The organism is Sphingomonas silueang (genome assembly GCF_040049155.1).
GTDB lineage: Bacteria > Pseudomonadota > Alphaproteobacteria > Sphingomonadales > Sphingomonadaceae > Sphingomonas > Sphingomonas silueang.
Window position 1 is genome coordinate 1 of record NZ_JBDZDK010000010.1, and the last position, 57,671, is coordinate 57,671.

Annotated in this window: 44 protein-coding genes, 1 tRNA gene and 1 pseudogene; 22 read left to right on the top strand and 24 right to left on the bottom strand. The window is 68.7% G+C overall.

Features of this window, described 5'->3' with window-relative positions:
• Positions 1 to 13: 13 nt before the first annotated feature.
• Together ABLE43_RS11125 and ABLE43_RS11130 are read right to left on the bottom strand one after the other, a co-directional pair.
• A complete protein-coding gene (locus ABLE43_RS11125) occupies positions 14 to 454 on the bottom strand; it encodes an Arm DNA-binding domain-containing protein (protein ID WP_348978577.1) in 441 nt (146 codons plus the stop codon).
• A 178-nt stretch (positions 455 to 632) separates the two neighbouring features.
• Positions 633 to 719: transfer RNA gene (locus ABLE43_RS11130), tRNA-Leu, on the bottom strand.
• A 149-nt stretch (positions 720 to 868) separates the two neighbouring features.
• On the opposite strand from ABLE43_RS11130, the gene ABLE43_RS11135 reads away from it, so the two are divergent.
• The 6 genes from ABLE43_RS11135 to gltB all read left to right on the top strand — a co-directional run bounded on the left by ABLE43_RS11135 (position 869) and on the right by gltB (position 9,513).
• Positions 869 to 1,822, top strand: a complete 954-nt coding sequence (locus tag ABLE43_RS11135) for a complex I NDUFA9 subunit family protein (protein ID WP_348978578.1) — start codon at positions 869 to 871, stop codon at positions 1,820 to 1,822.
• Complete coding sequence (locus ABLE43_RS11140; RefSeq protein WP_348978579.1) at positions 1,823 to 2,620, top strand: undecaprenyl-diphosphate phosphatase; 798 nt, start codon at positions 1,823 to 1,825, stop codon at positions 2,618 to 2,620.
• Between the two features lie 152 nt (positions 2,621 to 2,772).
• Positions 2,773 to 4,218, top strand: coding sequence for an NAD(P)-dependent oxidoreductase (locus ABLE43_RS11145; RefSeq protein ID WP_348978580.1), 1,446 nt, complete (start codon positions 2,773 to 2,775; stop codon positions 4,216 to 4,218).
• Entirely contained in the window at positions 4,215 to 4,514 is a 300-nt protein-coding gene (locus ABLE43_RS11150) for a nucleotidyltransferase domain-containing protein (protein WP_348978581.1), read from the top strand. Before ABLE43_RS11145 ends, ABLE43_RS11150 begins: the two co-directional genes overlap by 4 nt.
• On the top strand, positions 4,511 to 4,984 hold the full coding sequence (locus ABLE43_RS11155; protein WP_348978582.1) for a hypothetical protein: 474 nt from the start codon (positions 4,511 to 4,513) through the stop codon (positions 4,982 to 4,984). Before ABLE43_RS11150 ends, ABLE43_RS11155 begins: the two co-directional genes overlap by 4 nt.
• Complete coding sequence (gltB, locus tag ABLE43_RS11160; RefSeq protein WP_348978583.1) at positions 4,981 to 9,513, top strand: glutamate synthase large subunit; 4,533 nt, start codon at positions 4,981 to 4,983, stop codon at positions 9,511 to 9,513. Before ABLE43_RS11155 ends, gltB begins: the two co-directional genes overlap by 4 nt.
• 57 nt (positions 9,514 to 9,570) lie before the next feature.
• Here gltB and ABLE43_RS11165 read toward each other — a convergent pair whose 3' ends face one another.
• Together ABLE43_RS11165 and ABLE43_RS11170 are read right to left on the bottom strand one after the other, a co-directional pair.
• The gene (locus ABLE43_RS11165; protein WP_348978584.1) at positions 9,571 to 9,999 is read right to left on the bottom strand and encodes a DoxX family protein; all 429 of its coding nucleotides are present in this window, start codon (positions 9,997 to 9,999) and stop codon (positions 9,571 to 9,573) included.
• A 119-nt stretch (positions 10,000 to 10,118) separates the two neighbouring features.
• A complete protein-coding gene (locus tag ABLE43_RS11170) occupies positions 10,119 to 10,688 on the bottom strand; it encodes a hypothetical protein (protein ID WP_348978585.1) in 570 nt (189 codons plus the stop codon).
• Between the two features lie 45 nt (positions 10,689 to 10,733).
• Between ABLE43_RS11170 and ABLE43_RS11175 the strand changes: the two genes are divergently transcribed.
• Positions 10,734 to 11,405 carry a glutathione S-transferase family protein gene (locus ABLE43_RS11175; RefSeq protein WP_348978586.1) on the top strand — a complete coding sequence of 224 codons (672 nt, stop codon included), beginning with the start codon at positions 10,734 to 10,736 and terminating at the stop codon, positions 11,403 to 11,405.
• 108 nt (positions 11,406 to 11,513) lie between these two features.
• Here ABLE43_RS11175 and ABLE43_RS11180 read toward each other — a convergent pair whose 3' ends face one another.
• The 3 genes from ABLE43_RS11180 to ABLE43_RS11190 form a co-directional block, all read right to left on the bottom strand.
• Positions 11,514 to 12,533 carry a FecR family protein gene (locus ABLE43_RS11180; RefSeq protein WP_348978587.1) on the bottom strand — a complete coding sequence of 340 codons (1,020 nt, stop codon included), beginning with the start codon at positions 12,531 to 12,533 and terminating at the stop codon, positions 11,514 to 11,516.
• A 5-nt stretch (positions 12,534 to 12,538) separates the two neighbouring features.
• Positions 12,539 to 13,030 (bottom strand): RNA polymerase sigma factor, encoded by a 492-nt coding sequence (locus ABLE43_RS11185; RefSeq protein WP_348978588.1) that lies wholly within the window; start codon positions 13,028 to 13,030, stop codon positions 12,539 to 12,541.
• A gap of 153 nt (positions 13,031 to 13,183) precedes the next feature.
• Positions 13,184 to 15,910 (bottom strand): TonB-dependent receptor, encoded by a 2,727-nt coding sequence (locus tag ABLE43_RS11190; RefSeq protein WP_348978589.1) that lies wholly within the window; start codon positions 15,908 to 15,910, stop codon positions 13,184 to 13,186.
• A gap of 213 nt (positions 15,911 to 16,123) precedes the next feature.
• On the opposite strand from ABLE43_RS11190, the gene ABLE43_RS11195 reads away from it, so the two are divergent.
• Positions 16,124 to 16,807, top strand: a complete 684-nt coding sequence (locus ABLE43_RS11195; protein WP_348978590.1) for an acid phosphatase — start codon at positions 16,124 to 16,126, stop codon at positions 16,805 to 16,807.
• On the opposite strand, the gene ABLE43_RS11200 is transcribed toward ABLE43_RS11195, so the two are convergent.
• Positions 16,791 to 19,481, bottom strand: a complete 2,691-nt coding sequence (locus tag ABLE43_RS11200) for a TonB-dependent receptor (RefSeq protein WP_348978591.1) — start codon at positions 19,479 to 19,481, stop codon at positions 16,791 to 16,793. The two genes, ABLE43_RS11195 and ABLE43_RS11200, sit on opposite strands and share 17 nt — an antisense overlap.
• A 269-nt stretch (positions 19,482 to 19,750) precedes the next feature.
• Positions 19,751 to 20,347: a helix-turn-helix domain-containing protein gene (locus tag ABLE43_RS11205; RefSeq protein ID WP_348978592.1), complete on the bottom strand. Its 597-nt coding sequence runs from the start codon at positions 20,345 to 20,347 to the stop codon at positions 19,751 to 19,753.
• A 180-nt stretch (positions 20,348 to 20,527) separates the two neighbouring features.
• Here ABLE43_RS11205 and ABLE43_RS11210 point away from each other — a divergent pair, with 180 nt between their 5' ends.
• From ABLE43_RS11210 to ABLE43_RS11250, 9 genes are all read left to right on the top strand, one after another.
• Positions 20,528 to 23,521 carry a TonB-dependent receptor plug domain-containing protein gene (locus tag ABLE43_RS11210; protein ID WP_348978593.1) on the top strand — a complete coding sequence of 998 codons (2,994 nt, stop codon included), beginning with the start codon at positions 20,528 to 20,530 and terminating at the stop codon, positions 23,519 to 23,521.
• A 4-nt stretch (positions 23,522 to 23,525) separates the two neighbouring features.
• Positions 23,526 to 25,049: a tetratricopeptide repeat protein gene (locus tag ABLE43_RS11215; protein WP_348978594.1), complete on the top strand. Its 1,524-nt coding sequence runs from the start codon at positions 23,526 to 23,528 to the stop codon at positions 25,047 to 25,049.
• Between the two features lie 529 nt (positions 25,050 to 25,578).
• Positions 25,579 to 28,185, top strand: a complete 2,607-nt coding sequence (locus ABLE43_RS11220) for a glycoside hydrolase family 2 TIM barrel-domain containing protein (protein ID WP_348978595.1) — start codon at positions 25,579 to 25,581, stop codon at positions 28,183 to 28,185.
• Between the two features lie 89 nt (positions 28,186 to 28,274).
• Positions 28,275 to 29,333, top strand: coding sequence for an alpha/beta hydrolase (locus ABLE43_RS11225; protein WP_348978596.1), 1,059 nt, complete (start codon positions 28,275 to 28,277; stop codon positions 29,331 to 29,333).
• Positions 29,333 to 29,707: an EF-hand domain-containing protein gene (locus tag ABLE43_RS11230; RefSeq protein ID WP_348978597.1), complete on the top strand. Its 375-nt coding sequence runs from the start codon at positions 29,333 to 29,335 to the stop codon at positions 29,705 to 29,707. Before ABLE43_RS11225 ends, ABLE43_RS11230 begins: the two co-directional genes overlap by 1 nt.
• A 135-nt stretch (positions 29,708 to 29,842) precedes the next feature.
• Positions 29,843 to 30,646: a FadR/GntR family transcriptional regulator gene (locus ABLE43_RS11235; RefSeq protein ID WP_348978598.1), complete on the top strand. Its 804-nt coding sequence runs from the start codon at positions 29,843 to 29,845 to the stop codon at positions 30,644 to 30,646.
• A gap of 51 nt (positions 30,647 to 30,697) precedes the next feature.
• Positions 30,698 to 32,653: a sialate O-acetylesterase gene (locus ABLE43_RS11240; protein WP_348978599.1), complete on the top strand. Its 1,956-nt coding sequence runs from the start codon at positions 30,698 to 30,700 to the stop codon at positions 32,651 to 32,653.
• Between the two features lie 199 nt (positions 32,654 to 32,852).
• Complete coding sequence (locus ABLE43_RS11245) at positions 32,853 to 35,822, top strand: TonB-dependent receptor (RefSeq protein WP_348978600.1); 2,970 nt, start codon at positions 32,853 to 32,855, stop codon at positions 35,820 to 35,822.
• A 3-nt stretch (positions 35,823 to 35,825) separates the two neighbouring features.
• Entirely contained in the window at positions 35,826 to 37,265 is a 1,440-nt protein-coding gene (locus ABLE43_RS11250; protein WP_348978601.1) for a glycoside hydrolase 5 family protein, read from the top strand.
• 167 nt (positions 37,266 to 37,432) lie between these two features.
• Here the strand turns inward: ABLE43_RS11250 and uxuA are convergent, their stop codons facing one another.
• The 10 genes and pseudogenes from uxuA to ABLE43_RS11300 form a co-directional block, all read right to left on the bottom strand.
• Complete coding sequence (gene uxuA / locus ABLE43_RS11255) at positions 37,433 to 38,662, bottom strand: mannonate dehydratase (protein WP_348978602.1); 1,230 nt, start codon at positions 38,660 to 38,662, stop codon at positions 37,433 to 37,435.
• 88 nt (positions 38,663 to 38,750) lie between these two features.
• Positions 38,751 to 40,031: an MFS transporter gene (locus ABLE43_RS11260; protein WP_348978603.1), complete on the bottom strand. Its 1,281-nt coding sequence runs from the start codon at positions 40,029 to 40,031 to the stop codon at positions 38,751 to 38,753.
• Between the two features lie 243 nt (positions 40,032 to 40,274).
• A pseudogene (locus ABLE43_RS11265) lies at positions 40,275 to 40,573 on the bottom strand (hypothetical protein); the annotation flags it as partial.
• A gap of 20 nt (positions 40,574 to 40,593) precedes the next feature.
• Complete coding sequence (locus ABLE43_RS11270) at positions 40,594 to 41,667, bottom strand: hypothetical protein (RefSeq protein ID WP_348978604.1); 1,074 nt, start codon at positions 41,665 to 41,667, stop codon at positions 40,594 to 40,596.
• A gap of 133 nt (positions 41,668 to 41,800) precedes the next feature.
• Complete coding sequence (bla, locus tag ABLE43_RS11275) at positions 41,801 to 42,712, bottom strand: class A beta-lactamase (protein WP_348978605.1); 912 nt, start codon at positions 42,710 to 42,712, stop codon at positions 41,801 to 41,803.
• Positions 42,705 to 44,186: an RNA polymerase factor sigma-54 gene (rpoN, locus tag ABLE43_RS11280; protein ID WP_348978606.1), complete on the bottom strand. Its 1,482-nt coding sequence runs from the start codon at positions 44,184 to 44,186 to the stop codon at positions 42,705 to 42,707. The genes bla and rpoN overlap by 8 nt, the downstream gene beginning before the upstream one ends.
• A 5-nt stretch (positions 44,187 to 44,191) precedes the next feature.
• On the bottom strand, positions 44,192 to 44,977 hold the full coding sequence (gene lptB / locus ABLE43_RS11285) for an LPS export ABC transporter ATP-binding protein (protein WP_348978607.1): 786 nt from the start codon (positions 44,975 to 44,977) through the stop codon (positions 44,192 to 44,194).
• Between the two features lie 124 nt (positions 44,978 to 45,101).
• Entirely contained in the window at positions 45,102 to 45,641 is a 540-nt protein-coding gene (locus ABLE43_RS11290; RefSeq protein ID WP_348978608.1) for an LptA/OstA family protein, read from the bottom strand.
• A gap of 5 nt (positions 45,642 to 45,646) precedes the next feature.
• Positions 45,647 to 46,285: an LPS export ABC transporter periplasmic protein LptC gene (lptC, locus tag ABLE43_RS11295; protein ID WP_348978609.1), complete on the bottom strand. Its 639-nt coding sequence runs from the start codon at positions 46,283 to 46,285 to the stop codon at positions 45,647 to 45,649.
• Complete coding sequence (locus ABLE43_RS11300) at positions 46,278 to 46,898, bottom strand: ribonuclease D (RefSeq protein ID WP_348978610.1); 621 nt, start codon at positions 46,896 to 46,898, stop codon at positions 46,278 to 46,280. Before ABLE43_RS11300 ends, lptC begins: the two co-directional genes overlap by 8 nt.
• 310 nt (positions 46,899 to 47,208) lie before the next feature.
• Here ABLE43_RS11300 and ABLE43_RS11305 point away from each other — a divergent pair, with 310 nt between their 5' ends.
• Positions 47,209 to 48,036: a cold-shock protein gene (locus tag ABLE43_RS11305; RefSeq protein ID WP_348978611.1), complete on the top strand. Its 828-nt coding sequence runs from the start codon at positions 47,209 to 47,211 to the stop codon at positions 48,034 to 48,036.
• A 439-nt stretch (positions 48,037 to 48,475) separates the two neighbouring features.
• Here ABLE43_RS11305 and ABLE43_RS11310 read toward each other — a convergent pair whose 3' ends face one another.
• Together ABLE43_RS11310 and ABLE43_RS11315 are read right to left on the bottom strand one after the other, a co-directional pair.
• Positions 48,476 to 49,339: an LOG family protein gene (locus ABLE43_RS11310; RefSeq protein WP_348978612.1), complete on the bottom strand. Its 864-nt coding sequence runs from the start codon at positions 49,337 to 49,339 to the stop codon at positions 48,476 to 48,478.
• Between the two features lie 62 nt (positions 49,340 to 49,401).
• Positions 49,402 to 50,091 carry an extensin family protein gene (locus ABLE43_RS11315; protein ID WP_348978613.1) on the bottom strand — a complete coding sequence of 230 codons (690 nt, stop codon included), beginning with the start codon at positions 50,089 to 50,091 and terminating at the stop codon, positions 49,402 to 49,404.
• A gap of 181 nt (positions 50,092 to 50,272) precedes the next feature.
• Here ABLE43_RS11315 and ABLE43_RS11320 point away from each other — a divergent pair, with 181 nt between their 5' ends.
• From ABLE43_RS11320 to ABLE43_RS11330, 3 genes are read left to right on the top strand one after another with little or no spacing between them, the layout of a single operon-like run.
• Complete coding sequence (locus ABLE43_RS11320; RefSeq protein ID WP_348978614.1) at positions 50,273 to 50,959, top strand: GntR family transcriptional regulator; 687 nt, start codon at positions 50,273 to 50,275, stop codon at positions 50,957 to 50,959.
• A 31-nt stretch (positions 50,960 to 50,990) separates the two neighbouring features.
• On the top strand, positions 50,991 to 51,854 hold the full coding sequence (locus ABLE43_RS11325; RefSeq protein ID WP_348978615.1) for a DUF4886 domain-containing protein: 864 nt from the start codon (positions 50,991 to 50,993) through the stop codon (positions 51,852 to 51,854).
• Positions 51,827 to 52,279 (top strand): c-type cytochrome, encoded by a 453-nt coding sequence (locus tag ABLE43_RS11330; RefSeq protein ID WP_348978616.1) that lies wholly within the window; start codon positions 51,827 to 51,829, stop codon positions 52,277 to 52,279. The genes ABLE43_RS11325 and ABLE43_RS11330 overlap by 28 nt, the downstream gene beginning before the upstream one ends.
• Positions 52,280 to 52,413: 134 nt before the next feature.
• On the opposite strand, the gene ABLE43_RS11335 is transcribed toward ABLE43_RS11330, so the two are convergent.
• From ABLE43_RS11335 to ABLE43_RS11345, 3 genes are all read right to left on the bottom strand, one after another.
• Positions 52,414 to 53,787, bottom strand: a complete 1,374-nt coding sequence (locus ABLE43_RS11335; RefSeq protein WP_348978617.1) for a M20/M25/M40 family metallo-hydrolase — start codon at positions 53,785 to 53,787, stop codon at positions 52,414 to 52,416.
• A gap of 103 nt (positions 53,788 to 53,890) precedes the next feature.
• Entirely contained in the window at positions 53,891 to 54,640 is a 750-nt protein-coding gene (locus ABLE43_RS11340) for a dienelactone hydrolase family protein (RefSeq protein WP_348978618.1), read from the bottom strand.
• On the bottom strand, positions 54,637 to 57,009 hold the full coding sequence (locus ABLE43_RS11345; RefSeq protein ID WP_348978619.1) for a DUF3772 domain-containing protein: 2,373 nt from the start codon (positions 57,007 to 57,009) through the stop codon (positions 54,637 to 54,639). Before ABLE43_RS11345 ends, ABLE43_RS11340 begins: the two co-directional genes overlap by 4 nt.
• Positions 57,010 to 57,097: 88 nt before the next feature.
• On the opposite strand from ABLE43_RS11345, the gene ABLE43_RS11350 reads away from it, so the two are divergent.
• Entirely contained in the window at positions 57,098 to 57,631 is a 534-nt protein-coding gene (locus ABLE43_RS11350; protein WP_348978620.1) for a hypothetical protein, read from the top strand.
• The last annotated feature ends 40 nt before the right edge of the window (positions 57,632 to 57,671 follow it).

Genomic DNA, 57,671 nt, shown 5'->3' on the forward strand with positions numbered 1-57,671 from the left:
GGCTACGCCCGCCCTACGCCGCAACCAGCGCGAACGGTGCGCCCGTCATACCCGTCACGCTGCTTGACGAAGGGGGTCCCTTTTGCACGCCGATAGGGGGTCCTTTTTGGACGCCGATTGACACGCACTTGGCGAGCCACTCGAGCGCGACCTCCTTGAAGGCCGTTGCCGTCGAGAATTTCGCGGTGACCTTGGCGCGCTTCTTCTCGAGAACCGGATCGAGCCCGGCGGCGATCGCCTTTTTCGCCTCGCGACATTTCTCGCGCGCATCGGCGAGCGAGATCGTCGGCCAGGGGCCGAGGTGAAGCGTCTTTTGCAGCCCGCCATAGCGGTAGCGGAAGCGCCACAGCTTCGAGCCACTGGTCTGGATGACGAGCACGAGGCCCTGTCCGTCGGCGAGATTGTAGGGCCTGGCCTTCGGCTTGGCGGAGGTAATCTTGAGTTGTGTCAGCATCATCGAGTTCCCGGTGTTCTCCGGGTCGATTCAGCAGTCACAAAATGAGCCTCTTTTTGTGACTCTTTTGCTGGAATCAGCTGGATCAACCCGGATGGTTGCCAGCGATCGTCGATGAAATTTTGCTTTGAAACCAGCTACTTGCTGGACGTCTCTGGACATTTCCAGAGAGAACAAATGGTGCCCAGAAGAGGACTCGAACCTCCACGACCTTGCGATCGCCAGCACCTGAAGCTGGTGCGTCTACCAATTCCGCCATCTGGGCACGGGGTAGGAGGGCGCCTCTACGGGGGGGCGGCGGGGGTGTCAACGGCTTTGTTGCGAATAATCGCGGTCCTTGCCGTTTTGCGCGCGGAACGGCATGGGGGAGGCGCGTCGAGACGGTCAGGCGTCCATGGGCAAGGGTCAGGCACGATGAAGAACCAGTTGATCACGCTGTTCGGGGGTGGCGGCTTCGTCGGCCGCTATGTCGCGCAGGAGCTGCTGAAGGCGGGCGCGCGCGTCCGCATCGCGCAGCGCGATCCGCGCCAGGCGCTGTATCTCAAGACGCAGGGCGGCCTTGGCCAGACCCAGTTCGTCGCCGCCGACCTGTCGCGGCCCGAGACGGTCGCGCGCGCGGTCGCGGGGTCGGACGCGGTGGTGAACCTCGTCGGCATCCTCGCGGGGGATTTCGACAAAGTGCATGTCGCGGGCGCGCGGACCGTCGCCGAAGCGGCGCGGGCGGCGGGGGCCAAGGCCTTCGTCCAGATCTCGGCGATCGGGGCCGATGCGCAGTCGCCGTCGGCCTATGGCCGGTCGAAGGCGGCGGGCGAGGAAGCGGTGCGCGCCGCCTTTCCGGACGCCACCATCCTGCGCCCCTCGATCGTGTTCGGGCGCGAGGACGGCTTCGTCAACCGCTTCGCGGGCATGATCGCCAGGGCACCCGCGCTGATCGGTCGCCCGATCGTGCCGGTGATGGCGGCGGGCACGAAGTTCCAGCCGCTCTATGTCGTCGATCTGGCGCAGGCGGTCGTCAAGGCGCTGGCCGATCCCGACCGCTTCGGGGGGCAGACCTTCACGGTCGGCGGGCCCGACGTGGTGTCGATGGGTGAACTCAACCGCTGGATCGCGCAGGCGCTGGGCCGCGACGTGCGCTTCGTCGAGGTGCCGGGCGAACTGGGCGGGCTGATCGCCGCGCTGCCGCTGACGCCGATCTCGAAGGACCAGTGGGCGATGCTGTCGCAGGACAATGTCGTGCCCGCCGGTGCCGCGGGGATCGAGGCGTTCGGCATCCGCCCGGTGCCGCTGGCGACGGTCGCCCCCGACTGGCTGGTGCAATATCGCAAGAGCGGGCGCTTCGGGCGCATCGCCGAGCTGAAGGGGGCGTAAGTGGACTGGATCACCTATGTCGTTCTCGGCATCATCGAGGGGCTGACCGAGTTCCTGCCGGTGTCGTCCACCGGCCACCTCATCCTCGCGGGCGAGATGTTCGGCTATACCGACGAGAGTTCGGTCGTGTTCAAGATCGCGATCCAGCTGGGCGCGATCCTCGCGGTGCTGGTCGCCTATCGCGCGCGCTTCACCGGGGTGGCGCTGGGGCTGACCCGCCTCGATCCCCAGGCGATCGCCTTCACCCGTAACATCCTGATCGGCTTCCTGCCCGCGATGGTGGCGGGCGCGCTGTTCTACGACGCGATCCGCGCGGTGATGCAGCGGCCCGCGATCGTCGCGACCGCGCTGGTGGTGGGCGGCGTGCTGATCCTGCTGATCGAGCGGATGGTGAAGCGGGTGCGCATCCATGCGGTGGAGGACATGAGCGTCGGCAACGCCGTATCGGTCGGCGCGATGCAGTGTCTGGCGATGCTGCCCGGCGTCAGCCGGTCGGGGGCGACGATCATGGGCGGGTTGCTGCTGGGCCTCGAGCGGCGGACGGCGGCGGAGTTCAGCTTCTTCCTCGCGGTGCCGACGATGATCGCGGCGACGGCCTATTCGCTGTACAAGGACCGCGCGCTGCTGACGTTCGACGACCTGACCGGCATCGCCATCGGCTTCGTCGCGGCGTTCGTCGTCGCGCTGCTGGTGGTCAAGGCGTTCGTGAAGGTGGTGGGGCGGTTCGGCTTCGCGCCGTTCGCATGGTATCGGATCGTGGTGGGATCGGCGGCGCTGATCTGGCTGGCGATGCGATAGGGCCGGATCGGACCTGTAATATCTCCTACATATCCAGACAAAGTTGAGACTGACTTGCAATTAGGGTAGTTAGGTCAGTACTGTTGACCATATCGGCAAAAGTTGCGTGACTCTCGGCCTGCAATATGCTTTCCGAACCGTCGGAGGGCATCATGGCCGAGCAAACGATGTTGAAGTTCGTCGCGCGTCCGCAGGCATATCCTGCCAAGCGCGACGCCGAACACCGCGCGGAAGACTTCCGCGAGATCGCCGAGCGCTACGCGCCACCGGCGGCCGAGGACCAGGCGGGGCGCTGCTCGCAATGCGGCGTGCCCTATTGCTCGGTGCACTGCCCGCTGCACAACCACATCCCCGACTGGCTGCGCCTGACCGCCGAGGGGCGGTTGCAGGAAGCGTATCAGCTGTCGAACAGCACCTCGACCATGCCCGAGATCTGCGGGCGCATCTGTCCGCAGGACCGGCTGTGCGAGGGCAACTGCGTCATCGAATTCTCCGGCCACGGCGCGGTCACGATCGGATCGGTCGAGAAGTTCATCACCGACACCGCATGGGAGAACGGCTGGGTCGAACCGGTCGCGGTCGGCCCGGCCCGTGGCCAGTCGGTCGGCATCGTTGGTGCGGGACCTGCGGGCCTGTCGGCGGCGGAATGGCTGCGCAACCTGGGCTATGAGGTCCATGTCTACGACCGCTACGACCGTGCGGGCGGGCTGCTGACCTACGGCATCCCCGGCTTCAAGCTGGAGAAGCCGGTGGTCATGCGCCGGGTCGAGCGCCTGAAGGAAGGCGGTATCGTCTTCCACGAAGGGTTCGAGGTCGGGCGCGACGCGACGCTCGACGAACTGCGCGCGAAGCATGACGCGATCCTGATCGCGACCGGCGTCTACAAGCCGCGTGCGATCAAGGCGCCCGGCATCGGCAGCGGCGGGGTGGTCGATGCGCTCGATTACCTGACCGCATCGAACAGGGTCGGCTTCGGCGATTCTGTGCCCGCGTTCGACGACGGGTCGCTCAACGCGGCGGGCAAGAACGTCGTCGTCGTCGGCGGCGGCGATACCGCGATGGACTGCGTGCGCACCGCGATCCGCCAGGGGGCGAAGTCGGTCAAGTGCCTCTACCGCCGCGACCGGGCGAACATGCCCGGATCGCAGCGCGAGGTGGCCAATGCCGAGGAGGAGGGCGTCGAGTTCGTCTGGCTCTCCGCCCCCGCCGCGTTCGACGACCGCGACGGACAGGTGGTGCAGGTGCGCGCGACGGGCATGCGCCTCGGCGCGCCCGACGCCTCGGGCCGCCGCGCGCCCGAGGCCGATCCCGGCAACGAATTCGTGCTCGACGCCGATCTGGTGGTGAAGGCGCTGGGCTTCGATGCCGAGGACCTGCCGACGCTGTTCGCCGCGCCCGAACTGGGCGTCACCCGCTGGGGCACGGTGCGCGTCGACGGCAAGTCGATGATGACCTCGCTCGACGGGGTGTTCGCCGCCGGGGACATCGTGCGCGGCGCATCGCTGGTGGTATGGGCGATCCGCGACGGGCGCGACGTGACTGAGCGGATGCACGCTTACCTCAAGGCCAAGGCCAGGGCGGGAAGGGTCGCGGCGTGAGGCTGAAGCCGGACGAGGTGCAGGCGATCAAGGCGGCGGCGCGCGAAGCGTTCGGCGAGGATGTCGTCGTGCGCCTGTTCGGCAGCCGGGTGCGCGACGACCTGCGCGGCGGCGACATCGACCTGCTGATCGAGGTCGACCCCGCGCTCGCCACCGAAACGCTGGCCGACCGGTTTCGCGACCGGCTGTTCGAGCGGATCGACGAGCAGAAGGTCGATGTCGTGTTCGCGCCGCGATCGGGCGAATGGTCCGATTTCGCCCGGATGGTCGCGCCGCAGGCGGTGGCGCTGCCGTGAGCGATACCGACGCGGTCCTGCGCGCGACGCTGCTGCGTTGCCGCCGCCTGTCGGACGGCATCGACGAACTGCGCCCGCTGCTGGCGGCGCATCTGCCGACCGATGCGACGGCGCTGGACGCGCTGCCGCTGGTCGAACGGATCGCATGCATAGCGCTGCTGAAGCGTGTCGAGCAGTTGCAGGATATGATCGCGCGGGCGGTCCGCCTTGTCGCTACCTGGGAATTGCTCGATACGGCGGCGATGACCCGGCGCGACATCGCGAACTGGATGGAAAAGAGCCGGTTCGTCGAGGATGCCGATCAGTGGGTCGATCTGACCCTGCTGCGCAACCGGCTGGTCCATGAATATCCGATCGACGAGGTGGAACAGGTCCGCCGCGTCAACCAGTGCTGGGACGCCGCGACGCAGTTGCAGTCGATCGTCGCAGCCATCGTCACCTATCTTTCCAGAAAAGGGTTTGCGGCATGACCGACATGACCTCCGAACGCCTCCGCCTCGCCGCCGAGGGCATGTACCGCCCCGAATATGAATCCGATGCCTGCGGCGTCGGCCTCGTCGCCGCGACCGACGGCAAGGCGTCGCGCCGCGTCGTGCAGTCGGCGATCGATGCGTTGCGCGCGGTGTGGCACCGCGGCGCGGTGGATGCCGACGGCAAGACCGGCGACGGGGCGGGCATCCATGTCGACCTGCCGCACCGCTTCTTCGACGATGCGATCGCCGCGTCGGGGCACAAGCCGCTCCATGCGCGGCTCGCGGTCGGCATGGTGTTCATGCCGCGCACCGATCTGGGCGCGCAGGAGACGTGCCGCACCCTCGTCGAATCGGAGATCATCGAGGCGGGCTGGTCGATCTACGGCTGGCGGCAGGTGCCGGTCGACGTGTCGGTCATCGGCATGAAGGCGCAGGCGACCCGGCCCGAGATCGAGCAGATCATGATCGCGGGCCCCGCGCCCGAGGACATGGACGAGGCCGAGTTCGAGAAGCACCTGTATCTGGTGCGCCGCCGGATCGAGAAGCGGATCATCGCCGCGCAGATCACCGGCTTCTACTTCTGTTCGCTGTCGTGCCGCTCGATCGTGTACAAGGGGCTGTTCCTCGCCGAATCGCTGTCGGACTTCTATCCCGACCTGACCGACGAGCGGTTCGAGTCGCGCGTCGCGATCTTTCACCAGCGCTATTCGACCAACACCTTCCCGCAATGGTGGCTGGCGCAGCCGTTCCGCTGCCTTGCGCACAACGGCGAGGTGAACACGATCCGCGGCAACAAGAACTGGATGCTCAGCCACGAGATCAAGATGGCGAGCATCGCGTTCGGCGAGCGTAGCGAGGACATCAAGCCGGTGATCCCGGCGGGCGCGTCGGACACGGCGGCGCTGGACGCGGTGTTCGAGACGATCTGCCGTTCGGGCCGCGATGCGCCGACCGCCAAGCTGATGCTGGTGCCGGAAGCATGGCAGGGCGCGGAGGACATGCCCCCGGCGCATGTCGCGATGTACGACTATCTCGCCAGCGTCATGGAGCCGTGGGACGGCCCCGCCGCACTCGCCATGACCGACGGCCGCTGGGCGGTCGCCGGGCTGGACCGCAACGCGCTCAGGCCGCTGCGCTATACGCTGACCGGCGACGGGCTGCTGATCGTCGGGTCGGAGGCGGGCATGGTGCCGGTCTCCGAGGCGACGGTGGTGGAAAAAGGGCGTCTGGGGCCGGGCGAGATGCTCGCGGTCGATCTGGGCGAGGGCAGGCTCTACAAGGACCGCGCGATCAAGGACAAGATCGCCGCCGAGGCGGACTATGCCGCCATGACCGCGCGCTTCCTGACGATCGACGACCTGCCGGCCCCGTCCGAGGCGCCGCTGCGCTACGACCGCGCCGAACTCGCGCGGCGGCAGGTGTGCGCCGGGCAGACGCTGGAGGACATGGAACTGATCCTGTCGCCGATGGTCGAGGGGGCCAAGGAAGCGATCGGGTCGATGGGCGACGACACGCCGCTGGCGGTCATCTCCGACAAGCCGCGGCTCATCAGCCATTTCTTCCGCCAGAATTTCTCGCAGGTGACGAACCCGCCGATCGATTCGCTGCGCGAGCGCCACGTCATGTCGCTCAAGACGCGCTTCGGCAATCTCGCCAACATCCTCGACACCGGCGACCGGGCGAGCGCGGTGCTGGTGCTCGGCAGCCCGGTGCTGACCAACGGCGACTGGCTGCGCCTCAAGGCGCATTTCGGCGCCCAGGCGGCGGAGATCGACTGCACCTTCCCGGCGGGCGAGGGCCCGGAGGCGCTGCGCGCCGCCATCGCCCGCATCCGCGCACAGGCCGAACAGGCGGTGCGCGAGGGCCGCAGCGAGCTGTTCCTGACCGACGAGCATCTGGATGCGACCAAGGTGCCGATCGCGGGCGTGCTCGCCGCCGCCGCCGTGCACACGCATCTGGTCCGCAAGGGGCTGCGCTCCTATGCCTCGATCAACGTGCGCTCGTCGGAGTGCCTCGACACCCATTATTATGCGGTGCTGATCGGCGTCGGCGCGACCACGGTGAACGCCTATCTGGCCGAGGCGGCGATCGCCGATCGCCATGCGCGCGGGCTTTTCGGCGACATCAGCATGGACGAGGCGCTCAAGCGCCACCGCACCGCGATCGACGAGGGGCTGCTCAAGATCCTGTCGAAGATGGGGATCGCGGTGATCTCCAGCTATCGCGGCGGCTATAATTTCGAGGCGGTGGGCCTGAGCCGCGCGCTGGTCAACGACTTCTTCCCCGGCATGCCCGCCAAGATCTCGGGCGAGGGCTATCACTCGCTCCACGTCAACGCGACGCAGCGGCACGAGGCGGCGTTCGACAACGCGGTGGCGACCCTGCCGATCGGCGGCTTCTACCGCCAGCGCAGCGGCGGCGAGGCGCATGCCTATTCGGCGCAGCTGATGCACCTGTTGCAGACCGCGGTCGCGACCGACAGCTATTCGACCTATATGCAGTTCTCGCGCGGGGTGCGCGACCTGCCGCCGGTCTATCTGCGCGACGTGCTCGAGTTCAACTTCCCCGAGCAGGGCGTGCCGATCGATCAGGTCGAGGCGATCACCGAGATCCGCAAGCGCTTCGTGACGCCGGGCATGTCGCTGGGCGCACTCAGCCCCGAGGCGCATGAGACGCTGGCGATCGCGATGAACCGCATCGGCGCCAAGGCGGTATCGGGCGAGGGCGGCGAGGATTCGATCCGCTATCAGCCGTACGAGAACGGCGACAACGGCAATTCGGTCATCAAGCAGGTGGCTTCGGGCCGCTTCGGCGTCACCGCCGAATATCTCAACGCCTGCGACGAGATCGAGATCAAGGTCGCGCAAGGGGCCAAGCCCGGCGAAGGCGGGCAGCTGCCCGGATTCAAGGTGACCGAGTTCATCGCGAAGCTGCGCCATGCGACGCCGGGCGTCACGCTCATCTCGCCCCCGCCGCACCACGACATCTATTCGATCGAGGATCTGGCGCAGCTCATCTACGACCTGAAGCAGATCAACCCGCGCGCCCGCGTCTGCGTGAAGCTGGTGTCGTCGGCGGGCATCGGCACCGTCGCGGCGGGCGTGGCGAAGGCGCATGCCGATGTCATCCTCGTATCGGGCCATGTCGGCGGGACCGGCGCGTCCCCGCAGACCTCGATCAAATACGCGGGCACGCCGTGGGAAATGGGGCTGAGCGAGGTCAACCAGACGCTCACCCTGAACGGCCTGCGCGGACGGGTGGTGCTGCGCACCGACGGCGGGCTCAAGACCGGGCGCGACATCGTCGCCGCCGCGATCCTGGGGGCCGAGGAGTTCGGCATCGGCACGCTGTCGCTGGTGGCGATGGGCTGCATCATGGTGCGCCAGTGCCACAGCAACACCTGCCCGGTCGGCGTGTGCGTGCAGGACGAGCGGCTGCGCGCCAAGTTCACCGGCACGCCGGAGAAGGTCATCAACCTGATGACCTTCATCGCCGAGGAAGTGCGCGAGATCCTGTCGCGCCTCGGCGTCCGCAGCCTGAACGACGTGGTCGGGCGCACCGAATTCCTGCGCCAGGTCAGCCGCGGGGCGGAGCATCTCGACGATCTCGATCTCAACCCGATCCTCGCCAAGGTCGATGCGACCGAGAGCGAGCGGCGCTTCAGCCTGTCGACCTTCCGCAACGAGGTGCCCGACAGTCTCGACGCGCAGATGATCAAGGATGCGGCGGCGGTCTTCTCGCGCGGCGAGAAGATGCAGCTGACCTATTCGGTGCGCAACACCCACCGTGCGGTCGGCACCCGCCTGTCGAGCGAGATCACGCGGAAGTTCGGCATGTCGAAGCTGGCCGACGGCCATGTCACCGTCCGCCTGCGCGGCTCCGCCGGGCAGAGCCTCGGCGCGTTCCTGTGCAAGGGGCTGAAGCTGGAGGTGTTCGGCGACGCCAACGACTATGTCGGCAAGGGGCTGTCGGGCGGTACCATCGTGGTGCGGCCGATGGTGTCGTCGCCGCTGAAGAGCCATGAAAATACGATCGTCGGCAACACCGTGCTGTACGGCGCGACCTCTGGCCGGCTGTTCGCCGCGGGCCAGGCGGGCGAGCGCTTCGCGGTGCGCAATTCGGGCGCGACCGTGGTGGTCGAGGGCTGCGGCGCCAACGGCTGCGAATATATGACCGGCGGCGTCGCGGTGGTGCTGGGGCGCACCGGCACCAATTTCGGCGCGGGCATGACCGGCGGCATGGCGTTCGTGTACGATCACGACGCCAGCTTCGAGCGGCATTACAATCCGGAGAGCATCACCCTCCACCGCATCGGCTCGGCGCATTGGGAAGCGGTGCTGCGCGACCTGGTCGAACAACACCATGCCGCGACCGACAGCCGCTGGTCGGGCGCGATCCTCGAGGATTGGGAGCGGGCAAAGGCGCGCTTCTGGCAGGTGGTGCCCAAGGAAATGCTCACCCGGCTGCCGCACCAGCTGCTCGACGATGCGGCGGGCGAGCCGGGGCAGGCGGTGGCGGCGGCCTGACCGGACACCGCCCGGCGGCCCTTTCCGATCGGAAGGGGCCGCCGGATGGAACGGCGGTTACGCCGCGCGGCGCTGCCGCACCGGGGCGGCGATCGCGCTGCGCGACGGCAGCATCTCGGGCTCGCGGCTGATCCGTCCGCGCAGCCACAGCCCGGCCCATGCCGCCACGCCGATCGTGATGCACAGGAGCTGCGGCCCCGACCCGATCTCGCCCAGCCGCAGGTGCGTGGCGATCGCGCCCCCGGTGAAGCCCGCGATCAGGATCGCGCCCAGCACCGCCGTCTGCGGCAGCGCATAGAGCAGCGCGCACAGGATCGCGATGCCGCCGATCACCGGCGCCAGTTCGACCGGCCAGCCGCTGCTCGCCATCTCGGCTGCGACCAGCGACGGCTGGAACAGCTGGACCGCGCCGTCGGCGAACAGGGTCAATACGACAAGGCCACTCAACAACTGGCCGATTCGGCGCAACGGGGACGACGCGGACATCGATATTCTCTCCAAGGGGTGCCAGTTGCTGGCATGAGGTACGCAACGCCGGCGCGGCAATACGACGCCATCCCCCGGACCGATCGACGCGCTGTTACGTCGCCGATCGCGCAGCTATATTATCGTGCGATCGCATCTTTTGTCGAGCGCCGACGTACCGCCGCCCAGCCGAACAGGACGTAGAGCGACAGCGCGCGCCACCCGCCGTCCACCGCATGAAGATAGCCGACCCCCACCGCGACCAGCAGCAGCGCGACGACCGCCGCCGTCCGCGCGGGCAGGCTGCGTCCCAGCAGCACGATGCCGGTCAGCGTGCCCGCCGCCGCCTGCATCCCCAGCCACGCATAGGACGCGCCCGCGCCGATCGATCCGGCGCCCGGCAGCTTGACGGTCGCGAAGCCGCGCATGGCCTGGGGGAAGCAATCGGCGGCGAGATGCAGCGCGATCCCGATCGCCAGCCCCGCCGTGACCGGGCGCTTCGCCCCCAGCCCCCACAGGATCGCCGGCGGCAGCAGCGAATGGGTCAGCGCGCTGCGATGGCCGATCGGCAGCAGCAGGTCGAGATCGGGCAATGTCGTGCCCGCGATCCCCGCCAGCACCGCGGCCGCGCCCTGCACCCACGGCCGCGCGCCCGCCCGCGCCAGTGCCAGCGCCGCCAGCAGCCACCCGAGCGAGGTCAGCAATCCCACACGAACCCCCTTCCGCCCGGCCACGCCGCCGCCTAACACGGGGCCATGTGGCAGCTTCTGCAATTCCCGCTATGTCCTTTCTCGCGAAAGGTCCGCCTGCTGCTGGCCGAAAAGAGCATCGGCTACCAGCCGGTCCGCGAATCGCCCTGGGCGCGGCGCGACGAATTCCTCCACATCAACCCCGCCGGACAGACGCCGGTGATGATCGACGAGGAAGCGGGCATCCGCCTGATCGATTCGATGGCGATCTGCGAATTCATCGAGGAGACGGGCGACAAGCCCGCGATGCTCAACGGCAGCGCCGCCGACCGCGCCGAACAGCGGCGGCTGGTGACGTGGTTCGACACGCAATTCTACCGCGAGATCACCGGCCCGCTGCTGATGGAGCGGATGGAGAAGCGCATCGTCCACCGCCAGTCGCCCGACACCCGCGCGCTGCGCGAGGCGATGAAGGCGGCGGTCGAGCATCTCGACTATATCGATTACCTGCTCGATCACCGGCAATGGCTGGGCGGTTCGACGATGAGCCTCGCCGATCTGGCGGCGGCGGCGCAGATCTCGATCGCCGACTATCTGGGCGGGATCGACTTCAAGACCCACGACCTCGCCAAGCGCTGGTACGTCGGCATGAAGAGCCGCCCGAGCTTCCGCCCGCTGCTGGCGGAACGGATGGAGGGCGTGCCGCCGCCCGCGGATTACGAGAAGCTGGACGTTTAGGGTCTGATGCGTTCAAGCATATCACATCAGACCCGCACCACCGGATGCCTTGGATCGAGCACCTGATCCGACCGGGATCGAGAGTTGCTCAGGCCCCATCCGCCTCGTTCATTTCCCGCCGTCGGTTCCATGCGGCGCGCAGCGGGGGTAGCGATCGGAGGCAAGGCACAGCGCGCCCCGGTCCGGCACGACACGCAGGTCGTACAGCGATGCGATGAGCCGCAACGACTGGCCGGACCCGTCGAGGCGGAAGCGACCGGTGATCGGCAGCGTGCCCAGTGCCGGATCGGCGAGCCGGATCGGTACGACGCTGTAGCGCTGAAGCCGGGTCAGCGCGGTTGCCAGCGGGATGGCGTCGCCGTCCAGCCAGCGGTCGCGCCACGCCGTGCGATCGGTATCGCCGATCATGCGCAGGGTGATGCCGTCCGCCCCGATCCGGGCATAGCGGCCCGCATCGACCACCACCGGCGCCTGTCCGGGCACGTCGAGGCGGACCCGCCCGCGAAAGACCCGCAATTCGCTGCTGCCCGTCAGGCGCTCGGCGCTGAAGACGGTGCCGAGCGCGGTCATCGTCGTATCGCCCACATGAACGCGAAACGGACGATCGGCGTCGTGCCGCACGTCGAACCGCGCCGCTCCCTCGGCCAGTGACAGGTCGCGGGTACCACCGAAGGCGATCGCAACCCGCGACGCCGCGTCGAGCGTCATTTGCGACCCGTCGGGCAGCGCGATCGTGCGCGGTTGTGCGACGGCGCTGGCATATTCCTGCTGCCGGGTGGGGGCGGGAGCGACCATGCGCCAGCCGGTCGGCGCGAGCAGGAGCGCGGCGACACCGGCCGCGACGGCCATGGCGGAACGACGCACGCGGCGAGCGACGGTGATGGACCGCCGAACGGTTCTGCGGACAGCGGGCGGGGGCGGGGGCGGGGGCGGGGGCGGGGCGGGTTCGCACGCGGCGGCATCGAACAGCGCGGGATCGGCCAGCAACCGGCGGAACCGGTCGAACGCCGCGACATGCGCGGGCGATCGGGCCAGCCATGCGTGCAGCTCGGCCCGACCGGCGGCGTCCAGTTGCTCGACACGCTCGGCCCGGTCGGCGGCCTCGGCGATGACGGAATCGTCGGCCATGCGCCTCACCGTCCCCGGTCCAGCACGTCGGCGACATCGGCAAGGTCGATCATGGCGCGGACGAGATGCTTCTTCACCGCCTCGATCCCCAGTCCGAGTTCCTCGGCGATCTCCCCGCGCGACTTGCCCTCGACATGGCGTTTGACGAACACCGTCCGCCGCTGCGGGGGCAGGGTGGCCAGCACCGCCTCGAACCGGGTGAACCGCTGGCGATAGTCGAGCGTCGCGTCGGGCAGCGGTGCGTCGCACGCCAGATCGGGGTCGATCGGTTCATACCGGCGGGTACCGCTCCGCGCGGTGGCATAGACGACCGAATCCGTCACCCGGAACGCATAGGCCAGCGGTTGCTCGATCGTCTGACGCCGATCCTGTTCGATGACGCGCAGCATCGTTTCCTGCACCACTTCCTCTGCCTGTGCGGGATCGCGCAGCCGCTTGCGGGCATAGGCGAGCAGCCGGGCATAGCCCGCCGTCAGCGCCGTCGCCGTGTCGTTCACGCGCGCGTCCCCCGGCCGTAGAGCGGGCACGGCCGGAATCGGGGACAGGGGTGGCGGGATGCGTGCGGCACGCCGGTCTTGTATCGCCTCGCAGGTCATGGGCAATTTGAAACGGCGGGGTCGCGCCGCATGCGCCGCGACCCCGCCTTTGGGTCAGAAGGTGACGCGGATCCCGCCCAATACGGTCGCGCCCGAATGGGTCGAGACGTACAGCCGCCTCGTCGAGTCCGAATACTGCCGTTCGCGCACGTCGGTCAGGTTGATTCCGTCAAGGGTCAACTGCACGCGCCGCAGGATGCTGTAGCGGGCCGAGAAGTCGACATAGAGCGTGCCTTCATAGCCGGTCACGTCCTGATCCTTGCCGAACGCGCTCTGCACCGGCGACGCGCTGAAGACATAGGGGCTGCGATAATTGCCCGACACGCGCGCGTTGAAGCGGGCGTCCTGATAGTACAGCGTCACGTTGGCGTTGACGCGGCTCAGCCCCTCCAGCGTGGTGCGCGTGCTGCCAGGGATGATCGTCGCATAGTCGAACGTGCTGTCGATCAGCGTCAGGTTGAGCACCGTGCCGAACCGGTCGAACGGCGCGGGTAGGAAGGTGAAGTCGCTCTGTCCCGACAGTTCGAGGCCGGTGATGTCGGTCCTGCCGATGTTCACCGGGCGCGAGAAGGACGTGACGTTGGTCGCATCGGTCAGCCCCGGCAGGATGCCGGTCGGCAGGCCGGTCGTCGAATAGGGGACGTTGTTGACCGTGCGGTTGGTGATGAACCCGTCGAGCGTCTTGTGGAACAGCGCGGCGGCGACATAGCCGACCTTGCCGAAATAGCGTTCGATCGACAGGTCGAGATCGGTGGACGTGTAGGGCTGCAGGTTCGGGTTGCCGATCGAGACGGTGACTTCGCCGTTGTCGCGCCCGACGGTGCCGTTGACCGCCAGCGTGCCGAGGCCGGGGCGGTTGATGTTGCGCGCGGCGGCGGCGCGCACGATCAGCCCGCGCGCCGGTTCCAGCACCAGGTTCATCGCGGGCAGGACGCCGTCATAATCGCCCTCCACCGTCACCTGCCCGACGTTGGCGACGCCGGTCGAGGTCACGCCGGTGCGGTAATAGCGGAAGCCCGCGTTGCCGCGGAACGGCACGCTGCCGATCTGCTGGTCCCAGTCATACTGGACGAAGGCGGCGGTGGTGCGCTCCTCCACGGTGAACACGTTCAGCCGCGCGGTCAGATAGTCGTTGCGGTTGAGGTTCAGCGTCTGCAACGCCTTCGCATAATCGACGACGGTCCAGTCCTGCCCCGGATAGTCGCGATAGGTGCGGGCATAGGCGGCGATGTCCGAACTGACCTTGCCCGAGCGGAATTCGGGCAGCAGGATGTTGTCGACACCCTGACCGTAGCCGTCGTTCCCGAACCGGCGCCATTCGCCGCCGACGGTGAAGGTGCCGCCGGGCAGCGCTTCCCATGCCAGCGCGGCCTTCGCATTGTCGAACGCCGAATTCTGGTACGCCGCGCCGATGTTGATGTTGCGCGCGTGCCAGCGCGAGGCGTCGGCGGTGTCGTACTTGTAGGTGTTGACCAGCGAATAGGTGCCGCCGCGATAGTCGGAGATCACGTCGCCATAGGTTTCGAGGTAGAATTTGTCGCTGACGGGAATGGCATAGCGCGACCGCTCGACCCCGCCCAGCGCGGTCAGCTTCAGCCCCGGCGCGACCCCGGCATCGCCGCTCAGCACCAGTTGCCGGAAGACGTTCTTCGTCTCCTGCGTGCGCGTCTCGGTCGCGGTGTTGGCACCGCTGACGTCGAGGTACACGACCTCGCGCTGGTGGTTGTACCGGAGCGCGTTGATCGTGGAGTTGGGATAGGTGACCCCGGCGAAGGTGCCGCCGCCGCCCAGCCACGTCGATCCGCCGCCGCCGCGCGAGGCGAGGTGGGTCTCGAAGCGGTCGCCGCTGAATTCACCGTACAGGGCGTCGAGGGTCAGCGTGGCATCGGCCATCGGCTTCCACTGGACCGACCCGGTCAGCCCGATGCGCTCCTGCGTGCTGTCCCACACCGAAAGGCGGTTGCCGCGCGCGAAGCGCAGCGTGCCCGAACGGACCGCCGCCTGATCCTCCGCCGACAGTTTCGAGATGTTGCTGCCGGTCGCGTTGTTCAGCCGCCAGCGATAGGTGTCGAACCCTTCCTCGCGCGTCTGGCGGCGGCTGTAGGCGCCGGACAGCAGAATGCCGACATCGCCCCAGTTCTGCGACACGAGCGCCGTGAAGCGCGGCTGCACGTCGCCGGTCAGACTGTTGGTGCCAAGCTGCCCGCCGATCGCGGCGCGGAAGCCCTTGTTGTCGAACGGACGCGCGCCGAACAGCCCGACGGTACCGGCCAGCCCGCCTTCGGTCTGGTCGGCGCTATAGGATTTGCGCACGTCGACCCGGCTGAACAGTTCGGCGGCGAACAGGTTGAAATCGAACGCGCGATCGCGGGTGGTCTGCCCCCGGCTGTCCTGCGGGGAGTCGACGTTGCCGAGCACCTCCATGCCGTTCAGTTGCACCCGCGCGAAATCGGGGCCGAGCCCGCGCAGGCTGATGCGGCGACCTTCACCCGCCTCGCGATTGATCGCGACGCCGGGCAGGCGCTGCAACGCTTCGGCGAGGTTCAGGTCGGGAAAGGCGGCGATGTCGGTCGCGGCGATCGAATCCTGGATGCCGGTCGCGCGGCGTTTGATATCGCGCGCCTGTTCGAGACCGGTGCGATAGCCGCTGACGACGATCTCGCCATCGTCGGCGGCCTCGGTGGCGGGCGTCGGTGCCTGAGTCTGCGTCTGCGCCAACGCGGGCCGGGCGCACAGGATCAGGGCGGTGGATGCCATCCACCACCAACGGTTGCTCGTCATGAAACTTCCCCAATAATCCCCGGTATCGCTCGTCATCGAACGACTGGTGGCGAAGAACATCGGCCGGGGTCAGCGGGGACAAAAAGATTTGTAAAACTTTTGTGACGATTGTTTCAGTTATGTGACCCAAGCCTGATGGGAATATGATGATTGAATGTTGTCCCCGTACATGAAGCAGCTATCTCTACCCGTAATGAACGGGGGTAGAATTATATGACGGGTAGTATGTTGCTGACGATGCTGGTGATCCAGTCCGGGTATCTGGCACCCGCCGAACGACCCGATCTGACGACGATCCTGCCCGGCCCGCCCGCCGTGGACAGCGCGCGGGCGCAGGCCGATGCGCGCGTTTTCGCACAGGAGCGCGGGGCGGTGGACGACGATCGCTGGCGACGGGCGGCGGCGGACGTGTCGTCGGACCTGCCCGCGCGCTTCGCGGATGCCCTCGGCTTCCGCCTCGATCTGGCACGGTTGCCCGCGACGCGGCGGCTGCTCGACCGCTTCGGCGCGGACCGGTCGGCGGCGGTCGGCGCGGCCAAGACGCACTGGCAGTCGCGCCGCCCGTTCGTGGGCAACGGCGCGCCGCTCTGCGAACCGCGCACGCCCGCGCTGGCGGCGAACGGCGATTATCCCTCGGGCCATACCGCGCATGGCTGGGCATTCGCGCTGCTGATGGCCGAGCTGCTGCCCGACCGGGCGGACGCGATCCTCGCGCGCGGGCGCGACTATGGGCAGAGCCGCTGGATCTGCGGATCGCACTCGTGGAGCGCGGTGGAGGGCGGCTATCTCGCCGCCGCCGCGATCGTCGCGCGCGCGCACGCCGATCCCGCGTTCCGCGCGGACATGGCGCGCGCGGCACGCGAACTCGCCCGCTACCGGGTCAGAAGCGCCAGGTGACGCCCGCCTCGACGATCCGGCCCTGCTGCGCCCGTCCGACGAAGACCGGGGTGGCGGGCGCACGCACCTCGCCGCCGATCGCGTCGCCCTGCATGACGGCGATGGCATCGAGCACATTGGTCGCGGCGAGGCGCAGCGTCATCCCGTCGCGCACCTGCCAGCGCACGCCGAGGTCGAGGATCGCGAAGGGCGGGAGCGCCAGCGTGTTCGCATCATCGGCAAAGCGCCGCCCCATGGCGGTAACGTCGAGGTCCAGCGTCAGTGGTGTCTGCGGCACCGTCCCGCTCAGTGACAGTCGCGCCATCGCGCGCGGCACCCGGCGCGGTATCCGACCGCTCAGGTCGCTGCGCACCGGCACGCCGTCGATCCGTTCGTCGATGCGATAGTCGCCGAGCCGGGGATCCTGCACGGTGGCGGCAAGGTCGACGGCGAGCGCGGAGCCGACCCGCCAGCGGGCATCGATCTCGACACCCAGCGTGCGGGCGAAGGCTTCGGTCCGGGCGGGCACGATCGCGCCGGTCTGCGGATCGATCGCCAGCGTCTCCAGCCCGATCTGCCCGAAGCGGCTGGCGAAGAGGGTCGCATCGAGCGATACCGCGCCGGTGCGCCACAACAGCCCCAGCTCCCGCTGGTCGACATGGGTCGCGCGCGGTGCGGCAAGGCCGGTGCGGAACACCCCCGGATCGGGCAGGCGGCTGGCGCGGGTCGTGCGGGCGAACAGGCCGAGGGCGGGGGTGGGGCGCCAGTGCAGCGCCGCCGTTGCGCTGCCCGCCGCGACCCGTGCCTGCGCGGGGCGCGACCGACCCGATGGTACCGCCAGCGCATCGTCGGCCAATGTCGCGGGATCGCCGCCGTCGATCCGCCGCGGCTGACCGACCATCGCGTCGATCGCCAGCGCCTCGACCCGGACCCCGGTGTCGATCCGCAGCCGCTCGGTGAGGTTCCATTCGTCGGCGGCATGGAGCGCAGCCATGCGCTGCCGCGCGTCGATCGTCTCATGGGTGGTGCCGCGACTGAGGAAGCCCCGGTCCGTCAGGCTGCCGACGACCCGCCGACCGGCGTCGAGCGCGACCAGATCGAGGAGGCGGCCTTGTCCACGCGCCTCGATCAGCGCCCGCGCGACCGCCCGGTCGAAACGCCAGCGATAGGTGACGCCATAGAGGCCCAGCGTCACGTCGTGCCGCCCGGCAAGGTCGAACACCCGCGCGGCGGTGAGGTCGCCGATCGCCTCGCTCAGGCGGACGTCGGCGGCGACCGGGTTGACCGTCTCGACCAGGTCGTTCCCGGCGAGGGGCGCAAAGGCGCTGCCGTCCACCGCGCGCCGTACCGCGACCTGCGCCAGGGTCGGAAAGGCGGCGGCAAGGCGCGGCGTCGCCCCGTCGATCGCCGCCTGCGCGCGGACCGGTGCCCCCGAGGTGGAGATCGCATAGCGGTGCGTCCGCGACCGCCGGGCGCGCAGCCGCCCGGTCACGCGCCATTCGCCGACCGGCATCGCCAGCGTCGCCGTGGCCGCGAACAGCCGGTTGCGGTTGTTACGCGCCACGGGCCGCACCCCGGCGGCGGCGAACGCCACCTGCGCCAGATCGGGTCCGAACCATGAATCCCGGCGCGGATCGAACCCCGGCAGCGGCGCGACGCCCGACCCGGTCCGCCGCAGCGGAAAGGACGAGATGTTCAGCGTGTCGTCGTCGAGCATCCGCGCGCTCAGCGTCAGGCGCCCGTCGCCCCCAACCGGCCGTTCGGCCCGGACCCGTGCCTGCCATCCGCCCAGCGTCGCGGCGATCCGCCGCACGCCGGGATCGCGGGTGACGCCGCCGCCCACGATCGCGCGCCATGCCCCGATCGCGCCGCTGCGATAGCCCTCGACGCGCGCCAGCCCGCGATCGCTCAGCGTGATCCGCGCGGCGCCGCCGGTCGCGTCCGGCGACCGCGTGCGCAGGTTCAGGATACCGCCCGGCGCGTTGCTGGCATGGATCGACGACGGGCCGCCGCGAACATAATCGGCGCTGTCGATCATTAGGTCGGGGCGGACGAACTGGTCGATGTCGCTCCATGGCAGCGTGTCGTGCTGTACCGGCAGCCCGTCCTCCTGCACCGCCAGTGCCTGATACCCGTCGAGCGGCAGCCCGCGCACCCGGACGGTGTTCGCGGCGGTGCCCGCCGACGGATCGACCCAGAGGCCCGGCACGGCGGCGAGCATGTCGGCCAGCGCGTCGGGCTGTCGCCGCGCCAGCGCCGCCGCATCGATGTGGGTGGCCGAATAGCTGCGGGTCTGCGCGGGACGCGACGTGATCCCCCGCCGTCCGGTCACGACGATGTCGGGCGGTGGCGATCCCGGCGGATCGACGGTCGCGGGGGGTGCGACCGACCGCGCCCGCCTTGCCGCCACGCGATGCCGCGCGCGTACGACGATACCGTCCGGGCCATGACGACAGTCGAGCCCCGCACCGCCGCACCAGCGTTCCAGCGCCGTCCGCAGCGGCATCCGCCCCTTCAGGGCGGGACCGTTCCGCCCGACCAGATCGCCCGGCCGCGCGACCAGCGGCACGCCCGCAAGCTGCGCGATGGTCCGCAGCCCGGCCCCGGCCGGACCGGCGGGAAGATCGAATGCGATGGCCGGTTCCCGACCGGGCGTCGCGGCGATCGACAGCGCCGACAGCACCGCCGCCGCCACCCTTCCCGATCGTCCACCCCATGCCATGCCGCCGGAGCGGATAGGCCCGTATCGTTACACCGCGACGACGATCTGCCGCGCGGCAGTCGCAACGGCGTGTCCGGCAGTATCGGTGAGACGGTCGTGAACGGCATCAACGAAGCGTCCGAACCGGGACCGGCCGACCACTATCGCCAATATCCGGATATGGGTCGGCGCCGACGGCGCCCCGGACGTGCGTAAACGGGTTTCGCGCCATCCTTCGCCTGATCGGCGAATGCTATTCTCCGCTATTCCTGTCGGAACAGGCTGGGGGTGCCGGTGTAGAGCAGGATCGCCGGTGCATCGGACCTGTTCGCGATCGAATGCGACAGGCGGGCATCGAAGTGCATGCTGTCGCCCGGCCCGAGGATCGTTTCCACATCCCCCGCGACCGCATGAAGTTCGCCCTTGATGACGTAGCGGAAGATTTCCCCGTTTCGCTGGTCGGTGCGGAACGCATAACCCGGCGGAATGTGGATCAGCATGGCATCCATCCGCCGCCCTTCGAAATCGGACGACAGGCTATGGTAGACTACGGAGGAGTCCGCCTGAATCCGTCGCGGTTGATCGGCGCGCGCGACGATCGCGTCGCTGTGCGGGATCGTCATGAAATAGCTGATGTCGACGTCCATCGCCTTCGCCAGCGCCAGTAGCGACCACAGCGACGGCACGCTCAGGTTGCGCTCCGCCTGGGAAATGAACGGTGCCGACAGTCCGGATCGGGTCGCCAGTTCCTGCAGCGTCAATCCCATCGTCTTGCGGCGCGCCTTGATGCGCTCGCCGATCGGCAGCGTCGGCTTTTCGGTCGCCGACCATGGGATTTCCTCGGAACCGACTTCTTTCATTTCAATCGCTTGCCCGCTGATGACCGCAACAACGGCCGGATGATCGACGCGAGCATATCCCAACCCATCATGCGAAGCCACCGACGTTTGGTCTATTGATTACAATCCTGTTGCAAATCAAATTTTTTGATGCATGATCGATAATAGAAAGAATACTAAATACCAAACCGGGGATCGTTCATGGGGAAATCGAAATTTCTGCTGGGTGCGGCGTGCGTCGCGTTGTTGCAGGGGGCGCCTGTCTTCGCGCAGGGCAACGGCAAATCGCGCGAGGATGACAAGGCGACCGTTCCGGTCCTCCCCGCGACGCAGACGGACACGGACGATACCGACGATCAGGAAATCGTCGTGACCGGATCGCGGCTGCGCGACCCCAGCTTCTCGGCGCCGTCGCCGCTTCAGGTGCTGACCGTCGAGAATGCGGTGCAGCGCGGCCTCGTCAGCGTGACGCAGATGGTGCAGGAAACCCCCGCCGCCAGCGGCACCCAGCAGACCGAGTCCTCGTCGTTCGGCCGTCCGGGCACCGGCGGCGGCGGATCGACCACCATCGACCTGCGCGGCATGGGGTCGGCGCGCACGCTGGTCCTCATCAACGGCCACCGCATCGGCCCGGCGGGGACCAGCGGATCGATCAGCCAGTTCGACCTGACCATGCTGCCCTTCGCGATGGTCGCGCGGGTCGAGACGCTGACCAACGGCGCCTCGTCGATCTACGGGTCGGATGCGGTCGCGGGCGTGGTGAACATCATCACGTCGGAAGACTTCGACGGCGGCAAGGTGCAGCTGTACGGCAACCTGTCGCAGCATGGCGGCGGCAACTATTACACCACCTCGCTGCGCTACGGGCACAAGTTCGAGCGGGGCGCGCTGCAGGCGGGGATCGGCTATACCGAGGCCAAGCTGCTGCTGGCGCGCCAGCGCAAGGTGACGGCGTGCGACCAGGATTATGTCTTCAACGAGGACGGCACCCGCGCCGACATCACCAACCCCGACGGCAGCGCCAAATGCTGGGGGTTCGGCTACCTCTACAAATATGCGGGAACCGGCACCAACAGCGTGGTCGGATCATCGGCCAGCTATCTGCGCCCGTCCGACGCCACGGTCGGCACCGTCGCGCTCGGCGACCTGAACGGCTACAGCCGCATCCGGCTGTCGACGCAGTCGCTGACCGATCGCTACAACGGCTTCTACCCGCTGGAGAGCGGCGGCCTCGCCAACGGCGACCAGGCGATGCAGAGCCCGAGCCGGCGCTATTCGGCCTTCGCCTCGGGCAATGTCGAGCTGGGCGACACCGCCGAACTCTATGGCGAGGGGCTGTTCACCCGGCGCGATTCCAGCCAGCAGTATCTCACCTATTTCCAGACCCCGATCCTGCCCGCCGCGAACTCGAACAGCCCGTTCAACGTCGCCAACAATCCGAAATTCGTGAACCAGCAGGGCCAACCGCTGCGCCCGGCCCCGTCGATCATCCTGATGCAGTTCGCCCAGCGTCCGCAGCAGCAGGTCGATTACGGCACGCTGACGATGGGCGTGCGCGGCAAGTTCGAGAACGACTGGCGCTACGACCTGTACGGCAATTTCTCGCGCTCGAACGGCGAATACAGCCAGAATTTCGTCTATGCCGACCGGATGGCGGCGGCGGTCAGCGCGTCCGGGTGCGACACGTCGCGGCTGAAGTCGATCACCGGCTGCCCGAGCGGCGGGGTCAATTTCTGGCGCGCGTACCAGACCGGCTTCACGCCCGAGGAATACAACTTCCTGATCGGGCGCAGCGCGGGCACCACCAAATACGACCAATGGTACATCGACGGCAGCGTCAGCGGCACGCTGTTCGACCTGCCCGCGGGCGAGGTGCAGCTCGCGTTCGGCGGTCATTTCCGGCGCGAGGCCATCGACGATCGTCCCGGCGACACGTCGAATTTCGACACGACGGCCATGGCCTATTACAGCTCGGCCAAGCCGACGAAGGGCCGCGCCGACGTGCGCGAGGTCTACGGGGAAATGGGCGTGCCGCTCCTGCGCGACAAGCCGCTGGCCCAGTCGCTCAACCTGACGCTGTCGGGGCGTGCATCGAGCTTCGAATACGGCGGGTCGGCAGCGACCTACAAGACCGGGCTGTCGTGGCGCCCGGCCGACTGGATCCTGTTCCGCGCGACGCAGGGCACCTCGTTCCGTCAGCCCAAGCTGTACGAGCTGTTCCTGAAGGACCAGGCGGCGCTCGGCGCGCGGCAGTTCCTCGACCCTTGCGGCAACTACAAGGCATCGACCTTCCTGACCGAGACCCAGCGCGGCCGGTGCGCGCAACTGTTCAACAACCAGGACTATCTGGCGCTCGGCGGCAACGCCAACATCATTACCGGCGGATCGACCAGCCTGCGTCCCGAAACCTCGTTCGCGCGATCGGTCGGGATCGTGCTGTCGCAACCGCTGCTCAACGCCAGCGTGTCGATCGACTATTACTACATCCACATCAAGAATTCGGTCACGCGCCTCGGCTCGTCGATCATCCCGCGCGAATGCATCACCCGCGAACCGTTCCCCGGCAACCGTTTCTGCAGCCTCGTCACCCGCGATCCCACGACGCGCGAAATCCTCGAGGTTCGCGACAACTACATCAACGCGGGCGAGGAGGTGTATGACGGGCTCGACATCGCCTATACGCTCGACTTCAATACCGGCATCGGCCGCTTCGGCAGCGACGGGCAGGCGAACGTGCAGCTGCGCAGCGAATCGGCGACGTTCCAGGGCGATCCGCGCGACAGCTATCTCGGCTATTCGGGCACGCCCGATTTCCTCGCCAACGTCGGCATCTGGTACCGCCCGGCCACCAACACGACGATCCGCCTGAGCAGCAAGCTGGTCGGCAAGATGTCGAACGAGAACTATTTCACCGGCGCGGCGCCGACCCGCAACCTGTACCGCGATACCGGCAAGACGGTGAAGTTCGACCGGATCAACGAATTCTACGCCAATTTCGCGCTGTCGGTGTCGACCCGCGTGCTGAACGATCTCGACCTGTCGCTGACCGTGCGCAACGTGCTGGATTCGCCGCCGCCGCGCGTGTCGTTCGGCGGCACCGGATGGCAGGGCTATCGCGAGGGTACCGCATCGACGCTGTCGTTCTACGACCTGATCGGTCGCAGCTTCGCCGTCGCGCTGACCAAGGGGTTCTGACGTCATGGGCCGGACGATCGGCAAGGAATGGCAGGCGCTGCGACGCCGCGCCGGGATGGTGAGCCTGATGTTCGCCGCGACGATCGTCCTGCCCGCCCCGGCGGCGGCAGAGGAATGGCTGCGCGCCGATACCCCCCATCTCGAGGTCTACAGCAACGCCGGGCGCAGCGCGGTCGAGGGGTTCGCCCGCAAGATCGAGACCTATGATGCGTTCCTGCGCGTGTTGCTGGGGGTGCCCGATGCCCCGCCGGGGGCACGGCTGCACGTCTATCTGCTGGCGAGCGAAGCCGATATGAAGACCCTGTGGCCCGCCGGCGGGTTCGCGGGCTTCTACGACGCATCGGGGGACGAGCCGATGCTGGTGGTGCGCTACAACCGCGTGCGACAGGCGACGACGCAAGGGTTGACCGGCAGCGACGCCGACGACACCGCGTTTCACGAATATACCCATTATTTCCAGCAGGCGCATTTCCCGTCCAGCTACCCCGGATGGGTGATCGAGGGATATGCCCAGTATCTCCAGACCATCCGCATCGATCCCGATGCGATCGTCGTCGGTCATGGCGCCCGGACCCTGACCGATCGGCTGAAGGCGACCTGGCTGCCATGGGACGAGGTGTTGCGCAGCACGACCGGCACGCTGGCGCGCGACAAGTGGAACGCCTTTTACGGGCAGGCGTGGCTGCTGACCCATTATCTGTCTTCGGACCCGAAGCGCAGCGCCGCGTTCAACCGCTATCTGGTTTCGGTGGGCAAGGGGGGCGATCCGGTGCGGTCGTTGACCGAGGCGCTCGGTACCGATCTGCCGACACTGAACGACGAACTGATGCGCTATTATCGCGCACCGCTCAGGGTACAGCGGTTCGCGTGGACGCCGCCCGCCGGGCAATCGGCGACCGTCGCATCGTTGCAGGGCGGCGAAGCGGCGCTGCGGCTCCTCGATGCCCGGACCCGCTATTTCGTCGCGGAGGCCGATCGCCCGGCGTTCGTCGAAAAGGTCCGTGCGGTCGCCGCGAACCATCCGCAGGATCGGTTCGCGATGCTGGCGGCGGCGCGGGTCGATGCCAAATACGGCGATGCAGGCCGCGCCGTGACGACGCTCGCGCCGCTGCTCGCCGACGGCAAGCGGGACGTCGATGCGCTGGCGATCCGCGGCAGGGCGCGGATGCGGCAGGCCGCCGCCGCCGGGGACGCCGCCGCCGCCGCACCATTGTGGCGCGAGGCGCGTGTCGACCTGCGCGCCGCCGTCAACGATCGCGCCAACGATGCGGAACTGCTCTATCGTCTGGCGCTGGCGTCCAGGAACGAGCCGTCGTGGCCCACAAGGGAAACGATCGCGATGCTGGCACAGGCAATGGCGCTGTCTCCCCAGTCGGAGGCGATCCGCCTGACGCTGGGTGAAGCGCTGCTCAAGGCCGGTCGGGGCGGCGACGCCCGTCTGGTGCTGCAATCGCTGCTGAACGCTCCGCATGACACCTATGGCAAGACGGCCGCGACTGCCCTGCTGGCAAAATATCCGGGGGCGTAACGGGCAACGGACGAGGATCGTTGCGGGTCGTGTCCCACCATGTGGTGCCGCCGAGACGGCGTAGCCGCAGCGATCCCCGGCCAGGCCGGGCGGGTCAGGCTGCCGACCGCCAGCCACACCACACCGTGGGACGCGACCCGGCCGAACGGCTATCCGCTCCATGAGCACGCGGATAGCGCCGCGCCCGGGCATGCCCCCCCTTGCGCATGCAACTGCCCTCGAACCACTCGACGGCTTGCTCGTGAACCCGTGCACCGCCGGTCGGTAACCGCATAACGCGCCGCGTCCGCGCGATCGTCGGCCAGCGCGTGTACGCAATCGACAATCCACGACGATGCGCCCTCCCCTTGCAGGTGTGGTTTTACATCTTGCGTGATTTGGTCAGGCCTCTTATCCTGTCGCCACAAAGCGAGGAGAGCGCGGCGTGATTCTATCCGAGAAATGGGGTTCCCGCGTCTGCGTCGGTTTGTCGATTCTCCTGACCAGTGCATCGTTGCCGCGCCCTGCGGCTGCGCAACAGCGGCAGGTAATGCCCCTGACCGAGAACTGGCGCTTCTCGTTCGGCGCGCGGGAGGTGCCACCGGTGGGGGCGGCGGAGACGGATCGCGGGTGGCAGCGGATTTCGCTGCCGCATACCTGGAACCGCATGGGGAATATCGGCGACCGGCGGACGCCGGATATCGACGATCGCCGCGGTATCGGCTGGTATCGGACGACGCTGACGGCGCCTGCGCTCAACGGTCGCCGGGCATGGCTGGAATTCGACGCGGTCAGCATCGTTGCAGACGTCTGGCTGAACGGCGTGCATCTCGGCCGCCACGAGGGCGCCTTTTCCCGCTTCCGGTTCGACGCCACGCATGCGCTGAAGCCGGGGGGCGGGAACATCCTGGTCGTGAAGGCCGACAATTCGCGGCCGGTGCCGGGCAGCGCGACGCGGCATGTCCAGCCGATCTATGGCGGGTTCATGACCTACGGCGGCATCTACCGCCCGGTGCGGTTGCTGATCGTCGATCCGTTGCACATCGACCTGGCCGATCAGGGCGGACCGGGCGTGTACATCGACACGCCGGCCGTCACCGCTGCGTCCGGCCAGGTCCGCGTTCGCACGCGCATCGCCAATGCAGGCCGGGCGGCGGAGCGGGCGACGGTGCTGACCCGCGTGCTGGACGCCACCGGGCGCGAAGTCGCGCGCGTGCGGACGGCCGTGGCGGTCGCATCCGGGCAGACGGGCGAGGCGATCACGATGCTGACCGTGGTGCGTCCGCGGCTGTGGAACGGGCGGAAGGACCCGTATCTCTACCGCGTGGAGACGCGGATCGACGATGCGGGCGGTCGATCCCGCGACCGGCTTTTCCAGCCGCTCGGCTTTCGCACGATGCGCTTCGATGCTGACACGGGGTTCTGGCTGAATGGCGTGCGCACGCCGCTGCACGGTGTGGCCCGGCATCAGGACGAGGCCGGCAAGGGCTGGGCCCTGTCGGCCGACGACGAACGGCGCGACATGGCGATGATCGCGGAGATCGGCGCCAATACGGTCCGGTACAGCCATTACAATCATTCGGAAAACATTCACGACATCGCCGACCGGACGGGACTGGTATCGTGGACCGAGCTGGGCCTGCTGGAAACGCACGTTCCTGTCGGCGCGCCGGATGCCACGGACAAGGCGCTGGACAGCGGCAAGCAGCAGCTGCGCGAATTGATCCGGCAGAATTACAACCATCCGTCGGTTGCCGTGTGGTCGATCGGCAACGAGGTCACGCGCCTGGCCGCGCGAAAGATCGTCCCGGCAGCGCCGGTGCGTGACTTTATGCGCGCGCTCAACGCCGTGGCGAAGGCGGAGGATCGCACGCGGCCGACGGTCATCGCGCTGTGTTGCGAACCGAACCCGGTCACGGAGTCGCTGGTCGGTGTCACCGACCTTGCCGGTTACAACGAATATCTCGGCTGGTATGGCGAAGGGTACGCCAGCAAGGCCGAGGGGCTGGGGCGCCGGATGCGCAAGCTCCATCGGGAACGGCCGGACCTGCCGATCGCGATCAGCGAATATGGCGCCGGCGGCGCGCTCAGTCAGGTTACGGACAATCCGTTCGGCGGGACCGTCGACAATCAGGGGCGTCCGCAGCCGATCGCGGTGCAGAACGCCGTCCATGAAGAATCCTGGAAACAGATCAAGACGTTGCCGTTCCTGTGGGGCAGCTATGTCTGGAACATGTTCGATTTCGCCAACCCGCTGCGCAACGAAGGCGACAGTTCCGACCTGAATACCAAGGGGCTGGTGAGTTTCGATCGCAAGACCCGCAAGGACAGCTTCTACCTGTACAAGGCCGCATGGTCGGACCAGCCGGTCGTCCACATCACCGACAAGCTGTACCGCGACCGCGCCTATCGCGTGATGGACGTGACCGTCTACAGCAATGCGCCGAGCGTACAGCTGACGACCGGGCAAGGCCCTGCGCGGACGGCGGCGTGCGTCGACAGCGTGTGCCGCTTCCCCGGCGTCGAGCTGCGGCCCGGTGCCAACGTTGTCGAGGCGAAGGCCCGCTTCGCCGATGGCGAGCATGTCGATCGCGCCACCTGGTCGTTCAATGGCGATCCGCGCACCCTGCGCCTGCTGGCGGGGACGCTGACGGGGATCGACGGCGCTCCGGCCGAACGGTTCGGCTCGGACGCATTTTTCGTCGGCGGACAGGGCAAACGGCTGAATCCGCTGGAGTCGCGATCGTTCATCACGGCCGATGTCGATGTCGACAAATCGGGGTGGAAGCCGCAGCCGGTCCTGACGGTCGTCGCGCCCGATCCTCGGCGGTACGAAGCGTATCGCGAAGGCAGTTTCGACTATGTCCTGCCGCTGCCCGCCGGACGATACCGGGTGTCGCTGGGCTTTGCGGAGCCCGACGATCTGGCGCCGGGCGCGCGCGTGTTCGACGTGCTGGCGGACGGTGCCGTCGTCCTGCCCGACATCGACGTGGCGCGCGCGGCCGGCGGCGTGCGCCGGGCAGTCGAGCGCAGCTTCGTGACCACCGTGGGCGGGGACACGCTGCGCCTCTCGTTCAGGCCGAGGCGCGGAGAGGCGATCGTGTCGACCATCGTGATCGAGCCCGTCGGCGGAACCCGGTCGGAGGATCGCCGATGACCATGCCCCACGCCCGTCCGTGCCGGCCATCTGCCCGGGCGCGAGCCGGCGAGGACTGCCGGCGCTCCGCCTTCTTCAGGACCGAACCGATGATCAAGCCGCTGCGCACCCCCCGCCGCATCGCCTGCCTCGGCTGGGTGGTCGCGGGCCTGGCGATCACGTCACCGGTACCGGCCTTCGCGGGCCTTCAGGCCGTGCCCTATACGACCGGTGCACCGGCAGAGGTCATTCCGCTCTGGCCGGGCACGCCGCCCGGCATGCCCCGGGTCGCGCCCAGGCCGTCGACCGAGGATCGTAGCCGGGGCAGCGGGATCACCAATCGAATGATCCGCGGCATCGCGACGCCGACGCTGTCGGTCTTCCGTCCGGCCAAGCCGAACGGCAAGGCCGTGATGGTCGTGCCCGGTGGCGGCTACCGCGCGCTGGTGATCGACCGGGGCGGTCTGGAGCCCGCGCGCTGGCTCGCCGAACGCGGATACACCACCTTCGTCCTGACCTATCGCCTGCCGGGCGAGGGCTGGGCCGGTAAGGCCGATGTCCCGCTGGCCGACGCTCAGCGGGCGATACGGTTGATCCGGGCGAACGCCGCCCGATTCGGGATCGACCCGGCGAAGATCGCCGCGGTCGGCTTTTCGGCGGGCGGGCACGTCTGTGCCGAACTGCTCACCCGCCATGGCGCGTCCGTCTATGTCCCGATCGACGCGGCCGATCGCCTGTCGGCCCGGCCCTGGGCCGTCGGCCTGATTTCCGCCGTCATCGGGATGCGGCCGTCGGACGGCAATGCGGGTTCGCACGGGCAACTGCTGGGAGAGCTGGCGACACCGGCGCTGGAGGCGCAACATTCGCCGCAACTCAATGTCACGCCCGACACGCCACCGGCATTCATCGTTTCGACCAACGACGACCCGATCGTCGATGTGGAGCGCAACGGAATTCCGATGCGCGCGGCCTTGCGCGCCAGGAACGTGCCGGTCGAACTCCACGTCTTCCCGCGCGGCGGACATAATTTCGGCGTGCGGATGCCGCGCGATCTGCCTGCCGCCGCGTGGCCCGGGATGTTCGTCGCGTGGCTGGCGGATCTCGACCGGGGCCGCAGGCCCGCCGCGCCCGATCGCGCTGCGACCGACATTACGTCAGGAGAACAATGATGAAGGTGCTCGCCCTTGTATTCGTATCCGCAGTGAGCGTGCCGACCGCCGTGCCGGTGCTTGCCCAGGCCGACAAGCCGATCTCGCGCAACGAGTTCCGGTCGCGCCAGGTGCATAAGTACAAGCAATGGGATCTCGACCGGAACGGGGTCCTGCCGGCAGAGGAGATACTGAAGGCCCGCCCGCGGCTGCCCAATGGCTCGGCCAATACCCTCGAACTCGCGCAGGCGTGGGTCGCCGCGCGCGACGGCAACGGCGACGGCACCCTGACGATCGACGAGGCGGTGGCGTTCGAGATGCCACGGTTCGACAAGATGGATGCCGACCGCGATGGCCGCCTGTCCGCGCAGGAACGGGCCAGCGGAGTCAGGTGAGCCGCGCCGGGTCGCCGCGGCGTCGGGTGCGCATGTGCATCGGGCGGCGCGGATGCCGGACCGGCTTCGATCGGTTCGGGACAGGCGATCGGAAACGCATGCAACCCGTTATGGGCTTCAGAAAGGCCAAAGGTCATGGACTTGCCCGACTTGCGAAGCTACCATGCGCAGGACCAGAGTATCGGACCTATCGTGGCGCGCCCGTCTGCAAAGAATGCCAAGCTGTATCGTCAGGTCTGCGACCAGATCAGCGCGGCGATCGTGCGCGGCGAGTATCCGGTGGGCAAGCGATTGCCGGCCGAGCGCGAGCTTGCCGAGCTGTACGGAGTAAGCCGGCCGACGGTGCGCGAAGGGATGATCGCGCTCGAGATGCAGGGCGTCATAGAATCGCGCCATGGCTCGGGCATCTATGTCATCGGCTTGCCGGGAGAGGTCGCCCCGGATCTCGACGTCGGGGCGTTTGAACTCGCCGAGGCCCGGCGCCTCGTCGAGGGCGAAGCTGCGGCACTGGCAACGACCCTGATCGACGAAGACGGGCTCGCTGCGCTCGAGCGTGCGCTGGACGACATGGCGGGCCCGGACGAGGTTCTCGCGATGGCGGCCGATCGTGAATTTCACCTGACGATCGCACGGGCCACCGGCAACGGCGTGTTGATCGCCACCGTCAACATGTACTGGGACATGCGCGATCGCTCGCCGCTGGCGCGGCGGATCTTTTCGCGGTCGAAGAGCTGCAGCATGGAGCCGCGGATACGCGAGCATCGCCTGATCATCGATGCGATGCGGCGGCGTGACCCGAATGCGGCACGGCAGGCCATGCGCAATCATCTCGACCGGGTGATCGATCTGTTGCTTGCGACCACGGAAACCGACGCGGTCGAACAGGCGAAGAGCGAGGCGCGCGCACAACGCGAACGCATGGCCGCGCGGGCGGTCTGACGCCCGCAGCGGGCGTCACGAAACATCACGGTATCAGAAAGGGGACGGGCGATGGCTGCCCTGACGTGTGCGCGGATCGTGCTACCGATGGCTTTCCTGTGCGCGGCAGCCCTGCCGCGGCCGGCGGCGGCCGATCCGGCGCTGGCGCGCCCCTTTTCGTCGGGTGCCGTGCTTCAGCGCGATCGACCGATCGTGATCCGGGGGACGGCGGATCCGGGCGAACGGATATCGGTCCGTCTCGGCGCGGAGGTGCGCCAGGTTCGCGCTGACGATCGCGGCGGGTGGCAGGCGACCCTTCCGGCGATGCCCCCGGGTGGGCCGTTCCGCCTGACGGCGACCGGCGTCAAGGCGGAGGCCGTGGCCGAGGACATATTGATCGGCGACGTCTGGCTATGCTCCGGGCAATCGAACATGGAGTTGCCGGTGCAGCGTTCGCTGAACTGGCCCAATGAACTGAATCGGGCCTCCGACCCGCAGTTGCGGCTGCTGTCCGTCCCGCCGAGATCGGCCGCGACGCCGCAATCCGGAATCGGCGGCGCGGGCTGGCAGCGTGCCGATCGCAACAGCGTCATCGGCTTTTCCGCAGCCTGCTATTACATGGTCCGCGACCTGCGGACATCGCGCAAGATCCCGATCGGCGCGATCGATGCGAGCTATGGCGGCACGCGCATCCGGCCGTGGCTGCCGGAGGCGGCGGGGGTGGCCCTGCCCGGCGAGGGGGATAGCGCGGCGATGCTGACCCTCTATCGCCGCGACGCGGCGGCAGCGGGCGTGCGGTTCGTCGGAACGTGGGAAGACTGGTGGCGTCGCACGTCGCGACAGGCGGTCGGGGCGGAGCCATGGCGCGCGCCGGATCGACTGGCGTGGCAGCCGGTGCCGCAGGTCGGTGCCTGGGATGACTGGGGTATCCCGAAGCTCGATGGCTTTGCCGGGCTCCTGTGGTTCCGCCGAACGGTGACCCTGTCGCCCGAACAGGCGAAGGGCGCCGCGCGCCTGACGCTGGGACGCATCGAGGACATGGACGTCGTCTGGATCAACGGCGTCGCGATCGGCACAGGCTATGGCGGCGACGTTCGGCGCGACTATGCGGTCCCGCCCGGCGTCCTGCGCCCCGGCGCGAACGAGATCGTCGTCAGCGTGCTGAACACGGCTGGCATCGGCGGTTTCCTCGGGCCGGCCGATGCCCTGGCGTTGGTGCCGACGGCGGGCGGAGCGGTGCCGCTGACCACGGACTGGCGATATGCGGTCGCCAGTCCCGCGCACGCCTCGCCGCCGCGCACGCCGTGGGAAAGCAGGGCGGGGCTGGGAACGATCTTCAACGCGATGGTCGCGCCGCTGGGGCCGGTCGCGCTGACCGGCGTCGCGTGGTATCAAGGGGAATCCGATTCCAGTCTGACCGGCTATGACGTACGTCTGGAGGCGCTGATGCGGGGCTGGCGCGCGCATTTCCAGAGGCCGGACCTGCCCTTCCTCATCGTATCCCTTGCCGGTTTCGGGGCGCCGTCGGCGGAACCGATCGACAGCGGCCGGGCGCAGGTGCGCGAGGACCAGCGGCAGGTCGCCACGCGCGATCCGCATGCCGCGCTGGTCGTCGCCATCGATCTGGGCGACCGGTGGGATATCCACCCCGCCAACAAGCAGGAGGTCGGCCATCGCCTCGCCCGTGCCGCGGGGGCGCTCGTCTATGGCACGCGGGAAACGCCGACGGGGCCCCGCGTCCGGAACGCCACGCTCGCACCGGGCGGCGTGACCGTGCACTTTCAGGACGTCGCGGGCGCGCTCAGGACATGGAGTTCGGATCGCCCGATCGGTTTTGAACTCTGCGCCGACGCACCGGACAGCTGTCGCTGGGCTGCTGCCACGGTGGAGGGCATGTCGGTCCGCCTGGCGAGCGACGGCCGTCCGGCCAGCCGCGTGCGCTATGCATGGGGCAATACGCCGGTCGTCAATCTCTACGACGACGACAGGCTGCCGGTCGGTCCATTCGAGGTGCCGATCGAGCGCTGACCGCCTGGTCGGCGTCCGGTTCCGTTCCTGGCCGCCGCGGGTTGCGATGCGGTCGCATGATCCAGCCGGGAGTGGCTTGTTGCCTCAAGGAAATTGGCCTGACCTTGACAGGTGATTTTGGCCTGATAAATCTTCGTGACATACGCTGCGACAATGACATTCCGGGCAGCAAGTCCGGGCAGCAGCAGGGGAGGAACGGGTGGTCCAGTTCAGAAAGATGCTGCTGTGGTCGGGTTCGGTGTTCGTACTGGCGACCGCGACGGGTGCCTTTGCCCAGGACACGGCGCCGCAACCGGCACCGGCGGACCAGGTCGGGGACGAGGCAGCGGTGGAGGAGATCATCGTCCGCGGGACCCGCGCCGCCACGCGAGACGCGCTGAACGTCAAGGAATCGGCCGACTTCATCCTCGATGCCTTGTCGGCGGAAGATATCGGCGACTTGCCTGACCTCAATGCCGGCGATGCGCTGATCCGCCTGCCGGGCGTCTCGGGGGGTGGCGGAACCGGTGAGCCGGAGTCGCTGTCGGTTCGCGGCTTCAGTTCGGAATATGGCCTGACGACCTTGAACGGCCGAGTGCTGACGTCCGATCGTTCGGGCCGCAACGTCCGCACCAACCTGTTCCCGAGCGCCCTGCTTGGCCGGGTCGCCATCTACAAGACCCCTACCGCCAAGATGGTCGAGGGCGGCGTGTCGGGCACCGTCGAGTTGAGCACGGCCGACCCGCTGTCGTCCCTGAAGCGCAGCAAGATCGATACGATCGTCCGGCTGACCGGACGGTATCAATATGACGATTCCGTCGAAGGCATCACGCGCTTCAATCCGCAAGGCTACCGTGTCGACGGATCGATCCGGCAGGCGCTGTTCGGCAGGAAGCTGGGGATCGGCATCGGCTTTTCGCATCAGGTGCTGCCGGGCACGCAGACTGCGATCAGCGCGCAGCGGCCGGTGCTGGACGGTGCCCTCATCCGTCCCGGTTACACGCCGATCACCGGCCCGACCGGCCAGCTGATCTTCGACGACGACGCCAACACCCGGACACCCGACCCCTTCGAGGACAACGAGGCGCTGATCGCGCCGACCGGCCTGTCCTACCTGATCGAGGCGTTCGAGACGAAGCGCACCGCCGGCACGCTGCTGATGACGTATGAGCCGAGCGACAATCTAAGCATAAAGTTCGACGGTCTGGCCGCGCGCGAGACGAATTATTTCGAGCAGGCCAGACTGTACAACAGCTTTTTCGGCGACGGCATTTCCGGAACGGTGGACAGCACGGGCTTCATCCAGAACGTCCTGTTCAACAATGTGCAGGTCGACTCCCTGCCGCGTGAACGCAACGAGGAAACCGACACGCTGACCGCAGGCCTCAACGCGAAATGGTCGTCGGGTGACTGGACCATCTCGCCCGATCTCTTCTACTCGAACGTCAGGCTCGACCGCTTTACGGCGGAGGCGACGATCCGCCCGGGCACGCAGCGGGCGCTGACCTATATCTCGTCGGGTAATCAATATGGTGCGATCGGCGTCGATTATCTGAATTTCGATCCGGCCAACCCCGCCACCCTGTTGTTCCGCGGCCTTGCCCTCGATCGCGGTGCGCGCCGGGACAAATCCTATTCCGGGCGGCTCGACATACGGCGCGATCTGGACTGGCCGATCGTTTCGAGCATCGAATTCGGCACCCGCTACGAAAACCGGCGCAAGGGCGAAAGTTTCAGCACCGCCGATTACAATTCGACCGCATTCCAGGGGCGCTTCTCGACCGCGACGTTGCAGTCGCTGCGCATTCCGTTCATCTCGGCCAATGCGTTCGACCGCTTCGACGCCGACCAGCCGATCCCGCGCAGCTGGTACCAGCTGTCGCCCTTTGCCGTGCTGGACGGCCCGTTGGCCGGCGTGGCGCCGGACCGGCTGAATACGGCGGCGGATGCGCTCGCCTCGTCGGTGATCCGCGAGGAAACCCTGGCCGGATATGCGATGGCCAATCTGTCCGGGCGGCTGTTCGGAGTGCGCTTCCGCGGCAACGTCGGCGTCCGTGCGGTCAAGACCTGGGTGCGCACCGCCGGATCGACCGGGACGTTCCGCCTGACGCAGAGCAACAGCGGCGTGCCGATCTTCGCCGTCGACAACAACACCGTGCAACCCCTGTCGCAGCAGAACGCATTCACCGACGTGCTGCCCAGCCTAAACCTCGCGTTCGACCTGACGGGCGATTTGCGGCTGCGGCTGGGTGCGGCGCGCAGCATCGCGCGCCCGCCGTTCCAGAATCTGTTCCCCGGGCGGCGGCTGGGCGTCGAGCAGGAACTGGACGATGCCGGGTTGCCGACCGGCCCGCAGGTGCTGACCATCGCCGGCGGCAACCCGCTGCTCGAGCCCTATCGCGCCAGCAACCTCGACCTGTCGCTGGAATGGTCGCCCAATCGCGACACGCTGGCCGCGATCGCGGTCTTCCACAAGAATATCGATTCGATCATCGTCGGGGGGCAGCCGCTGAATTCGACGATCGAAACCGCGGCCGGCACGCTGCCGCTGCGACTGCGCACGTTCGTCAACGAAAAGCCGCCGGAATCGGTCGTCAACGGCGTGGAGGTCCAGCTGTCCACGACCTTTTCGATGCTGCCCGCGCCGCTCGACGGGTTGGGCATCCTTGCCAACTATTCGTTCATCGACAGCCGAATTACCGAAGTGATCGACGATTCCAGTCTCTACACCCGTTTCAACGCCGACGGGACGATCGCGGGCTATGTGTTCGACGAACGCGATCCGGAGGTGGGGACGCGGGGCGGTGTGCGTCAGCCGCTGTCGAACCTCTCGCGCCACCAGCTGAACCTGGTCCTGTTCTACGAGAAGGGGCCGCTCGGCCTGCGGTTTGCCGGTCGCTGGCGGAGCGACGGATATGACCGCGAGGCGCTGGCCATCAACACCGTGCGGTTCGCAGGGCGACCGGTGTTCGACCTGAACATGCGCTATGCACTGGCGAAGAACGTCACCTTCCTGGCCCAGGCCCGCAACATCACCAACGAATACCGCCGCAGCTATTTCTACGAACAGCGTCCGATCGATGATCCGGTGGCGTCGGCGACCTTCGTCGACGGCGGCAACACCAACCGGATGCGCGACGTGATCTTCCGCGGGCGGGACTTCATCCTCGGTCTGAATATAGGCTTCTAGACGATGGGCGTGCGAAACGAAGCGACGGACGGGAATGCGTCAGGCAACGGCGTCGGCCGCCGCGCCGTGCTGCGGCGACTGTCGGCGGGGACGTGTGTGCTGGCATGGCCGGCGGCGGCGCGGGTCGGCACCGACAAACCCCGCCTGTACGTCCGCGCGGGCATCACCGGCAGTACCTTCGTGCAGCCCCCGGAGGATCATCCCACCCGCCGGACAAGCGACCTGGCGGGCTTTCGCCCGGGGTCGCCCGAGCCGCGCACCCGGTTCGGCGGGTTCGGTAGCGGTCGCACGACGACGAGCAGCTTCTTCGCAGTCGAGCGCATCGGCAAACGCTGGTGGCTGCGCGATCCCGACGGCGGGCGGTTCCTGAGCATCGGCATCAATTCCGTCGATCCGCGGCGCGGTGGCGCGGCGGGCCGGGCGGCCTATGCCAGGCGGTTCGGAAGCGACGCGGCCTGGGCGACGGAGACGCTGGCGCTGTTGCGCGCGACCGGCATCAACACCGCAGGTGCCTGGTCCGACCCGGCGGCGCTGGCCGCGGGTGGGGGACGCATCGCCGATTGCCCCAACCTCGGCTTCCTGGCTGCTTTCGGACGGACCATCGGCGGCACCCATGCCCAGCCCGGCCATGTCGGCTTCGCCCATAATGCCGTCCCGGTCTTCGACCCGCGGTTCGTCGAGTTCTGCGATCGTCATGCCGCCGGGCTTGCCGACCGGGCGAACGATCCCTGGCTGCTCGGTTACTTCACCGACAACGAACTGCCGCTCGGCGACAGGATGCTGGACGATTTCCTTGCCGCGCCGGTCGATGATCCGGCGCACCGCGGCGCCATGGCGTGGCTGGCAGGTCGCGATCCCGCCCGCATCGACGGCGAGATGCGGGACCGGTTTCGCGCGTACGTCATCGACCGCTATTATGCGACCGTGACGACCGCGATCCGGCGGCACGATCCCAACCATCTGATCTTCGGAACGCGCTTCTACGGTGACGAGAAGGACAGTGCGACGGCGTTTCGCGCCAGCGGCCGATACCTCGATGCGGTCGCCGTCAACGTCTATCACGAATGGACGCCGGACATCGGACGCATGCGCCGATGGTCGGCCTGGTCGGGGCGGCCGGTGCTGGTGTCCGAATTCTACGCCAAGGGCGAGGATGCCGGGCTCAGCAATCGCGGTGGCGCGGGCTGGACGGTCGCGACGCAGGCCGACCGCGGCCTGTTCTACGAGAACTTCGTCCTGGGCCTGATCGAAGCGGGCGTCTGTATCGGCTGGCACTGGCACCGCTATATGGACGAGCCCGCACCGGCACGCCCGCATCCGTGGAACGGCGGATCGAACAAGGGCCTCGTCGGGACAGGCTTCGCACCCTATCCGCCGCTCGCCGCCATGATGCGCGAGGTCAATCGCGACGTTCCCGCCCTCGCCCGCTATTTCGACACGTGACGGCAGGTCGATAAGACGGCCCGCCGGCGTGTCGTCGCCGGTCCCGCCTCGTCCTCCCGCGCGGCGGATCACAGCTGTCCGCAGTCGCTGAACCAAGCGGAGCGATGGGCCGGAAAACCACGCCGCCACCCATCCGGATCGGCCGCTCTCCCGGCGAAGCTGCCGACTCAGGCGCCGGAAAGGATACCCATCTCGAGGCCGCGCAGTTCCGCCAGCCCCCGCATGCGTCCGATCAGGGAATAGCCGGGGTTCGTCGACTTGCCGAGGTCGTCCATCATCTGGTGCCCGTGATCCGGTCGCATCGGAATCGATCTGCCCGATCGGGCCTGCAATGCGCAGATTTCCTTCATCAGCGCGGGCATGTCGGCGTCGCCGCGCAAATGGGCGGCTTCGTGAAAGGCACCACCGGCTTCACGCTGTACCGACCGCAGGTGGAGAAAGCCGATACGCTCGCCGAAGCGGCGCAGCATCGCGGGCAAGTCGTTGTCGTCGCGAGCGCCGAGCGACCCGCTGCAAAAGCACAGGCCGTTCGATCCGGCCGGAACGGCGGCGAACAATTCGGCGAGGTCCTGCTCGGTGCTCACGACGCGCGGCAGGCCGAAGATCGAGAACGGGGGATCGTCGGGATGGACGACCAGCATGATGCCGAGCGCATCGGCATGCGGGCAGACCGCGCGAAGGAAGGCGTGATGGTGCGCGCGCAGCCGGTCGGCGTCGATGCCGGAATAGCTGCCGATCCTTTCGAGGAATTGCGGCGAGTCGAAGCTTTCCTCGCTGCCCGGCAGTCCGGCGATGATCGTCGCCTCCAGCGTCGCGCGGGCGCCGTCGTCCATCGTCGCAAAGCGCCGCGCAGCACGATCGACGACCTCGCCCGCATAGCTGTCCACCGCGCCGGGCCGCAGCAGGATGTGGATGTCATAGACCGCGAGGTCGATGGGGTCGAAGCGCAGCGCGAGCGCCCCGTCGGGCAGTTCCCACGCCAGGTCGGTGCGGGTCCAGTCGAGCAGCGGCATGAAGTTGTAGGTGACGACGTCGATGCCGCAGGCGGCGAGGTTCGTCAGGCTGGCGCAGTAATTCCCGATCAGCCGGTCCCAATCCGCACTGCGGGTCTTGATCCCCTCGGCTACCGGCAGGCTCTCGACGACGGTCCAGTCGAGGCCGGCGGCGGCGATCTCGGCCTTGCGCTGCGCGATACGGTCGGCGGGCCAGACCTCGCCATTGGGAATGTCGTGGAGTGCGGTGACGATACCGGTCGCACCGGCCTGCCGGATGCCGGCCAGGGATACGGGGTCGTTCGGGCCGAACCACCGCATCGTCTGGGTCATCACGGTCATCTTCTGGGTATCGGCCTTGGAAAGGACGGGCTGTGCCGCCGGTCGGACATGCGTTGAGATCACCGAAATTGGCCTTACAAGATATGGTTACGGGTCAGGCGTTCGCGCCGCTGCGGCGCGGCTTCGACGGGCGATGGTGGGCCTGCCGCAGTCATAGCGGCGCCCGGGCGGGCGTGACGGGCGGGCCGGACTGCGGATCGCCATGTTTCAGTAGCGAGAATAGGATCGCGGTACCCAGAAGATCGAAGAGGGCGAGGCAGACGAACAGGGGATTGTAACCGATCGTGTCGGCGAGCGATCCGATCACGAGCGAGAAACTCAGTCCTCCGATCCACGCGGCCGATCCGGCCATGCCGGTAACCTTCCCGACGACTTCGGGCCGGAACAGGTCGGCCGACAGGGTGATGAGTGCCCCCGACAGCATCTGGTGCGCGAAGCCGCCGACGCAGAACAGGGCGATCGCCACTGCCGGGCTGACCGTAAGGCCGATCAGCGCCGGGCCGATCATCAACACGGAGCCGCTGGCGACGACGATCTTGCGCGACGTTATCAGCGGGACATTGAACCGCCTCATCAGCCACGGCGCATAATAGCCCCCCACGATCGACCCGAGATCGGCGGCAAGGAAGGGCAGCCACGCAAACGCAGCGACGCTCTTCAGATCCATGCCCTTCGCCTCGACGAGGTAGAGCGGAATGAAGAAGTTGAACGTCTGCCACGCCGGATCGGCGAGGAAGCGGGGAAGCGCGATCGCCCAAAATTGCCGCATGCGCATGATCGCCCGGCTGGACATGCCGGCGGCGGTATCGACGACCGGTCGACTCTCGACGATCAGCGCGCGCTCTTCGTCGGAGATGCGGGGATGATCCTCGGGCTTGCGATAGAAGATGTACCAGACGGCGGCGAACAGAAAGCCGACGCCGCCGGTGACCATGAACGCCGACTGCCAGCCCCAGACGGCGATACAGAATACGACGACCGGCGGCGCAATCATCGCGCCGATCGAGGAGCCGACGTTGAACCAGCCGGTCGCGACGGTGCGCTCGCGCGGCGGAAACCAGTCGGATACCGCCTTCATGCCCGCCGGGATCGCGGCCGCTTCGGTCAGGCCGAGCAGACCGCGGAACATGGCAAGCGAGGGCCAGCCGCCGGCGAAGGCATGCAGGCAGTTCGCGGTCGACCAGCCGATCGCGAACAGGGCGAAGCCGAGCCGCAGCCCCAGACTGTCCAGCACATAGCCGGCGATCGGCTGCATGACCGTATATGCCGCCTGGAACGACGCGACGACCCAGCTGTACTCCTGCGTCGACATCGCGAAACGCTGCTTGAGCGTCGGTGCGGCAACCGACAGCGACGAACGGGCCAGATAGTTGAGGACGGTACCGATCGTCACGAGACTGATGATCCACCAGCGCAGCCCTAGCCGATTCATATGACGTCCTCACCCTAACTGGTAAGTCCAATATTCAATTTGGTCAGGCGTGGCAAGGGTGGCCTCATGGCAAAAGGCCGGGTTCCGGAGCGACCGCTTCGGTGCCCGTTCCTCTGGACGGACGCACGGCATGTGCCTTTCGCCAAGGACGCGAGGTCGGACAGCGACCCGAACGCCGATCAGCGGCGCGTAGCGCACGTTCGCCGCCGCTGACCGGCTGCCCATTTCCGGGCCGCCGATACGTCAGGTGCCTGGTCCGGGTGTCGGGTGGTGCGGGTTGGACGTAAACCGGTCGGGCTCGTTCTGCCATGCCTTGCAGATGACGTCGTCGATCGTCCGGTTCATCCGCTCCACTTCGGCCTGCGTCGGGGCAGGCTCTGCCCGTCGGTCCGAGGATGCTTCACCCTGGTCAGCCGGTGCTCGATGTCGTTCCCGTCGCAGACGCCGTCGAAGCTGTGGCGGAAGGCATGTTTGTGATGACCATGGTTGAGGAACGGGATGCCGTTATCGGTCGGCACGGTGGGGATACGATATGCTGGAGCGTGATGACGTGATCAAGCCGCTAGAAAGTATAGGACGTCATGATGAGCAGCCCGCTCTGCGACTGGCGGCGGAAACGGACTTCGGTTTCATTGCCCGGCGGCGGCCGGTTCTCGACGAAGCCGTCGCCCAGGATCTGGGTGTCGACGTCATACAGCACGCCGATGCCGATATTGAAGCTGGACCCCTGATCCTCGCGGCGGCGGAAACCGAACATCAGTCCCGCGCCGATCGCATCGATGACGTTATCCGTGCCGGGCTGAATCGCCATGAACGGACCGATGCCGAAGTTCTTCCGCTTGGCGATGCAGTCGTCATATGGATCGCTGCCCGTTTGATAGGCATAGCATGCCACCCCTGCATAGTTCTGCGTGAACGGTAATAGCGGCGTGAAGAAATAGTGGGATTCCAGAATCAGCCGTGCGCGGACATTCTCGGTCTGGGTTACCCGTAACAGCCCGTCGACGATCTCGGCGCTCTTGACCCGCCGATTGTTGCCAAGGTCGTAGGAGAAGGCGATCCCGATTCCGAAATCGATGCCGCCGAATTTCTGACGCCCCGTCTGGCTATTGGCCAAACCCTTCTGGGATGTCGGTTCCACCTTCGTTTCCACCGTGCCGTCCGGCTTGGTAGTCACCGTCGTCGTCACACCCGCTGGCGCCGCGGTAAACGCGACAGGGGGCGGTGACGGGGCGGGCGGTGACGGGGCGGGCGGTGACGGGGCGGGCGGTGACGGGGCGGGCGGTGACGGGGCGGGCGGTGACGGGGCGGGCGGTGCCGGGGGCGGGGCGGGTGCCGGCGGAGCGATGCCGGACGGGTCCGGCGCAGATGGCGTCAGGACCGGTTGGGGGGCGGCGGCAACGGCTGCGACCTGACTGTCTCCCCGCAGGGTCCGGATGGCCTTGGCCGCTGCCTGGGCTCTGGCTTCGGCGGCAGCACGGTCGCGTTCTGCGGCTTCATATGCTTTCGCGGCTTCGAGCAACCGGGCCGCGCGTCGAACCTCCGCCTCTGCTTCGGCTACGGTCGGCATCGCGGTCTGTGCAGCTGCGGTTGTCGGGATGACCAGTATCGCGCCGATGGCGAGCGTGGATCGCATGATCGATTTCCCCGGATGTTCGTCAAAACGGCACCCGGAAAACGCCCTCCGGACAGATAGCAGATTCGCGAGGTTCGGAAAATCATTTTGCAACCGGAACGGATTGACCGGTTGGATAGCAAGGGGCGCCCGATCAGCGCGTCCGACCGGCCCATGCGATGGCCACTTCGCCCAGCATCCTGAGCACCGCTTCGTCGGCGGGGCGCACGTCCTCGGCGAAGACCGGGTTCTCGACATAGCCGGTCAGGACCAACGGCGCCCGCCCGCCCGGCGGCAGCAGCACCGCGAGGTCGTTGGTCTTGTTGCCGATGCCCGGCCGCATCCCCGTGCCGGTCTTGTCGAACCCATGCCAGCCGGGCGGCGCGGCGGCACGGATGCGCCGGAGCCCGCTGCGCGTCGCCGCCATCCATCCCTGCAACCGGTCGCGGCTTGCCGGGCGGAGCACGTCGCCCAGCACGATCCGCCGCACCGTGCCCGCCATCGCGCGCGGCGTGGTGCTGTTGGCGGTCGTGCCCGGCGGGATCACGTTGACCGCCGGTTCGTAATCGTCGATCCGGCTCACCCTATCGCCGATGCCGCGCCAGAAGCGGGTGAGCGCGTCCGGCCCGCCCAGCCGCCGCATCAGCACATTCGCCGCCGCATTGTCGCTCGTCACCTGCACCGCCTCCGCCAGCGTCGCGATCGCCAGGCGACCCTTGGCCAGATTCGCCTCCACCACCGGGGCATAGGCGACGAGGTCCGCGCGTCCGAACGACAGCGTCTCGTTCAGGTTCAGCCGCCCGGCGTCGCCCTCGCGCAGGGCCAGCGCGGCGAGCGACAGCTTGAACGTCGAGCAGTGGCAGAAGCGTTCGTCCGCCCGCCAGCCGAAGCTGCGCCCGGTCCCGGTATCGAGCACGAACGCGCCGAGCCGGACCCCTGCCGCCCGCTCGATCGCGCGCAGCCGCGCGACCGGATCGAACTGCGCCGCCGCCGCGGCACCGCCGGGCAGCAGCACGCCCGCCCCCAGCCCGAGGGTGAAGCTGCGGCGATCGATCACCTCAGCCACCCAGCGCCTTCTGCCGCCGCCGCTGGACCGACGATCCGAGGCCGAGCGATTCGCGGTACTTGGCCACCGTCCGCCGCGCGATGTCGAAGCCCTTGGCCTGGAGCAGTTCGACCAGCGTGTCGTCGGACAGGATCTTCCTGGGGTCTTCGGCGGCGATCAGGCTGCGGATCGCGTCCTTGACCGCCAGCGCCGACACCGCCTCGCCCCCGTCGGCGGACTGGATCGCCGAGGTGAAGAAATATTTCAGCTCGAACAGCCCGCGCGGGCACGACAGATATTTGTTCGAGGTCACGCGGCTGACGGTCGATTCGTGCATCTCGATCGCCTCCGCCACCCTGGCCAGCGTCAGCGGGCGCAGATGGGCGACGCCGTGGCGGAAGAAGCCTTCCTGCTGCTTCACCAGTTCGGTCGCGACCTTCAGGATGGTGCGCTGCCGCTGGTCGAGTGCCTTGACCAGCCAGTTGGCGCTGGCGAGACAGTCGGACAGCCACGCCTTCGACGCCTTGGTGCCGTTGGCCGACAGTTCGGCATAATAGCCGCGGTTGACCAGCACGCGCGGCAGCGTCGCGCCGTTGATCTCGACCGCCCAGCCGTCGCCGCGGGGGGCGACGAACAGGTCGGGGACCACCGATTGCGTGCGCTCGCCGCCGAAGCGGCAGCCGGGCTTGGGATCATAGCCGCGCAGTTCGCGGATCATGTCGGCCAGATCCTCGTCGTCGACGTCGCAGACGCGGCGCAGCTGCGGCAGCGCACCGCGCGCGACGAGATCGAGATTGTCGATCAGCCGCGCCATGCACGGATCGTAGCGATCGGCCTCCTTCGCCTGGATCGTCAGGCATTCGGCAAGGCTGCGCGCGCCGACGCCGCTGGGGTCGAAGGTCTGGACGATCGAGAGCACCGCTTCCACCCGCGCCAGCGGCACGCCGAGCCGCGTCGCGATGTCGAGCAGCGAGCCGGACAGATAGCCGCATTCGTCGATCTGGTCGATGATCGCGCTGGCGATGAACAGGTCGGCGCCCGCAACGCTCGCCCCTGCCTGTTGCAGCAGATGGTCGGCGAGCGACACGTCGTCGCCCGCAAGGGAATCGAGGTCCGGTGCCTCGTCATACCCGCCGCTGCCGGTGGCGGACAGGCCGAGCGATCCGTCGAGCGAGCCCACGCCGTCCGACGGGCTGTCATGGTGGAAGGTGTCGCCCGGATCGATGTCGAGCGTCTCGCCGCCCGCGCCGCCGGTCATCAGCAGTTCGTCCGACCCCGCCGGTTCGCCCGACGCCGGTGCTTCGGGCACCTCGAACGGCGCGCCGTCGTCGTCGCCGCTGCCGGAATCGAGCAGCGGGTTCTTCTCGATCTCCTCGGCGATGAACCCCTCGACCTCGAGGTTCGACAGCGCGAGCAGGCGGATCGCCTGCTGCAGCTGCGGCGTCATCACCAGCGATTGCGACTGGCGGAGATCGAGGCGCGGGGCGAGGCTCATCGCGGTTAGAGCTCGAAGCCCTCGCCCAGATACAGGCGGCGGACATTGGCGTCCGCGACCAGTTCGGCGGGCGATCCGGCGAACAGTACCCGCCCGTCGTAGATGATGTACGCCCGGTCGACGATCTCCAGCGTTTCGCGGACATTATGGTCGGTGATGAGTACGCCGATCCCGCGCGACTTGAGCTGGATCACGAGGTCGCGGATGTCGGCGATCGAGATCGGATCGATCCCCGCGAACGGTTCGTCGAGCAGGATGATCGTCGGGTTCGCCGCCAGCGCGCGCGCGATCTCCGCCCGCCGCCGCTCGCCGCCCGACAGCGCCATGGCGGCGGCGGTGCGCAGCCGGGTCAGGCCGAATTCGTCGAGCAGCTGGTCGAGCCGCCGCTGCCGCGCCGCCTTGTCCGGCTCGGCCAGTTCGAGCACGGCGAGGATGTTCTTCTCGACCGACAGCCCGCGGAAGATCGAGGTTTCCTGCGGCAGATAGCCGAGGCCGAGGATCGCGCGGCGATACATCGGCAGCGCGGTGATATCCTCGCCGTCGAGCAGGATGCGGCCCGCATCGGGCTTCACCAGCCCCATCGCCGAATAGAAGCTGGTGGTCTTGCCCGCGCCGTTGGGACCGAGCAGCCCGACCACCTCGCCGCGCCCGACCGACATCGACACGTCGGACAGCACGACCCGCTTGTCATAGGATTTGGCGATCGACACGACCGACAGGCCGGTGTTCGTCGGCGGTTCGTGCACCGGCGTCGCGCCGGGCGGGGGGTCGAGAAGCGTCGTGTCGGTCATCGGCAACGTCCTGATCGCACCGACGGGCGATCGATCGATCAACCCCGGCTGTTTGGCAGGATTATTGCATGAACGGCGCGTGAAAGGAAAGATCGCACGCGCATGCGCCGTGCCGAAAGCGCGGTCAGTTGCGCCTGGGCACGCTGAACCGTCCGGTCACGCGCCCGCCGCCCTGCGTCACCGTGCCGCCGGGCGTGGTGGTCGCGCCGACGCCCGATCCGTCGATCGTCGCGCGGCCGGTGTCGAGGTCGATCGACAGCCGCCCGCCGGTCAGCGTGTTCGCCCCCTGCGTCAGCCGCACCCCGCCGATCATCGTGACGACGCGCGCGTTGACGTCATAGACGGCATAGCGCGAGCGCGCCGTCTGGTCCGGGCGGGTGACGACGACGTTGCCGGTCGCGTCCATCCGCGACGCCTGGGGCGAGGCGCCCTCGGTCACCTGGCCGGTATAGGCGACGGTCACGCGGTCGGCGGTCATCGTCATCGTCGACTGGCGGATGGTGACGCCGCCGGTCAGCACCGCGCGGTTCGCCTTGTCCTGCAACTCGATGGCATTGGCCGAGAAATCGATCGGCGCGTTCGAATCGTGCCGCGACTGCGCCACAACGGCGGTGCCCGTCACGGCGGCGGTGGCGGCGAGGGCGAGGAGCGCGGCGCGAATCATCGCGGCTATTTCGTGCGTGTCGGGTCGATACGCAAGCGGGCATTGCCGGTCAGTCGCACGGTGCGCGCCTCGAGATCGGCATCGAGCCGGTCGCCGCTGAAATTGCCCATGCGGGTCGTGCCGCTGACCGCGCTGCCGCTCTGCAACCGGCGGGTCTTGAGATCGACCGTCGCGTCGCGGGTGTCGAGCGCATAGCCGTCCGCCGCGCGGAACTGGATCGGGCCCAGCACGTCGACCTGTTCGCGGGTCATGTCATAGCGCCCGCGCGGCGCGGTGAGGCGCGCCGGGCCGTCGGGCAGGCGGATCGCGGCGGCCAGCGCCTGCAACTGCACCACCGGTTCGGCCGAGCTCTTCTGCACCGCCGCCCCCGCATCGAGCACGAAGGGCTGGCCCTTGGCATCCTGTCCGCGATATTCGGCCTGGCGCAGCCGCATGCGTTCCTGCGCCACCGCCACCTTGTTCTTGTCGAGCACGAAGCTGGTGTCGCCGCGCATGAACAGCGGGGCCATCACGAGGAAGGCGGCCAGCACCCCGATCCCGATCGGCAGCGCGACCATCAGGAACGCGATCAGCCGGTCGTGCGCGCTGCCCGGCGCGGCGCGGCGCTGCCGCCGGCTCCGCTCCAGGCGCGCGATCTCAGACATGCGCGAAGATGTCCGTCTCCGGCCAGCCCGCGATGTCGAGCGCGGCGCGCGCGGGCAGGAAATCGAAGCACGCCTGCGCCAGTTCGGTCCGCCCCTCGCGCGCCAGCCGCTTCGACAATTCGGCACGCAGCGCATGGAGGAAGCGCACGTCGGAGGCGGCATAGTCGCGCTGCGCGTCGGAGAGAACGGGGCCGCCCCAGTCGGACGACTGCTGCTGCTTGGAGATGTCCTGCCCCAGCAGTTCGCGCACCAGTTCCTTGAGGCCATGCCGGTCGGTATAGGTGCGGACAAGGCGCGAGGCGATCTTGGTGCAGAACACCGGCCCGGCCGTGACGCCCAGATAATATCGGATCGCCGCCAGATCGAACCGGCCGAAGTGATAGAGCTTCACCCGTGCCGGATCGGCCAGCACCGCCTTCAGATTGGGCGCGGCATAGCCGCTGCCGGGGTTGAAGCGCACCAGATGCTGATCCTCGCCGCCGTCGGACAGCTGGACGACGCACAACCGGTCGCGCGGGGTGATCAGGCCCATCGTCTCGGTATCGACGGCGATGTCGGCACCGGGCGCGAACACGCCCTCGGGCAGGTCTTCTTCATGGAAATGGACGGTCATCGCCAAGCGCGTAGCCGCTTCGCGGGTCGGGCTCAATGGCGCTGTTGCCGATTCGGTTCGCGCGGGACGGGGCGGACGAAAGCACGGAATGCGTCGACCGGAGGGCGATTCTGTGCCGTTCGCGCCACAACTCGTGCCGGAAACGCGATGCGCGCAACGATTGCCGCGGCGAAAACGCTTTGGGCGCATCCGACTTTTGAGCTATGGCAGGAATGCGGCACCCGGTTTGGCGGTGCCCGGACACCTGCGTTTTTCGCTCGGCGCTTGGGTTTAGAATGAAGTTGGGCGAACCGGGAAGACGAACAGGGCAATGAGTTTCGATCGAGGACGGCGCGGCGAGCGCGGTGGGCGCGGCAGGGACAAGCGCGACGGTTTTGGTGACGAAGGCGGCTTCGGCGGCGGCTTCGGCGGCGACCGCGGCGGTTTCGGCGGCGGATATGGCGGCGGCGACCGTGGCGGCTTCGGCGGCGGCGGCTTCGGCGGCGGTGGTGGTGGCTACGGCGATCGTGGCGGCGGCTTCGGCGGCGGTGGCGGCTTCGGTGGCGGCGGCGGTGGCTACCGCGGCGGCGGCGGTGGCGGCTTCGGTGGCGGCGGCGGCGGTGGCCGCGGCATGCCGCCGCAGGTCGTCGGCGAGGCGACCGGCGTGGTCAAGTTCTTCAACGCGCAGAAGGGCTTCGGCTTCGTCGTGCGCGATGACGGCGGCGAGGACGTGTTCGTGCACATCTCGGCGGTCGAGCAGGCGGGGCTCACCTCGCTCGCCGAAGGCCAGCCGATGGGCTTCACCCTCGTCGATCGCGGCGGGCGCATCTCGGCGACCGACCTGAAGATCGACGGCGAACCGCTCCCCGTCACCGGCGGCGGCGCGCCGCGTGAACCGCGCGAGGCGCGCGGCGGCGGCATGGGCGGTCCGCAGCGCCAGCTGACCGGCGAGCGTGCGACCGGCGTGGTCAAGTTCTTCAACGCGATGAAGGGCTTCGGCTTCATCCAGCGCGACGACGGACAGCCCGATGCGTTCGTGCACATCTCGGCTGTCGAGCGTGCGGGCCTGCCGACGCTGAACGAAGGCGACCGGCTCGAATTCGAGCTGGAAGTCGATCGTCGCGGCAAGCATGCGGCGGTGAACCTCAACAAGCTCTGAGGTTCGCGCCGGTCGGCGTGACGGACGGGCCGGGCGTTCCTTCGGGGGCTGCCCGGCCTGTTTGCGTTCGGGGGTAACGGTTGCGAGCGGCGGCGCGGCAGCCGTTGCGGCAGGCAACCGCGGGTCGATATCCGGTCGCTGCCGATCATCTCCGCCATTCCCGCGCAGGCGGGAATCCATACACGCGGCGGTTTGCGAAGGAACCGCGACGTCGGCGCATATGGGCTCCCGCCTGCGCGGGAGCGACGAAGATCGGCAGGATTGGTGGCGTGCCGGCGCGCCGCAGGTCGATCGGTCCCGGCGCGTTCTTCGACTACCCCGCGCACTATGCGCCACCGTTCGTGTCGAGCATGGTCGAGACACCGCACGCAACGCCTGCGGCACGTCCCTCGACTTCGCCCGGGACGAACGGAGCGGGTCGGTTCGCCCTGTCCGCCCCCTATTTCCGGTCGGCGTAGAAGCGCTTCACCACGTCCCACCCCTCTTCGGCGGTTTCGACGAAGGTGATGAGGTCGAGGTCGCGCGGCGAGATTACGCCCTCCTCGACCAGCGCGTCCCAGTTGACCACCCGCTCCCAGAATTCGCGGCCGTAGAACAGCACCGGGATCGGATCGATCTTGCCGGTCTGGATCAGGGTGAGCAGCTCGAAGCTCTCGTCGAACGTGCCGAAGCCGCCGGGGAACACCGCCACCGCCCGCGCGCGCAGCAGGAAGTGCATCTTGCGCAGCGCGAAATAATGGAACTGCATCGACAGCGCCGGGGTGACATACGGATTGGGCGCCTGTTCGTGCGGCAGGACGATGTTGAGCCCGATCGATTCGGCCCCGGCCTCGTTCGCGCCGCGGTTCGCCGCCTCCATGATCGACGGGCCGCCGCCCGAGCATACGACGAAGTGGCGCTTGCCGTTGACGTCGTTCGGAAACTGGCTGGCATGGAACGCCAGCTCGCGCGCCACGTCGTAATAATGCGCCTTGGCGATCACCCGCTCGGCGATCGCGCGCGATGCGTCGTCCTGCGCGAGATCGAGCAGCACCTCGGCCTTTTCCGGCTCCGGGATGCGCGCCGAGCCATAGATGACGAAGGTCGAGGCGATGTTCGCCTCGTCGAGCAGCAGCGAGGGCTTCAGCAGCTCGAGCTGGAATCGCACCGGGCGCAGGTCCTCGCGCAGCAGGAACTCCATGTCCTGAAACGCCAGGCGATAGGCGGGGTGCTCGGTCTGGGGGGTGGCCAGCTGCGCGCGCGCGGCTTCGGCCTCCTGCTTGGCCCCGCGGAACACGCGGGACGGGACTTTGGTGTCGGTCATAGGCGGACGAGGTGTATCCGCCGCGCCGCCCCCCGGCAAGCGCCTTGGATCGGCGGCATCGCTCAGCGGCACAACGGCCGCCCGCCCATGTCGAGGTGGAAGTGGTTGTAGTGCGCGGCATTGTAGTCGGGGCCGAGCGTGGTGACGAACCGCCGGCATGCGGAGCGGTGGACGGTGCGCAGGAATTCGCGCGCGGCGGGATCGCTGCCGTTCCAGTCGCGCTGCACCGAGATGCGCCGCCCGTCGGCCAGCACGAAGGCGGCGATGTCGACCGCATTGGCAAGGCCGTGCTGCGACACCCGCCCGGCGGCGGCGTTCCCGGCACCGACGATGCCGCGACAGGCATAGGTGCCGAAGCTGTCGATCTTCACCACGTCGCTGCCGAGGATCTGTCGCGCCGCCGGGCGGATGCCATAGCTGATCCAGCCGATCATCGCCCGCGCGGCAGGACAGCGGATCGCCTTCAGACCCGCAACCGGCACGCCGATGTCGAGCAGCTGCACCGCCCCCAGCACGACGCAGCCCGAGCCATAGTCGCGGTCGGGCAACGGGCTGAAGCGCACGCCCGCCGCCGAAAGGTCGGCGAAGCACTGGCGGGTGTCGCGCGGCGTCTCGCCCCGCAGCGTGACCGGCCCGGAGGGGCGGGGCCGGATCGGCGCGGAGGGCGGCGGATCGTCGCGTCCGCTCCCGCCGATACAGGCGGCCAGCAGCAGCGGCGCGAGCAGGGCGAAGCGGCGAACGAGCGATGACATCGCCCGTCCAGTCCCACGCCCGGCCCCTGTCCCGCAAGCGGCGATGCGACCGGACGCGGCGTGCGGTGCAAACGATAGCGGTATCATAAACCGATTGATCCGGCGGCAACCTTCTGAAACAAGTCATATATATGCCTATGCCTGCCCATCGTCCGCGACCGTTTCCGCCGGGGAATGCCGCGTGACCGTACCCGCCCGCACCCTGTCCGACCGCGTGTTCGAGATCGTGCGCGAGCGTATCGTCAGCGGCGCATTGCCCGAACGCCTGCCGATCCGGCAGGACGCGCTGGCCGCCGAACTGGGGGTCAGCAAGATTCCGCTGCGCGAGGCGCTGGCCCGGCTGGAGCAGGAAGGGCTGATCGCGGGACTGGCCAATCGCGGCTATACCGTGCGGCCGATGTCGGCCGACCATGCCGAGGAAATCTACGACCTGCGCATCGCGATCGAGCCGGATGCCGCCGCCCATGCCGCGATCCGTGCCGATGACGCGCATCGGGCCGCGCTGGTCCTCGCGTTCGAGCGGCTCGACGCGGCGATGGCACGCGATCTGGTCGAGGCGGCGGCATGCAACCGCGCGTTCCATGCCGCGCTGGTCGCGGCGCCGGGCCGCGAGGTGACGGTGCAGCTGGTCGCGCGGCTGTCGGTGCTGGCCGAACGCTATGTCGTCGCGCATCTGCGCCCCGCCGGACGCGGCGACCGGGCGCATGTCGAACACAAGCTGCTGCTCGATGCGTGGCTGGCGCGCGACGGGGTGGCGGTGCGCGCGATGCTGAAGGGCCATCTGGCCGCGACGATCGAGGATCTGCGCGTCGAGTTCGCCGCCGTCGCCGTCGCCGCCGCCTCAGCAGCAGCAACCGAGATCGCGTGACGCGGCGGCGCGGATGCGGGTAGGAGGGGGCATGGTCCGTTTCCTGCTCGCCCCCGTCCTCGCCTTCGCCCTTACCGGCGCGGCGCTGCCCGCCGCTGCGCGCGACATCCTGTTCGTCGGCAACAGCTTCACCTTCGGCGCGGGGTCGCCGGTCGAGCGCTATCGCCCCGACAGCGTCACCGACCTGAACGGGGAGGGGATCGGCGGGGTGCCCGCGCTGTTCGCCGCCTTCGCGCGGCAGGCGGGGCTCGACTGGCGCGTGTATCTCGAAACCTCGCCGGGCAAGGATCTTGCGTTCCATTATGCGAACCGGCGCACGCTGCTCGACCGGCGGTGGGACGTGGTGACGTTGCAGGGCTATTCGACGCTCGATGCCGAACGGCCGGGCGATCCGACGCGCCACGCCGCCGCCGCCGCGAAGCTCGCCGCGCTGTTCCGCGCGCGCAACCCGAAGGTACGGGTGGCGCTGGTCAGCACCTGGTCGCGCGCCGACCTGACCTATCGCCCCGGCAGCCGCTGGTCCGGCAAGCCGATCGCGCGCATGGCCGAGGATCTGGCCGCGGCCAACCGGGTGGCGAAGGCGCGCGCGCCGGGGGTCGGCGCGATCGTGCCGGTCGGCCTCGCGTGGAACCGGGCGATCGCGCAAGGGGTGGCCGATGCTAACCCCTATGACGGCATCGATCCGGGCACGGTGACGCTATGGGCCGAGGATCGCTATCACGGCAGCACGGCGGGCTATTATCTGGAGGCGCTGACCATCTTCGGGCGCGTGACCGGCCATGACGTGCGCAGGCTGGGCGCGAAGGAGCGCGCCGCCGCCGATCTCGGCCTCGCCCCCGCCACCGCCGTCGCGTTGCAGCGGGTGGCGTGGGAGACGCTCCGGGCGGCGAAGTGAGGGCGGCGTGGCCCGGCCTGCTGCTGCTGCTCGGCGGCTGCGGCGGGAGCGACGACCGCGCGGCGCGGCTGGCGCAGGCCGGGCCGAACCCCCGTCTCGATGCGCTGCTGCGCGTCGCCAGCGTCGATGCCGGGCGGCGCGCCTTCGGCCAGTGCGGGCAATGCCATACCATCGGCAGGGGCGGGCAGGCGCTGGCCGGTCCGAACCTGCACGGCGTGATGGGCCGCGCGGTCGCCGCCGACCCGCGCTTCGGCTATACCCAGGCGCTGATCGCGCACGGCGGGCGGTGGGACGCAGGGACGATGGACGCCTGGCTCGCGAACCCGGCACGGATGGTGCCGGGCACGCGCATGGCATTCGCAGGGGTTCCCGATCCGCTGACCCGCGCGGATATCATCGCCTATCTGGGGAGCGAGGGCGGGTGAACCATGCATCCCGGCACATCGTCACTCCCGCGCAGGCGGGAATCCATACACGCTGCCGCCTACGATAGACGCGCAACGTCGGCGGCCATGGCCTCCCGCCTGCGCGGGAGTGACGAGGGGTGGAAACGCCCCCCTCACGCCAGCGCCTTGAGCAACGCCTCCCACCACGCCACCCCCGCGTCGAACGCCGCCACCGGCAGCCGTTCGTTCAGGCCGTGCGCGAATTCGTCCGACGGCTTCATGAACACGCTGCCGACGCCGAAGCTGGGGATGCCGCGCGCGCGGAAGTGCATCGAATCGGTCGCGCCCGCCTCCATCGCCGGAATGACCGGGATGCCCGGCGCGCGCTTCGCCACCGCCGCCTTGACCGCGGCCAGCACCTTCGGGTCGAGCGGCGATGCCCCCGCCTCGATCGTGCCGTTGTCGATCAGTTCCAGCCTGATCTTCGGATCGGCGATCAGCTCGGCCAGCTTCGCCTGCACCGCCGCGCGCGGCGTGCCGGGAAAGATGCGGCAGTTGATGTTGACCACCACCCGCTGCGGCAGGGCGTTGGGGGCATGGCCGCCGTTGAACTGGGTGGGGACGCAGGTAGTGCGCACCTGCCCGACGAATTCCGGCTTGCTCGACAGCAGGTCGGCGGCGGCGGTGTCGTTCGGGTTCGCGGCGAAGGCGCGCATCGCCGCGCCCACCTCGCCCGGATATTGCGCCGCGCTGCCGCTCAGATACGCCTTGGTGATCGGGTTCTGCTGCGCGGGAAAGCGGTATGCGGCGATCCGCCCGACCGCCGCCGCCATCGTCGCGATCGGATTGGTCGGCGACGGGCGGCTCGAATGGCCGCCCGCGTCGGTCAGGGTCAGGCGATAGTCGCCATAGACTTTCTCCGCCGCCTGCAGGCCATAGACGATGGGCTTGCCGTCCTCCGACAGCGTGCCGCCGCCCGCATCGGCGTTGAGCACCAGCGCGGCGTCCCTGAACCGTTCGGCGGCGGCGCGTGCGGTCTGCATCTCCGTCTCCTCGTCGCCGGTCAGCAGCAGGATCACGTCGCGCGGCGGCACCCATCCGCTGCGCCTGAGCTGCATCAGCGTGGCGACGAGGATCGATACGTCGGCCTTGTTGTCGAGCGCGCCGCGGCCATAGACATAGCCGTTCTCGACCACCGCGGTGAACGGATCGCGCGTCCAGTCCGCCGGATCGGCGGCGACGACGTCCATATGGCCCAGCAGCACGACCGGCTTGGCCACCCGGTCGCGCCCGGCGTAGCGCAGGGTCAGGTATCCGGTCTCGCCCAGCTTCTCGAACGCGATCGTGTCCGCCGGAAAGCCCGCGGAGACCAGCCGTTCCTTCAGATACCCGGCATAGGCGGGCACCTGTCCCGCACCCTGCACCGTGCGGAATCCGATGCCCTTCTGAAGCAGCGCCAGCGCCTCGCGCCCGCCGGGAGTCGTCTGCGCGGACACGGGTGCGGCAAACAGCAGCGCGGGCAGCAGGGCGGCGGACAGGTGACGCATCGGTTTCTCCCCCTCAGGACGGCGGCGGAAGCCTAACCGCAACCAGCGACGCTGGGTAGGGGGGCACTCCCCTCCCTTCCAGGGAGGGGACAGGTACAGCGAGTCAACTTTGCGTCAGCAACCGCCCGAACAGCGCCAGCATCCACCCGGTCGCACTCACGAACAGCGCCGGATCGTAGCGCGGCCCCTCGTCGCGCAGGAACGCATGCTGCGCGTTCACCTCATGCCAGCTGTAGCGATTGCCCGCCGCCTCCAGCGCGTCGCGGATCGCCTGTCGTCCCGCATAGGGCACATGCGGGTCCTGCCGCCCCCAGACGAACAGCAGCTCGCCCGCGATCTCGCCGATGCGCGACAGGCTGTCGTCGCAGCGCCCTTCGCCCAGCGTCCCCGAATGGATGTCGGTCGGATAGAAGCACGCCGCCGCGCGCACTCGAGGATCGAGCGCGGCGCGGTACGCGAGATGCCCGCCCAGACACACCCCCGCCACCCCGATCGCGCCGGTGCATGCCGGGTGCTGTACCAGCCAGTCGATCACCCGCCCCGCATCGGCATCGAACGCCGCGACCGGCTTCGCGAACTTCAGCGCATTGCCCCGGTCGGTGCCCACCGGATCATAGGCGAGCACCGTGCCCGGCGCTTCATATTCGTGATAGACCTCGGGCACCGCCACGACATAGCCGTGCCCGGCGAGGAACGCCGCCAGCCGCCGGATCGGCCCGGTCACCTGATAGATTTCCGAATAGAGCACCACGCCCGGAAACCGCCCCTCGGCCGCCGGGCGGAAGACATGGGTGCGCATCACTCCGCCGTCGGGGCAGGGCAGGTCGGCGGGCGCGTCGGTCAGCAGGATCATGGGGCCGCTGTGCCGTCGCTGCCGGGCGCGGGCAAGGGCGAAACCAGCTCCAGCCGCTGCGGCAGCGTGCCCATCTCGATCCCCTCGTCGCGGAACCGGGCGAGCAGCGTCAGCAGGATGTTGCTACGCGCGCCATAGGCCGCACGCGGGGATGCGACATGCGCGAAGCAGTTGAACGCGATTCGGCCGTCGACGATCGAATCGACGAAGGCGGCGGGCGCGGGATCGTCGAGGATCGCGGCCTCCTGCGCAAAGGCGTCGAGCACGATGTCGCGCACTTGCGACGCATCGGTGCCGAGCGGGACCGAGAACTGGATCTGGATGCGCCCCAGCGGGCTGGCCAGCGTCTTGTTCAGCACGCTCTTGGTGATGAGTTCGGAATTGGGCACGATCAGCGTCGAATGATCGGCCAGCGTGATCTCGGTCGACCGCACGCTGATGCGCTTCACGTCGCCCTCGTCGGTGCCGACGCGGATCAGGTCGCCGATCTTGATCGGGCGCTCGGCCAGCAGGATCAGGCCCGACACGAAATTCTGCGTGATCGCCTGAAGGCCGAACCCGATGCCGACCGACAGCGCGGACAGCAGCAGCGCGATCCGCTCCACGCCGATGCCGAGCGAGGCCAGCGCCCAGATCACCGCCAGCGCGATGCCGACATAGCGGGCAACCAGGCTGACCGAATTGCGCCCCGACCCGTCGAGGTCGGTGGCGGGCAGATAGCGTTCCTCCAGCCAGCGCATGAACCCGCGCACCAGCGCAAGGCCGATCGCCAGCACCGCGATGCTGCGCAATATCGCGCCGGGCGAGATCGCGACCCCGCCGATCTCGACGCCGCGCGCCAGGTCGCCCAGCCGCGCGAAGACGTTGGCGACCCCGCTGCCCCCGCCGAAGGGTGCCACCCACAGCCCCAGCGCGATCACCGCCACCAGCAGCCGCAGCACCCCCGACAGCAGCACCCCGAACTGGTCGATCGTCCCGCCGCGCACCCCCAGCCCGCGCGTCACCGCGATGCCGAGGCGGCTGGACCGCTCGAACAGCGAGGTCGCGACATCGTCGATCGCGGTCAGCGCCAGATAGGCGGCGGACCCCAGCACGACGGTCCACGCGACCATCTGCACCAGCACCAGCCCGAAGCCGACATAGCCGATCAGCAGCGCGATCAGCGCCACCGCGGCGATGCTCCATGCCAGCAGCACGATCGCCGCGCGCCCGGTGTCGGCGGGCCGCTCGCCGGCATCCTCCGCCGCGCTGCGCAGCCGCCCGATCGACAGCAGCGCCGCGCCGATCAGCAGCAGGTGGAGCAGCGCCAGCAGCGCCTGCGTCGCGACGCGCGCGGCGTTGCTCACCCCGATGCCTGCGTTCAGCGCGTCGATCAGGATCGCCATGCCCGCCAGCAGCGCGAACAGGAACGAATAGGGCCGCAGGCGATCGGCCAGCGCATCGCCGATCGGCGCGATCCGCCACGTCGGCTGCCCGCGCATCAGCACCGCGCCCAGCACCGAACTGGCGAAGGCGCCGAAGCCGACCGCCACGACCAGCGCGTCGAGCGGTGCGTCCCAGCGATCGGCGACGAACCCCGCCCAGCGCGCGCCCGCCACCACCGCCCCGACCGCCAGCAGCGGAGAGAGCGTGCCGACCGTCACCCGCCACAGCGCATTGGCCGATCGCCGCACCCGCCGCCCGGACGCGCCCTCGATCAGCAGCCGCTTGCCGACCCGCCCGGTCGCGAGCCGCGCGGGGCCCAGCAGCAGCACCGCCACGCCCAGCCCGAACAGCAGCGGCCACGGCAGCCGCCGCCCCGGCCGGTCGAGCGCCCGCACCTCGACCGTGACGAAGCGTTGCAGGCGTTGCAGGTCGCGCGGCACCGCAGCGACGATCGCGCCCCAGAACGCCGGGGTCAGCGGCGACGGCGACTTGCCGAACAGCTTCTGGGTCAGCTCCGCCGCCTCGCCCGCGCCGATCTCGTCGATCAGCTGCTGCGCCTCGACCGACAGCAGCCGCGCGCGCCTCGTCGCCGAATCGAGCGTCGCGCGCTGCCGGGTCAGCGCGCTGCGCTCCTCGCGGATCGCGGGGTCCTCGGTCGCGGCACCGGGGCCGAGCTGCGCGAGGCGTGCGTCGATCCGCGCCAGCGCGTCCTGCGACTGGCGCGCGGCGTCCAGCGTCTCGGCGCGCACCGCCTGCGCGCGGGTGCGCAGCTCGCTGCGCGCGTCGCTTTCGATCCGGGTGTCGAGCGCCCCGTCGACCGTACCCAGCTCGTCCGCCGCCCGGTCGAGCCGTGCGGCAAAGGTGGCGGCATCGTCCTGCGCCGCCGCCATCACCGGCGCGAACAGCAGGGACAGGGCGATCGCGATGCGGGTCAGCAGCGTCATGGGCGCAAGGCGTAGAGCGATCCGGTGCCTGCGCCAAGGCGCGATGACGGCCCTTGCATCCACGGCGGCGGTTTGCTGCAATCGTGCCATGCGCCACGCCGTCGCCGCCATCATCGCCATCGCCGTCGCAGGCTGTTCGGGCACGCCGCCGCCCGCGTCGCCCGGCGCACCCGTCGCGATCTACAGCCCGCCGGTCCGGCCGGGCGGGCGGGGCGGCATGATCTTCCTGACGCCTGCGGTGCCCGCCGCCCGCGCCACGTCGCTGGAGCCGCCCGACCCGGTGCCGCAACCGCCGACCGCCGCATGGCTGCACGGCATCTGGCTGCTCGACGCCAGGGCCGGGGACGTGGCGCGCGTCGCCTGCAACTCCGGCACGACGGTACGCTATGATGCGGACGGCACCATGGCGTCCTTCGACACGAACGGCCGCTGGCAGCTGGTCGGCGACCGGCTGACCGAAACCGTCGTCGCGGCGTTCGACGGCGGTGCGGAACCGGCGCCGGTGCGCGAACGGCCGCAGACGGTGCGCCTGCGCCGCGTGGGGCCGGACGAAGGGGCGGCGCGCTCGGGCGGGCGGTGGCGGTCGATGCTGCGCTGCCGTCCGGGCGACATCCCGCGATAGCGCGGACCGGTCTGCGCACGGATGGGCTGCACAGCGGCGG

Bases quoted from the DNA above. Each gene is read 5' to 3' on its own strand.
- ABLE43_RS11125 (WP_348978577.1), bottom strand. From the start codon at position 454: ATGCTGACACAACTCAAGATTACCTCCGCCAAGCCGAAGGCCAGGCCC.
- ABLE43_RS11135 (WP_348978578.1), top strand. From the start codon at position 869: ATGAAGAACCAGTTGATCACGCTGTTCGGGGGTGGCGGCTTCGTCGGC.
- ABLE43_RS11145 (WP_348978580.1), top strand. From the start codon at position 2,773: ATGGCCGAGCAAACGATGTTGAAGTTCGTCGCGCGTCCGCAGGCATAT.
- gltB (WP_348978583.1), top strand. From the start codon at position 4,981: ATGACCGACATGACCTCCGAACGCCTCCGCCTCGCCGCCGAGGGCATG.
- ABLE43_RS11165 (WP_348978584.1), bottom strand. From the start codon at position 9,999: ATGTCCGCGTCGTCCCCGTTGCGCCGAATCGGCCAGTTGTTGAGTGGC.
- ABLE43_RS11175 (WP_348978586.1), top strand. From the start codon at position 10,734: ATGTGGCAGCTTCTGCAATTCCCGCTATGTCCTTTCTCGCGAAAGGTC.
- ABLE43_RS11180 (WP_348978587.1), bottom strand. From the start codon at position 12,533: ATGGCCGACGATTCCGTCATCGCCGAGGCCGCCGACCGGGCCGAGCGT.
- ABLE43_RS11190 (WP_348978589.1), bottom strand. From the start codon at position 15,910: ATGACGAGCAACCGTTGGTGGTGGATGGCATCCACCGCCCTGATCCTG.
- ABLE43_RS11195 (WP_348978590.1), top strand. From the start codon at position 16,124: ATGACGGGTAGTATGTTGCTGACGATGCTGGTGATCCAGTCCGGGTAT.
- ABLE43_RS11205 (WP_348978592.1), bottom strand. From the start codon at position 20,347: ATGAAAGAAGTCGGTTCCGAGGAAATCCCATGGTCGGCGACCGAAAAG.
- ABLE43_RS11210 (WP_348978593.1), top strand. From the start codon at position 20,528: ATGGGGAAATCGAAATTTCTGCTGGGTGCGGCGTGCGTCGCGTTGTTG.
- ABLE43_RS11215 (WP_348978594.1), top strand. From the start codon at position 23,526: ATGGGCCGGACGATCGGCAAGGAATGGCAGGCGCTGCGACGCCGCGCC.
- ABLE43_RS11220 (WP_348978595.1), top strand. From the start codon at position 25,579: ATGCCCCTGACCGAGAACTGGCGCTTCTCGTTCGGCGCGCGGGAGGTG.
- ABLE43_RS11225 (WP_348978596.1), top strand. From the start codon at position 28,275: ATGATCAAGCCGCTGCGCACCCCCCGCCGCATCGCCTGCCTCGGCTGG.
- ABLE43_RS11230 (WP_348978597.1), top strand. From the start codon at position 29,333: ATGAAGGTGCTCGCCCTTGTATTCGTATCCGCAGTGAGCGTGCCGACC.
- ABLE43_RS11235 (WP_348978598.1), top strand. From the start codon at position 29,843: ATGGACTTGCCCGACTTGCGAAGCTACCATGCGCAGGACCAGAGTATC.
- ABLE43_RS11240 (WP_348978599.1), top strand. From the start codon at position 30,698: ATGGCTGCCCTGACGTGTGCGCGGATCGTGCTACCGATGGCTTTCCTG.
- ABLE43_RS11250 (WP_348978601.1), top strand. From the start codon at position 35,826: ATGGGCGTGCGAAACGAAGCGACGGACGGGAATGCGTCAGGCAACGGC.
- ABLE43_RS11260 (WP_348978603.1), bottom strand. From the start codon at position 40,031: ATGAATCGGCTAGGGCTGCGCTGGTGGATCATCAGTCTCGTGACGATC.
- ABLE43_RS11270 (WP_348978604.1), bottom strand. From the start codon at position 41,667: ATGCGATCCACGCTCGCCATCGGCGCGATACTGGTCATCCCGACAACC.
- rpoN (WP_348978606.1), bottom strand. From the start codon at position 44,186: ATGAGCCTCGCCCCGCGCCTCGATCTCCGCCAGTCGCAATCGCTGGTG.
- lptB (WP_348978607.1), bottom strand. From the start codon at position 44,977: ATGACCGACACGACGCTTCTCGACCCCCCGCCCGGCGCGACGCCGGTG.
- ABLE43_RS11290 (WP_348978608.1), bottom strand. From the start codon at position 45,641: ATGATTCGCGCCGCGCTCCTCGCCCTCGCCGCCACCGCCGCCGTGACG.
- lptC (WP_348978609.1), bottom strand. From the start codon at position 46,285: ATGTCTGAGATCGCGCGCCTGGAGCGGAGCCGGCGGCAGCGCCGCGCC.
- ABLE43_RS11300 (WP_348978610.1), bottom strand. From the start codon at position 46,898: ATGACCGTCCATTTCCATGAAGAAGACCTGCCCGAGGGCGTGTTCGCG.
- ABLE43_RS11305 (WP_348978611.1), top strand. From the start codon at position 47,209: ATGAGTTTCGATCGAGGACGGCGCGGCGAGCGCGGTGGGCGCGGCAGG.
- ABLE43_RS11310 (WP_348978612.1), bottom strand. From the start codon at position 49,339: ATGACCGACACCAAAGTCCCGTCCCGCGTGTTCCGCGGGGCCAAGCAG.
- ABLE43_RS11315 (WP_348978613.1), bottom strand. From the start codon at position 50,091: ATGTCATCGCTCGTTCGCCGCTTCGCCCTGCTCGCGCCGCTGCTGCTG.
- ABLE43_RS11325 (WP_348978615.1), top strand. From the start codon at position 50,991: ATGGTCCGTTTCCTGCTCGCCCCCGTCCTCGCCTTCGCCCTTACCGGC.
- ABLE43_RS11335 (WP_348978617.1), bottom strand. From the start codon at position 53,787: ATGCGTCACCTGTCCGCCGCCCTGCTGCCCGCGCTGCTGTTTGCCGCA.
- ABLE43_RS11340 (WP_348978618.1), bottom strand. From the start codon at position 54,640: ATGATCCTGCTGACCGACGCGCCCGCCGACCTGCCCTGCCCCGACGGC.
- ABLE43_RS11345 (WP_348978619.1), bottom strand. From the start codon at position 57,009: ATGACGCTGCTGACCCGCATCGCGATCGCCCTGTCCCTGCTGTTCGCG.
- ABLE43_RS11350 (WP_348978620.1), top strand. From the start codon at position 57,098: ATGCGCCACGCCGTCGCCGCCATCATCGCCATCGCCGTCGCAGGCTGT.